This is a genomic window from Citrobacter sp. Cpo142, from assembly GCF_030332425.1.
GTDB lineage: Bacteria > Pseudomonadota > Gammaproteobacteria > Enterobacterales > Enterobacteriaceae > Citrobacter > Citrobacter portucalensis.
On sequence record NZ_JAOWHW010000112.1, the window covers coordinates 1 to 57,671 of the forward strand.

Consider the following 57,671-nt stretch of genomic DNA (forward strand, 5'->3'; position numbering starts at 1 on the left):
CGGCCCAGATCCGCGAAATTTTAATCAGCGAGTCAGCTTGGGAAGAAATGACCTGCTTATTCGCACCTTCCCTAAATATGTTCTGAAATACATCTCCTGCAATATATACCTTCTTGTTAGTTACTAACTCACATAACTGCAAAAAACTGGAAGGAAAATCCTGGCTTTCATCTATAAAAACATAATCAAATGGTTTTGAACTTATATCTTGTTTAGATAAAAAATCGACTGCTTTTTGGCAATGATAGTCTAAAGATCCTGAACCGTAAGTACCAAAAGGGATATTATAGAAATGACAAATATATCGATACATACCTGAATAAGGATCTTTTCCACTACCCCAAGATTGGAAACAGAAAAGCTTAGTATTCCATTCGATTTGTCTTTCAACTCTCATGAAATCAAAAAACTCAGGGATCCTGTTTTTCATTGTTGATGCTAAAATCTTATTAAAACATGTAAATGCTATTCTAGATTCTGAATCATTAGCAAAAATCTCTTTAACTTTATGCAACAATAGCTCAGTTTTTCCTGAACCGGCTAAACCCTGAATAACATATTTCTTTTCAGGTCCAGTTTTAAACACAAAGCTAGTTTGATCTGTATCAAAGAGAATGATTTTAGATTTAACACTATCGAGTAGATTATCTGTTTCTAACTTTATCTTTGATACATCATTGATACTCCCTACAATCAGAGAGGTAATCAGATCTACTCGTCTTGCTAACGCCTTATCGACGAGGTATGATTCTAAATCTATATTATCAAGATTAACGATCTGAAAATACTTTTCCCAGTCCCTTTTTCTTCCTATTTTTTCTCTGTATTTGAATTTCTCAGCTAGGAATGAGACATCCTCTAGAAAATCATCAACATAATAATTAAACTTATCCTCGTCGACTCCTGTATTAATTAAACATGGCTTCATTCCACTAGAAAAAATAGCTATAGCATTATTATATTCATACGCAGCATCATCCTTTGACAGTGGCTTACAGAGCACATAAGTCTGCTTTTTATACTTTTCAGCGAAATCATCAATTAGCTCTTTTATGTTTACTCTTTCTGTTAAAACTAACGCATCATGCGTATAAAAACAATAGTCAGACATCTCATCACCTCAGCCATTTCTTCAGTTCAATTTGAAAAGCTTAAAAATGAAAAAAATAATATTCAAATGTTAATTTATTCTAAATGTTTACGAGTGTCCACCAGCAAAAACAAAATAAAGCTGAAGTATGCCTAATTGGAATCTGACGATATAACTCCCATCTGACTGACCAACCTACCCAAACTACTAGGGGGTTTTGATAACTTGTTTTGATAAAATTTTGATAACCGTTAGCAGCCTAACAAAAAACAACGGGAGCGTTACGCTCCCGTTAATAAATTTAACAAACTACGGCATTACATGTTCTTGATAATCGCGTCACCAAACTCTGAGCATTTCAGCAGCTTAGCGCCGCCCATCAGACGTTCGAAGTCATAGGTTACGGTCTTGGCGTTAATCGCGCCTTCCATACCTTTAACAATTAAATCAGCCGCTTCAGTCCAACCCATGTGGCGCAGCATCATTTCAGCAGACAGAATGATGGAACCTGGGTTCACTTTATCCTGACCTGCATACTTCGGTGCAGTACCGTGGGTTGCTTCGAACAGAGCGCATTCGTCACCGATGTTTGCACCCGGCGCGATACCAATACCACCAACCTGTGCGGCCAGCGCATCGGAGATGTAGTCACCGTTCAGGTTCATACAGGCAATCACGTCATACTCAGCCGGACGCAGCAGGATCTGTTGCAGGAACGCATCGGCGATAACGTCCTTAACCACGATCTCTTTACCGGTTTTCGGGTTCTTGATTTTCACCCATGGACCGCCGTCGATCAGTTCACCACCGAATTCTTCACGCGCTAACTGGTAACCCCAGTCTTTGAACGCGCCTTCGGTGAACTTCATGATGTTGCCTTTGTGTACCAGGGTAACTGAATCACGATCGTTGGCGATGGCGTATTCAATCGCTGCACGCACCAGACGTTTAGTCCCTTCTTCAGAACACGGTTTGATACCAATGCCGCAATGTTCCGGGAAGCGGATTTTCTTCACGCCCATCTCTTCGCGCAGGAATTTAATCACTTTCTCAGCATCGGCAGAGTCAGCTTTCCACTCGATACCCGCGTAGATATCTTCGGAGTTTTCGCGGAAGATGACCATGTCGGTCAGTTCAGGGTGTTTAACCGGGCTTGGTGTGCCCTGATAATAACGCACCGGACGCAGGCAGACATACAGGTCAAGTTCCTGACGCAGAGCTACGTTCAGAGAGCGAATACCGCCGCCAACAGGGGTGGTCAGAGGGCCTTTAATGGCAACACGATATTCACGAATCAGATCTAAGGTTTCAGCAGGCAGCCAGACGTCCTGGCCATAAACCTGAGTGGATTTCTCGCCGGTGTAGATTTCCATCCAGGAGATTTTACGCTCGCCTTTATAGGCTTTCTCGACAGCAGCATCGACAACTTTGATCATCGGTGGGGTTACATCAACGCCGATACCGTCGCCTTCAATGAACGGGATAATCGGATTTTCAGGAACGTTGAGTTTGCCGTTTTGCAGGGTGATCTTCTTACCTTCCGCCGGAACAACTACTTTGCTTTCCATTCACCTCTCCTTCGAGCGCTTCTGGTTCTGCTCGTCTGTCATCACGCTGCATGTGCGTTTGCGTCCTGCTACACGGATGCGTTAGAGCAACTTTTTGTTAATGATTTGTAATGAGCGTGTCAATACTACCCTATTGTTCGCCGCCATGAAAGACACTCGTTCTTAGGCTATAATGCGGCAATTGATATAATCTGAAAATACCATGCAAAAAACTTCTTTTAGAAATCACCGGGTTGAGCGATTCAGCTCACGACAAGTCACTAAGCAGCGTAAAGAAAACCAGCCAAAACGCGTGGTTTTGTTCAATAAACCCTACGATGTTTTGCCACAATTTACTGACGAGGCTGGCAGAAGCACGTTAAAAGATTTTATTCCCGTGCCGGGAATTTATGCGGCGGGCCGACTCGACCGGGACAGCGAAGGGCTTTTGGTGCTAACCAATGACGGCGCGCTGCAGGCGCGGTTAACGCAACCCGGTAAGCGTACCGGGAAAATTTATTACGTCCAGGTTGAAGGCGAGCCGACAGCAGAAGCGCTGGACGCCCTGCGTAACGGAGTAACGCTCAATGATGGTCCCACGCTACCCGCAGGCATTGAAGTAGTAGAGGAACCCGTATGGCTGTGGCCGAGAAATCCGCCGATTCGGGAACGGAAAAACATTCCCACCAGCTGGTTGAAAGTTACCTTATATGAAGGCCGCAACCGTCAGGTACGTCGTATGACAGCGCATGTTGGATTTCCTACGCTGCGCCTCATCCGCTATGCCATGGGGGATTACACGCTGGAAAATCTTGCTAACGGCGAGTGGCGGGAACTGAAATCGTAACCGTACGGTTTAACGTGAGTGTTAACAGGGAAGAATGAAAAAAATGGATAAGCAGCTTTTTGCAGCATTCATCCTGCTCGGCGCGTCACCGTTTTGTTCAGCAAAACTGGACTGTGAGACGATTGCCGGAACAGCAGCCGGAGAGGCAAACTACCTTTATGAGTCTGCCAAAGTAAAAACCGACTCACGCCTGCATTTCTATTCTGCACCAGCAACAGAGTGTCAACTCCCCGCGTTCATGGTCAATGGCGACACCATCGAGGTGCTCAGGAGTTCACAGCGCTACAAAAGCACGGGCATGCTTTCCAAAGATGAACCTTATCGTTACGTACGTTATCGGGACGCTAAAGGAACCTTCGCCACCGGCTGGGTCTCGGTAGTTGGGTTAACGCCGTTATCCAGTCCGCTTGCAGTAAGCGCGTCTTGCCAGACATGGGCAAATAAAGCGATGTCGCAGCGCGGGTTCTTACCCTCCTCCTCCGCAAACCACTATCAGGTAACAGGAGACACCCGCGCATGGTTCTATGCGATGCCAACCGAACAGTGTCGCAGCCCGTCCGTATTTTTAGTGCCCGGCGACCTCGTCTCTGTACAAGAACAATCCAACGATGATTTTATGGAAGCGGTCTATTACACCACCGATCGCCAAATCATACGCGGCTGGTTAAAAAAGTCGCAGTTACAGGCTATAAACAGCGGTGACCACTATCGCGGCGACATCAACCCGTTGTCGACAGACAAAGCAACGAGAGTCGCCACCCTTGGGCTACGTCACGACTATCAATGTATTTTTTATGAAAGCTGGAATGCTAAAAAGGCCATTGAGATTATCGTGCGCGAGGATCATCAAACCGCATTGTGCCGTGGCGGAGCCGACCCACAAACGTCGCCTCCTGTGGCTTATATCAGTATCGACAAGGCCAGCGGTAAAATTAGCTGGCCAGATGTTGCCGAAGGATTTGCTGAGGAATAAGGGGAAAACATGTTCAAACCGCACGTCACGGTCGCCTGCATTGTGCATGCAGAAGATAAATTCTTAGTCGTTGAAGAAACGATCAATGGCAAAGCCTTGTGGAATCAACCGGCAGGACACCTGGAAGCCGATGAAACGCTGGTGCAAGCCGCAGCACGCGAACTGTGGGAAGAAACGGGCATCAAAGCGCAGCCGCAGCACTTCATTCGGATGCATCAATGGATTGCGCCGGACAGAACGCCTTTTTTGCGTTTTCTTTTCTCTATCGAGCTTGCCAATATGTGCGCTACTGAACCCCATGACAGCGATATCGATTTCTGTCGTTGGGTCAGCGCAGAAGAGATTTTCTCTGCGCCAAACCTGCGTTCGCCGTTGGTTGCGGAGAGTATTCGCTGTTATCAGAGTGGCCAGCGCTACCCACTGGCCATGATCGGTGAATTTAACTGGCCGTTTACAGAGGGTGTCAAGTAAAGGGCTGCGTGCTAGAATATGCCGCCTTGAAGTTCAATGTCGTGAGTATTCCTATGTCTGAAAGCCCAAAAAAAGTGATCGTCGGCATGTCCGGCGGTGTCGATTCCTCCGTTTCTGCCTGGCTGTTACAACAACAGGGCTATCAGGTAGAAGGCCTGTTCATGAAGAACTGGGAAGAGGACGATGGCGAGGAATACTGCACAGCGGCCGCCGACCTTGCGGATGCGCAGGCTGTCTGTGACAAACTCGGTATTGAACTGCATACCGTCAACTTTGCCGCAGAATACTGGGACAACGTCTTTGAACTGTTCCTTGAAGAGTACAAAGCGGGCCGTACGCCGAACCCGGATATTCTGTGCAATAAAGAAATTAAGTTTAAAGCCTTCCTTGAGTTTGCCGCAGAAGATTTAGGTGCCGATTACATCGCCACCGGTCACTACGTGCGTCGCGCGGATGTCGACGGCAAAAGCCGCCTGCTGCGTGGGCTCGATGGCAATAAAGACCAGAGTTATTTCCTCTATACGCTCGGCCATGAGCAAATCGCGCAAAGCCTGTTCCCGGTCGGTGAACTGGAAAAACCGCAGGTGCGTAAAATTGCCGAAGATCTTGGTCTGATTACGGCCAAGAAAAAAGACTCCACCGGCATCTGCTTCATTGGCGAACGTAAGTTCCGCGAGTTTCTTGGTCGTTACCTGCCGGCTCAGCCAGGCAAAATCATCACCGTTGACGGCGAAGAGATTGGCCAGCATCAGGGGCTGATGTACCACACTCTGGGTCAGCGTAAAGGTCTGGGTATTGGCGGAACGAAAGAAGGGACAGAAGATCCATGGTATGTGGTGGATAAAGACGTTGAGAACAACATTCTGGTTGTCGCTCAGGGTCATGAACATCCACGTCTGATGTCCGTTGGGCTGGTGGCGCAACAGCTGCATTGGGTCGATCGCGAACCGTTCACCGGCACCATGCGCTGCACGGTGAAAACCCGCTATCGTCAGACCGACATTCCGTGCACCGTGAAGGCACTGGATGCTGAGCGTATTGAAGTCATTTTCGACGAGCCAGTCGCGGCGGTCACGCCGGGTCAGTCGGCTGTCTTTTACAATGGCGAAGTGTGCCTCGGCGGCGGCATTATCGAACAACGATTGCCTCTGCCGGTATAATTACTTACACATTTGATACAAGGAAGCAGTGAACGTGGCAAAGAATTATTATGACATCACCCTCGCCCTGGCAGGCATTTGTCAGTCGGCACGCCTGGTGCAGGAACTGGCGCACCAGGGGCATTGTGATGCCGATGCATTACACGTTTCACTGAACAGTGTCATCGACATGAATCCCAGCTCTACGCTGGGCGTGTTTGGCGGCAGCGAAGCCAATCTGCGTCTTGGCCTTGAAACGCTGCTTGGCGTACTGAACGCCAGCAGTCGTCAGGGACTGAACGCGGAACTCACCCGCTATACGCTAAGCCTGATGGTGCTGGAGCGTAAGCTGTCAGCGGCCAAGGGCGCTATGGACACGCTGGGAGACCGTATTAGCGGCTTGCAGCGCCAACTAGACCATTTTGATTTGCAGTCAGAAACGTTGATGAGTGCGATGGCTGGTATTTATGTTGACGTCATCAGCCCACTCGGCCCGCGTATTCAGGTCACGGGTTCCCCGGCCATCCTTCAGAGCCCACAAGTACAGGCTAAAGTACGCGCTTCGCTGCTGGCTGGCATCCGTGCTGCCGTGCTCTGGCATCAGGTTGGTGGAGGCCGTCTGCAACTCATGTTTTCTCGTAATCGCCTGACGACTCAGGCAAAACAAATTCTTGCTCATTTAACCCCGGAGTTGTGATCTATGGAATTATCCTCACTGACCGCCGTTTCCCCTGTCGATGGACGCTACGGCGATAAAGTCAGCGCGCTGCGCGGGATTTTCAGCGAATACGGTTTGCTGAAATTCCGTGTACAGGTTGAAGTACGCTGGCTGCAAAAACTGGCCGCGCACGCAGCGATCAAGGAAGTTCCTGCTTTTGCTGCCGACGCAATCGGTTTCCTTGATGCGATCGTCGCTAACTTCAATGAAGAAGATGCTGCGCGCATCAAAACCATTGAGCGTACGACCAACCATGATGTGAAGGCAGTTGAGTATTTCCTGAAAGAGAAAGTGGCGGATATCCCGGAACTGCACGCTGTTTCCGAATTTATCCACTTTGCGTGTACTTCAGAAGACATCAACAACCTGTCTCACGCGCTGATGTTGAAAACCGCACGCGACGAAGTGGTTCTGCCGTACTGGCGTAAGCTTATCGACGCGGTGAAAGATCTGTCTGTACAGTATCGCGATATTCCTCTGCTCTCCCGTACCCACGGTCAGCCAGCCACCCCTTCTACGCTAGGCAAAGAAATGGCTAACGTGGCTTACCGTATGGAGCGTCAGTATCGTCAGCTCAACCAGGTTGAAATTCTTGGTAAGATCAATGGTGCAGTCGGTAACTATAACGCCCACATCGCCGCTTACCCGGAAGTTGACTGGCATCAGTTCAGCGAAGAGTTTGTCACCTCGCTGGGCATCCAGTGGAACCCGTACACCACGCAGATTGAGCCGCACGACTACATTGCCGAGCTGTTTGACTGCATCGCCCGTTTCAACACCATCCTGATCGACTTTGACCGCGATGTCTGGGGTTACGTGGCGCTGAACCATTTCAAACAGAAAACCATCGCGGGTGAAATCGGCTCTTCCACCATGCCGCACAAAGTTAACCCCATCGATTTCGAAAACTCCGAGGGTAACCTGGGTCTGTCTAACGCGGTTCTGCAGCACCTGGCGAGCAAACTGCCGGTCTCCCGCTGGCAGCGTGACCTGACTGACTCTACCGTTCTGCGTAACCTGGGCGTAGGTATTGGCTATGCGCTGATCGCGTATCAGTCCACGCTGAAAGGCGTGAGCAAACTGGAAGTGAACCGCGATCATCTGCTGGATGAACTGGATCATAACTGGGAAGTTCTGGCAGAGCCGATTCAGACCGTGATGCGTCGCTACGGTATTGAGAAGCCGTACGAGAAACTGAAAGAGCTGACCCGCGGTAAGCGCGTTGACGCCGAAGGTATGAAGCAGTTTATCGACGGTCTGGCGCTGCCGGAAGAAGAGAAAACTCGCCTGAAAGCAATGACGCCTGCCAATTATATTGGTCGCGCCATCACCATGGTTGATGAACTGAAGTAATCTGTTTGATGCCGGAGCGTGCTTGAGCCTGTTCCGGTCTTCCGTTCATATCGTAGTAAGCCGGAAAGCATCAGCGCTTCCGGCTTTTTTATTGTCCGCGAGATTATCCCTTCCCCCGGTTTATTAAATGTTTATCCCCACAGCCACATAATCAGCGTTAGACTATAAAATTGATTTTGTAAATTCAGTAAATACAGTTAATTATCATAAAATCAATCAGTTAATAAAAAACCTTCTTGGACAATCGAGGCCAATATCGGTCGATTTATCGCCCCAAATCATGCCCCAAACTGATTTTTGCCCCCAAATTTGCCCCCAAAAAAGTAAAAATGGATAGTGGTCTATCGGCCATTTAGCAACCTCGAGAAGCTAAAAGCCATAATGGAATATTGGTGGTGTGGAGCTTCAAATCCTATCGTTCTACTCAATATCCTATACTTTCAGTCTGACAGTTGGCTGGAGGTTTCTATGTGTGGGCGCTTTTCACAGTCAATGACACGCGAGGACTATCTCGCCCTGCTCCCTGAAGAAGCTGAACATGATATCCCATATGACCCTGAACCGATCGGGCGATTCAACGTGGCACCAGGCACCAAAGTTCTGCTGCTGAGCGAACGAGATGAGCAACTTCATCTTGATCCCGTGTTCAGGGGTTACGCTCCCGGGTGGTGGAATAAGCCACCGCTAATTAATGCACGATTTGAAACTGCGGCCACCAGCAGAATGTTTAAACCACTCTGGCATTTCCGGCAGCTATCTTCATCGCTTAAGGTCATCATATATTCATGTCAGCAATTGAACACTCTTAGTCAAAGCAGTAACGTGGGTGGAATTGAAGTACTTAACACCTTGCACTGATTCTAATAAAACCTATGAATGTTTCTTTGCCACATTATAAAAATAGTTAATGTAATATTATAAAATTTAACGCAACATTAACACATGAAAAAATTAAGCACCTTACAATACTTCGATAAATAATTGCATCGCTTACTACATTTATAAATAAGCTATATTTGAAATGCTGCTAACTACAAAAAACAAAACAAACTCAACATTGTTAAAAAAAAGAGAATACATCCAATAAAATATACTTTTACGTGAAAATATTTTTTAAAAATCACCACATTTAGCATAAAATAAAGCAATAATCAAAATTATCAGATTTTTATTCCTTATTCTTTTGTTTTTTCCTTAATTTCACTTTGGTATACTTCCAATCGTTCCCGGATGGTATTGTTTTTAATGATGACAGTCATTGTTATGAATTAGATAATGCTTAATGGAGACGAAGGTGGAAAACATAAAAGAACATAGCCAGCAACCTCAGCAGAGCTCTTTCCTGGAAAAAAAGAATCATATCCTTCCTTCAGGAAATATGTCTGACGATGAGTTCTGGTTTCTGATCGAACTGACACCCATCCGCAGCGATAAAATCATCAGGGCATTGCACGATTATTTTGTATTGAATCGCCCAAGATCTCACTGCTGCGATAAGCATGGTGTTAGCAATGGCTACTTTGGGGTATGCATCAGCAGATTTGAGCATGTTACCCAGGTTGTTAATGCGCTACTTAATTATTATAAGATATCAAAAAGCGAAATAACCGAATGAATTCCCTGCGAAACCATTCAATATTTCAGAGTAATGCAGTGAGTTTTAAGAGCATCTCAAATTTATAACCGATAGACGATATTAAAATCATTACACATCCTGGGCGCATGAGGTATGCGGATACGTTTGCCATTTTTCCGCAACTAATACTTAATAATTTTTGTACTTTTCAATGCTTATATATTTTTAAGGTGGAAATATGTCAACACTGAAGAATACATTTTTTATCCCTCCGCCTGATATTCCAACGCAGGCCGGGCCTGAAAATATCTTTTATGATTTTAATGATGGCGCTCGTGTTCTGCTTCCAGAAGGGAAATGGCACGTACGTTTGCTTGATGCCGATTCCGATAACATTCTTTTCCGCTGCGATGCAGATAACGGCTGGGTGACCAGTAGTAAGAAATATTTTGTGCGCTTCCGCATTCAGGTATTTCGTCAGGGGGAAGATACTCCCCTGCTGGATGAAACCCTGAAATTAAAAGACCGGCCTGTGCTGATTTCATTTCCCACCGGGACGTTAGGCGACCTTCTGGGCTGGTTCCCTTATGCCGAACGCTTCCAGACTCTGCACAAGTGCCAGCTGGAATGCACGATGGCGCAGGACATTATCGACCTGCTGGCAGCTCAGTACCCGCAGATACAGTTTTCCACGCCGGACAATCCGCGCACGGTGGCGCCTTATGCCACTTACCGTGTGGGGCTGTACTTTGGTGGCGATACCGACAACCAGCCGGTGGATTTCCGCAAGGTCGGTTTTCACCGCTCCGCAGGCTACATTCTGGGCGTTGACCCGCGTGAATCGCCGGTCCGTCTTGACCTGTCTGCTCCACGGGTTATCCAGGAGCCTTACGTGTGTATCGCCACGCAGTCCACCTGCCAGGCGAAGTACTGGAACAACGGCACCGGCTGGAGTGAGGTCATTGCGCACCTGAAATCACTGGGTTACCGGGTGCTGTGCATTGACCGGGACGCCCACTACGGCCAGGGCTTTGTCTGGAATCACATCCCCTGGGGAGCCGAAGACTTCACCGGCAAAATTCCCCTGCAAGAGCGGGTGAACCTGCTGCGGCATGCCAGTTTCTTCATTGGACTGCCAAGCGGTCTGTCATGGCTGGCCTGGGCTACCGGAATCCCGGTGGTGCTGATAAGCGGCTTCAGCCTTCCCAACAGCGAGTTTTATACCCCGTGGCGGGTATTCAACTCTCACGGGTGCAATGGATGCTGGGACGACACGTCGCTGAATTTTGACCATAAAGATTTTATGTGGTGCCCGAGACATAAAAACACTGACCGGCAATTTGAATGTACCCGGCTGATAACCGGTGCCCAGGTCAATGGCGTCATCAATAAACTTCACCGTTCTTTAACTGAACAGGGTGTTGAGGCCACCCTGAAAAAAGGAGTAAGCAATGAATAAGGTCTATAACACTATCTGGAATGAATCCACCGGGATGTGGGTCGTAACTTCAGAACTGACCCGTAAAGGGGGCCGACGCCCCCGACAAATCAAACGTACCGTGCTGACAGGGCTGATTGCTGGTTTGCTTATGCCGTCGATGCCCGCTCTGGCGGCAGCCTATGACAATCAGACAATTGGAAGTAATGAAACACGCAAGTCCATGCACCTGTCTGCAGGCGACACGGCAAAAAACACGATCATTAACAGCGGTGGGAAGCAGTATGTCTCCAGTGGTGGCAGTGCCACGAGTACCACCATTAACAACGGCGGGGTTCAGCATGTTTCTAGCGGCGGTAGTGCCACTAGTTCCACCATCAACAGCGGAGGGCACCAGCATGTCTCCAGTGGTGGTAGTGCCACGAATGCAACTGTTAACAATGGTGGGAGACAGACGGTATTCGGCGGCGGCAGTGCCATGGGCACCATAATTAACAGCGGAGGAGACCAGTATGTAATCAGTGGTGGCAGTGCCACAAGCGCATCAGTTAACGGCGGAGCGCGACAGTTTGTCTCCAGTGGCGGCATCGTCAAGGCGACTTCTGTTAATAGCGGTGGTCGCCAGTATGTCCGTGACGGCGGCAGTGCCACGGACACCGTGCTTAACAATACTGGGCGCCAGTTTGTCTCCAGCGGCGGCAGTGCCACTAACACTACAATTAATTCCGGTGGGGGGGTGTATCTCTATGGCGGAAGTGCCACGGGCACCTCTATTAACAACGGCGGACGCCAGTACGTCTCCAGTGGTGGCAGCGCCACTAACACAACCGTTTACAGCGGTGGACGTCAGCATGTTTACATCGATGGAAATGTCACAGAAACGACCATTACAAGCGGCGGCATGCTGCAGGTAGAGGCCGGTGGTTCAGCCTCTAAGGTTACCCAGAACAGTGGCGGTGCTGTCGTCACCAATACCAGTGCAGTCCTGAGTGGTACCAACCATAATGGCAATTTCAGTATCGCGGGCGGCAGTGCAGCCAATATGCTGCTGGAGAACGAAGGCTATCTGACAGTATTTAGCGGTCATCAGGCCAGCGATACAACTGTTGGCAGCAACGGGACGCTGGATGTTCGCAGCGGCGGTGTGCTCTACGGCACCACTACCCTGACTGATAAAGGGACGCTGGTCGGTGACGTAGTCACAAACGAAGGCAACCTGTATTACCTCAACAACAGTGCTGCAGCCTTCGCAGGTACCCTGACGGGGACCGGTACCCTGACACAGGAAGGCGGAAATACTCGCTTCAGTGGTCTGTTGTCTCAGGACGGCGGGATTGTTCTTCAGAGTGGCGGTGCCATGACGATGGATGCCCTTCAGGCTAAGGCTAATGTGACGACACAGTCAGGCACCACCCTGATGCTGGATAACGGGACCATCCTGACGGGGAACGTTGCGGGAGACAGCACCGGTGCAGGTGATATGGCGGTTAAAGGTGCGTCTGTCTGGCATCTCGATGGTGACTCCACTGTCGGCGCATTAACGCTGGATAACGGGACCGTTGATTTCCGTCCGTCAACAACCACACGTCTGACGCCAGCCTTCCAGGCGGTTTCGCTGTCGCTCGGGAGCCTGTCGGGTAGCGGGACATTCCGGATGAACACTGATATCGCGTCTCATACCGGAGATATGCTGAAGGTTACGGGTAATGCCAGCGGTAACTTTGTGCTTGATATCAAAAACACCGGCCGAGAGCCAGTATCCGCAGGCTCGCCGCTTCAGGTAGTGCAGACCGGCGGCGGTGATGCCGGGTTTACCCTGAAAGGCGGAAAAGTCGATGCTGGTACCTGGGAATACTCCCTGAGTAAGGAAAATACCAACTGGTATCTGAAGGCTGACAACGCCCCCCCGGTTACTCCGCCGACTAACCCGGATGCAGGTAACCCGGATGTTGGCAACCCGGATACAGGTATGCCGTCTCCAGTATATCGCACAACAAAATCTGCCGACGCGGTGCTGGGCATGGCGACTGCACCGGCATACGTCTTCAACAGCGAACTGCAAAATCTGCGTTTCCGTCACGGTGACGTGATGCAAAATACCCGTGCACCAGGCGGTGTGTGGGGCCGTTATACAGGGTCAGATAACCGCATCAGCGGCGGAGCTAGCTCGGGCTATACCCTGACCCAGAACGGTTTCGAAACTGGGGGCGACAAGGTCTTTGAGCTGGATGACAGCCGTTTAGCTGTGGGCGCCTTCTTCTCATACACCGATAACAGCATTAAGCATGCACGTGGAGGAAATAGTTCGATCGACAGTACAGGCGGTGGTTTGTATGCAACCTGGTTTGATAATGACGGATACTACGTGGACGGGGTTATCAAATTCAACCGCTTTAGTAATGAGCTGCGCACCTGGATGAGTGACGGCACGGCGGTGAAGGGAGATTACAGCCAGAACGGTTTCGGCGGCAGTCTTGAAGCTGGCAAGACCTTCAGTTTGAATGAGAATACATGGGCGCAGCCATACGTGCGGACAACGGCGTTCCGCGCAGACTCGAAAGATATCAGTCTGAATAACGGCATGAAAGCCAGCATCGGGGCAACCAAGTCTCTGCAGGCCGAGACCGGTGTGAATCTGGGTATGAATCTTGATATTGCCGGACAAACAGTCAAACCGTACATCAAGGCTGCGGTCAACCATGAGTTTTCGGACAACAACAAGGTGCAGATTAACAACCGCTATGACTTCAGCAACGATATTTCTGGCACGACCGGTAAATACGGTGTCGGAGTGAGTGCCCAGTTGACACCAAACTCAGGGGTGTGGGCTGAGGCAAACTACCAGAAAGGAGAGAATATCGAGTCTCCGGTAACCGGTAGTGTAGGTTTCCGCATCAACTTCTAACCAGGGATGGAAACGACAGCCACATCTGTGGCTGTCGCCCCTTCGACTGAACATTCACACAATGAGCGGTGCCGGTCAGGCGCCGCTCATTTTTCCAGAATGAACGAAGCATGGTTCAATGAACGGTCTTTCACTTTTAAATTTGAGGGAACAATTCCATGAAACGCTGGCCTAAATTTACTGTAAAACCGTGACCAATATTACTTGACCACTACATTCAATTCATCACAAGCAAGCAGAGAAAAGGAAAATAGATTACTTTAAAAGCGAGTATGAAAACGAATGGATGCTTCACTGTCAGACCCCCGTATTTCTTTCAGAAAGGAAGTATTCAGATAGGAAACAATTCTTACATAAACTCAGAGTGTGAAACTTTCGAGCATGCACAGGTAATTATCTATGAAAATACATTCATTGGACTAAATGTGACTTTCACAACCGTTGCCCACCAATACATATCGGGTACAACGTTTGGATTGGTGCTGGAGCCGTTATTTTACCTAGAGTAACTATAGGGGATGGTAGCATAGTGGCAGCAAACAGCGTTGTGAATTGTGATGTTCTACCTAATGCACTCTATGCTGGCACTTCTGCAGTATTCAAAAAAACTTTAGAATAACTCATTTCTCGTCCGGCATATCCGGCCAGATATTATAAGGGGCATCATTTGGTTTTATGCGGTTAAGTAAAACGCGGTATTTTTTCCACGCCAGTATAAGTACTGCTTCCGCTTCTGTTGCAATATCAAGATCAACTGCGTCCTGTAAGGGAGCGATTTTTGAGGTAGCCAGAGCCAGAAGACTTTCCTTTTGCTGTGTCGCCTGTGTAATCTGCGCCGTTTTTTCTGCATCTGCATCATGCACCCATTTTTCTCCATCCCACTTAACAAAATGGCCTTCAGGAGCAACGGAAACAACATCATCAGGCAATTTACCTAACTGGTTAATTGTGATGTTTGCTCCTGTATGGATATTGTAGACAATCTTCCCTCGATGATCTTCAACAAGTGACCATTTACCAGATTCAGAATTAAATACAGCGACAAATTCATCCTTTGCAACTGGTGGTGCAATATCGGTACAGTACGCAGGTAACCCCGTATTGGCCGGAATGTACCCATCCCCCTTACCGATAAATTCATTCGTTGCTGATGAAAGGTTGTAAATAGTAATAACGCGGTTGGTATCGGTCATTTTAAAAGTCATTATGCAAGCCTCACTAAATAATTAAATGCAGTATTTTTTACAGTGTTTTCAGCCAGACCAGATGGTGAAACAGTCACACCATGGCTGTGCGCACCAATGTAAACAGAGTGAGCATGCACTCCAATGCCCACCACGTGATCATGTGCGCCAATTCCGACAGCATGAGCGTGGTCACCGACTCCACCTACGGCTCCCCAGTTTGTTCTGTCAGAGCCGGTATTAGACATAGCAACAACATCCCCCGCCTTACCGAACTGCGTTCTCCCGGATATAGGGTGATTGTGAGCCCCCGCCCCGGTCGTTGATTTAGTGCCATAGTCAAAAACCGATACTGATTTGGTGCCATAGTCAAACCCGGTTGTATCCCTGCTTCCGAGATCGGTACTTGCGATCGTTGCACCGTGATCGTGCCACTTAATACCATCCTGTTCTTGTGTTAATACCCCTCTACCAGTTGGGTTTCCCTTAATCGTCTGACCACGCATATCAGGAATAACGCCCGCTGGATAAGCCACAGCAAGTAATGGATAGGCTGATTTATCAAACGGCTGTCCCTGCATTAATGCATAACCCGCTGGAACTGTGTCAGATGGCCACGGGACAGGTGCTCCGACAGGATAAGACTCGGGTGGCAGATTAGCGGTGTTGAAATCCCGTCGCCAGCCAGGCAAATAGTCATCACCATGATTGGTGTAGGTAAACTGAGTGCTGAGTGTCCCTGCGCCCGCCGTGGCTGTAGTGACACGAATAGTCATTGCACCACGAAAACCCATAACCTCGACTACCGCGCCGGCTAACTGGATATTCCCGCACCCGGTATCAGTAATCACCCTGTTATCAGCATATGACCAGGATCCTTTGCACATCCAGTACGGATGATTAAAAACGCCCTGACCTTCAAGCCAGGCGATAAACTCCGCTGTCGTCCAGTTGCCACCACCGCCGATACTTACCGTTCCACTGAAAGCCCTCGCAGCACCGATATTACGCACGAACCAATCAGGTTGTGGCACATCCGCGCCGTTCTGGTCTTTTTGCAGTGATCCAGCTGCACGATTTATAGTTTCTACTAAACCAAGGTATTCGAGAACCTTCGCTACAGACTCCTGACCAATCAAGACACGACCGACGGCAGTTAAATTTGCCAGCGCCATGCTATTATGGCCGTTAAAGAATGCCAGTTTATTAGCTGCAGAATTGAGTCCTGAAAGAGATGTTAATACCTCATGTAAAGGCTGTTTACCCGCTAACGCATTGAGCATCGTTGTGGCAAAGTTGGGATCATTGCCTAATGCATCAGCTAACTCAGCCAGCGTATCGAGAGCTTCAGGAGATGAGCCGACAAGCGCGGCAACTGCTGCGTGAACAAACTCAGCATTAACAATTTGTTGGTTGTTAACGGTCAGTGGTGGCGTGGGAGTGGTTGGCGTTCCCGTCAGTTCAGGACTGTCCAGCGGGGCTTTTAGGTTCGTCAGGTCTTTGACTTTTTTAACGGCTTTCGATGTCGCTGCAAGGGCTTCACTGTCGCTGTCGTCATCGCTGCTTAACTGCGCAAGCCCTTTCTGCGTTGTACTGGCATCTCCCAGCTTCAGACTTTCAGCAATATCACGCGCTTCATCACGGTATCCCTGTGAAGCAGCTGCCGCGCTTTCAGCGCCAGCCATTGCTGCTTCTGCGCGCTGAGTATCATCGGCTACAGCAGCTTTCAGTTGCTCCGAAACCTTGCCTGCAGCTTTCTCTGCGGCGTCTGTCGCTGCTGTTTCAGCTGCTTTTACTGCATCGTTCCGGGAAGTCAGCGCATCATTTTTGGCCTGTTCTGCGCGGTTGGCACTCTCAGTGGCTGCATTTTTCTGATTCTCAGCCGTTTCGGCTGACTGCAGAGCTGATGCTTCACTTGAAGATGCCGATTCTGCACTGGCTGATGCCGCAGCCTCTGATTTAGCAGCCTTGTCGCTGGATCCCCTGGCATGCTGTTCACTTAGTGCTGCAGCTGCTGCGCTGTTATTACCCTGTTCTGCAGCCTGTGTAGCTGTGAGGGCGCTTTCACGCGCGGAGGTTTCAGATGCGGCTGCATTGCCGGCATGCTCACCCGCTGTTTGTGCTGACAAAGCTGCACTTTCGGCACTTACAGCTGAAGACTGTGCTGAAGCGCCTGCATCCTGCTGCGCTTTCTGTGCCGTATCAGCGGCGGTCTTTGCCTCTCCGGCCTGTGCAGACTTAGCCGCACTGTCCGCATCTGCACCACTGACCAGAACGTCCTGTGCTGTCTGTCGGGCATTATCTGCGGCAGATTGGGCAGACACATCAGCCGCATCGGCAGAGTGCGCCGCCTGACGCTGTGACTCCGCCGCAGCCGTTGCAGACAATGCTGCCGCATCATTGCTCTGCGCTGCTGACTGTGCGGCCTGTTCGGCGCGTTCCCGATCCTTCTCTGTTACACCGCTCAAATCCACAACGCGGTTTACCATTTCCTCAAAGCGTTTCATCACATCCGGACGTAGGTCCGCATCCTTCGGCGCATCGAGAAACACATTCAGGGTATCCGGCGCATCGGTCGGGGCAACGTAAATGTCGCCAGCAAGGACGGGAGGAAAACCTTCCCGCAACAATGACACACTGTAATAACCCGGTTAAGCCTCAATGCTGTAGTGACCGTCCGCTCCTGTAAGAGTAGATGAAGTCACCTCCACAACAACGGTCGGGCTGGTTTTCTTAGCGCTCAGCTGAATAGTGCAGTCCTGTACCGGTTTTCCCGCCCCGTCTTTTAATACGCCAGAAATTTGTACTGACATATGTCATTACCTCTTGTTTTCAGCAATAAAAAAGCGCCCATTCAGGCGCTCGTTTAAGGATTCAGGCATCAGCGAATGCTGATACCATTGCTGTTCTTCTTCACCACGATAACCAGCAGGCTGCTGATAGAAGCCCCGGCGCCACCACCACCGTCAATAGATGACACCGTAAAGCTCAGGGTCACATTTCCACCTCCGGCTGGCATATCAAGGACTGTGCTGAATGATCTCGCTGATATCTCCGGGGTTGCGTTATATATCTCTCTGCCGTTGTGCTTCACTACAAGCCCACAGTCTGTCCATATCTCGTTGCTTGTCTCTGATTTTCCTTTTCTTCCTGAAAAGGTGATGGACGGAATGATTATTTGCCTGTCGAAACGCTGATCATCCTGTATCTGAACCGTGAGTTTCCATTCGGGTGAGTAGCACTTCCGGGGAAAGCCCGCCCCACAGCTTTAACAATATCGCCGACAATATTCTCTGCCCGCAGCGTCCCGTTGATAGTGCAGTTTTCCGCTATCGTCACATTACTGAGGGTCCCGGAATTCGCGCTGATATTACCGCTGATATCCGCATTACGAGCGGTCAGCCTGCCATCAGGCGTCAGCATAAAGGTCGGCGGGTTCCTGCCGCTGGTGATAGTGGGAGCCGTCAGATACTTGAGGAATACCTCGTTCATAAATATCTGGTCACCCTGCATCACGAAGGCGGGAGTTTCATTGCCGTTTGCCGGGTTGATAAACGCGATACGGTCCGCCGCCGCCAGGAACTGGCTTATCTTCCCTTCTTCCATGTCTTCCATGCTCAGCCCAAGACCAGCCACATAGTGCTTCCCGTCTTCGGTCTGCTCTATCTTCACGCCCCACATGGCATTCCATTTGCCGTTCGCGTCCTGCCATTCTTCCGAAAACTGATCCAGCCTGCTGGCGTTATCTTCCGTCAGCTCCACCTTCTCCAGCAACTCTTTACCCAGGTGGCTTTCGGTGATTTTCCCTTTGAAGAAATCCAGATAACCCGCCGCATCGTTGCTGGCCTGCCCTTTAGCCTCCACGAATGCCGATTTCCCGACCTGGTTCACGGCCCGGATATAGAAGTAATAATCCTTGCCGGGTTTTATATTCGCGTTTGCTGCAATCCAGTACAGCGCGGTGCCGAGATAACGCGCATCGGTTTCCACCTGGCGGATATCGGCAATCTGCGTATCCGTAAACCAGAATTCATACTGCACCGTGGGGTCATATTCCGCCTGGCGCGGGGTGGCGGTTATCTGAAAATAGCCGGGAGTCAGCTCAACATAAGAAGGTTCTGCCGGTGCGGCGATGCTGAAATCCGTGCTGGCCGGATCGCCCTGCTGGCCCTGGCTGTTCACCGCCCGCACCATCAGGGTGTAGCGCCCCGGCGTCAGGTTACGGAAAGTATGCTCCGTTTTTGTCAGGGTCAGGCTGCTGGCCAGCCGGTCGCTGTTATCTTCCGCTTTCACCGTCAGGCGCAGGGAGAAGTTAACCCCCTTAACCACACGCGGGGTATCCCATCGCACCCGCGCCTGATACTGTCCCTCCTCTGCCAGAATCTCTGTGGTCAGGTGCTGCACGGCGGGCGGCGTATTCGTTATACCGGTGTCCGGTAACGGATCAAACGTCGCCCCGTTAAAGAACTAAGTGATTTTTTTACAGACACCAAAGCCTTAGAGGTATCTGGTGCAACACTGCTATCGCTTACTTCGGTCGTAAATACGTTACTACGTGTAATCGGAGAAAATACCCGTCTGGTAGATATTGAGCATGCCGACATCTTGCATTACCGAAAGGAGTTATTGACCGGGACAATTATTAACCCAGCGATGCCGAATCTGGCCAGGCAGGGCCGCGCGCCCTCAACAGTCAATAAACAGATGGCAGTTTTATCAGAAATGCTTAAGCTCGCAAACCGAAGCCAGTTTATATTGCATGCTCCTTATGAAGGAGTGTCGCGACTCAAGTTATCTAAAAATGATCCCGACCCACTTTTACTTCATGAGTACCAGGCACTGATAGCCGCCCTTCCCCGTAGCCAGGCATTAATCATCATTGTTGCCGTTCATACGGGGATGAGACCGGGCGAGATATGCGCCCTGGCATGGGAAGACATTGATTTGGTAAAAGGTGAAATCCACGTATCCAGAAGTTTGACGAATAAGCGAGTATTTGTACCCCCTAAGACAGATGCCGGAATAAGGACGATAACGTTGCTTAAACCTGCTCTGGATGCACTGAAGGAACAATACGAAGTCACCGGCGCTAATCCGAAGCAAGAAATTCGATTTCACCATCGGGAGATCGGAAAAACTGAGCAGCAATCTCTTCGCTTCGTTTTTTCACCGACAGCATATTCGTCAAAAAAAGGCAGTTACTTCTCCAAGAACTCGATTGCCTATGGCTGGAAGCGAGGCACTAAACTTGCAAATATCCGCGAAAGGAATCCTTATCAGTCACGGCATACCTACGCATGCTGGACGTTGATGGCCGGAGCGAACCCGTCATTCATAGCGAGTCAGATGGGACATGAAGATGCGCGCATGGTGTACGAGGTTTACTCCAAGTGGATTGGCGACATGAACCAGGATCAGGTCAACATGCTGAACAATCAGATGCCAACGGCACTGCCCCCAGGGCGCCCCCACGGGCAGGGGTGCATGAGAAAAGTTATTTAATTTCATAGCGCTGCTTTCAATCCACATAATCAGCGTTAAACTATTCATACCATTATTTTAGGGAGAAACGATGATGCGCGTACTGGTTGTCGAGGATAATGCTTTATTACGCCACCACCTCAAGGTTCAGTTACAGGATTTAGGGCATCAGGTGGATGATGCAGAAGATGCGAAGGAAGCGGACTATTATCTGAATGAACATCTGCCGGATATCGCGATCGTTGATTTAGGACTCCCCGATGAAGATGGTTTGTCGCTGATCCGCCGCTGGCGCAGTAATGAGGTTTCGCTGCCGATTCTGGTATTAACCGCGCGCGAAGGCTGGCAGGACAAGGTGGAAGTCCTCAGCGCTGGCGCTGACGATTATGTCACCAAACCGTTTCACATCGAAGAAGTGGCTGCGCGCATGCAGGCACTGATGCGCCGCAACAGCGGTCTGGCATCGCAAATTATCTCCCTTCCGCCTTTTCAGGTGGACCTCTCTCGACGCGAGTTATCCGTCAATGATGAAGTTATCAAGCTCACTGCGTTTGAATACACCATTATGGAAACGCTCATCCGTAATAATGGCAAAGTGGTCAGTAAAGATTCGCTCATGCTGCAGCTTTATCCGGATGCCGAGCTGCGCGAAAGTCACACCATTGATGTTCTAATGGGACGTCTGCGTAAGAAAATACAGGCGCAGTATCCGGACGACGTCATCACCACCGTGCGTGGTCAGGGATATCTTTTTGAACTGCGCTAATGAATAAACTATTGCGTCATTTTTTCCCGCTATCGCTGCGGTTGCGCTTTTTACTGGCAACTGCGGGCGTGGTGTTGGTGCTCTCACTGGCCTACGGCATGGTTGCCCTGGTGGGCTACAGCGTCAGCTTTGATAAGACAACGTTCCGCCTGCTGCGGGGTGAAAGTAATCTGTTTTATACCCTGGCAAAGTGGGAAAACGGCAAGATAAACGTCGAGCTGCCTGAACATCTCGATATGCAAAGTCCAACAATGTCGCTGATCTATAACGAAAGCGGTGAATTGTTGTGGGCGCAGCGCAATGTTCCCTGGCTGACGAAAAGTATCCAACCGGACTGGCTAAAAACGAACGGTTTTCATGAAATTGAAGCCAATGTAAACGCCACCAGCACTTTACTGGGCGAAGATCACTCCGCTCAGCAGCAGTTAAAAGAAGTCAGAGAAGATGATGACGACGCCGAAATGACCCACTCCGTGGCGGTGAACGTCTACCCCGCCACAGCCAGAATGCCGCAACTGACCATTGTGGTTGTCGACACCATTCCTATAGAGCTAAAGCGCTCGTATATGGTCTGGAGCTGGTTTATTTATGTCCTGGTCGCCAATCTGTTGCTGGTCATTCCGCTGTTATGGGTGGCCGCCTGGTGGAGCCTGCGGCCAATTGAGTCGCTAGCGCGTGAAGTCCGTGAGCTTGAGGAACATCATCGTGAGATGCTAAACCCCGCCACCACACGCGAATTGACCAGCCTGGTTCGCAATCTCAATCGGCTTTTAAAAAGCGAACGTGAGCGCTACGATAAATACCGCACCACGTTAACCGATCTCACCCATAGTCTGAAAACGCCACTGGCGGTACTGCAAAGTACGCTGCGCTCAATGCGTAATGAAAAGATGAACGTCAGCGACGCAGAGCCTATCATGCTGGAACAAATCAGCCGTATTTCCCAACAGATAGGCTATTACCTGCATCGCGCCAGTATGCGTGGCAGCAGTGCCCTACTCAGCCGCGAGCTGCACCCGGTCGCGCCGTTGCTGGATAAGCTCACCTCGGCGCTGAATAAAGTGTATCAGCGTAAAGGGGTCAACATTAATCTCGATATCTCACCTGAGATCAGCTTTGTGGGCGAACAGAATGACTTTGTCGAGGTGTTGGGCAACGTCCTGGATAACGCCTGTAAGTATTGTCTGGAGTTTGTCGAGATTTCGGCGCAACTGTCTGAGGATCAGCTGCATATTCTGGTCGAAGACGATGGTCCTGGTATTCCGCAAAGCAAACGGGAAGTGGTGTTTGACCGTGGACAGCGCGTAGATACACTACGTCCCGGACAAGGCGTCGGTCTGGCGGTGGCGCGAGAAATCACCGAACAGTATGACGGGCAAATTATTGCTGGTGATAGCCTGCTGGGTGGCGCGCGCATGGAAGTTATTTTTGGCCGCCAGCAGCCGGGCCAGAAAGACGAGTAATCGTCGCATGTAATAAATATGTACTGACTTCACGCTTGAGGTTAAGTATCCGTTATAATCGGTTGCAGATACCAGCCTGCGGGATGCTCACTATGGAATACCAACTCACACTTAACTGGCCCGATTTTCTTGAACGCCACTGGCAGAAACGCCCGGTGGTCTTAAAACGCGGGTTTAATAACTTTATTGATCCTCTTTCTCCTGACGAACTGGCTGGACTGGCAATGGAAAGCGAGGTCGACAGCCGACTCGTCAGCCATCAGGATGGTAAATGGCAGGTTAGCCATGGTCCCTTCGAAAGCTACGACCATCTTGGCGAGAACAACTGGTCTTTGCTGGTGCAGGCGGTCAACCACTGGCACGAACCTACCGCCGCGCTGATGCGCCCGTTCCGTGAATTACCGGACTGGCGTATCGACGATCTGATGATTTCTTTCTCTGTACCCGGCGGCGGCGTTGGCCCGCACCTGGATCAGTACGATGTATTTATCATTCAGGGAACCGGTCGTCGTCGCTGGCGCGTAGGCGAAAAGCTGCAGTTGAAGCAGCACTGCCCTCACCCGGATCTTCTTCAGGTCGACCCGTTCGAAGCCATCATTGATGAAGAGCTGGAACCCGGCGATATCCTGTACATTCCACCGGGATTCCCGCACGAAGGCTATGCGTTAGAAAACGCGATGAACTATTCGGTTGGCTTCCGCGCGCCAAACACTCGCGAGCTGATCAGCGGGTTCGCCGATTACGTTTTGCAACGCGAACTGGGCAGCACCTATTACAGCGATCCTGACCTGCCACCGCGCGATCATCCGGCAGATGTTCTGCCGCAGGAAATGGACAAGCTGCGCGAAATGATGCTGGGTCTGATTAATCAGCCAGAACATTTTCAGCAGTGGTTTGGCGAGTTTATCTCTCAGTCTCGTCATGAGCTGGATATTGCCCCGCCGGAGCCACCGTATCAACCAGACGAAATTTATGATGCCCTGAAACAAGGTGATGTTTTAGTGCGTCTGGGCGGATTGCGCGTATTGCGCATTGGCGATGACGTCTACGCTAACGGTGAGAAAATTGACTCGCCACATCGTCCTGCGCTGGAAGCGCTGGCCAGTCATATTGTGCTGACGGCTGAGAACTTTGAGGATGCGCTGGAAGATCCTTCTTTCCTTGCCATGCTTGCCGCGCTGGTCAACAGCGGGTACTGGTTCTTCGAAGGGTAATAGACTGTGCCTGATGCGACGCCATGCGTCTTATCAGGCCTACTGGAGTGAAATATTGTAGGCCGGATAAGCAAAGCGCCATCCGGCAACTACACATGCTTTATTTTTGTTTCGCGGCCAATTCAGCAATACGCACAATCACCTGCACCGCTTTTTCCATTCCTTCCAGCGTCACAAACTCATGCTTGCCATGATAGTTGTAGCCGCCGGTGAACAGATTCGGACACGGTAATCCCATAAACGACAGCTGCGCGCCGTCAGTGCCGCCACGGATCGGTTTCAGCACCGGCTCAATATCACAATCGCGCATCGCCTGCTGGGCGATATCCAGCACGTGCGGATGCTCAATCACTTTTTCGCGCATATTGTAGTAACTGTCTTCAATCACCAGTTCGATATAGCAGTCTGGGTGTAACCCTTTGCCAACCTTCTTGGCGATATCCATGATCTTGCGTTTACGCGCTTCAAACTGCTTACGGTCAAAATCACGAATAATGTAGTGCATATCCGCCCGATCGACCGTCCCTTTCATGCTCGCCAGATGATAAAAGCCTTCATAGCCTTCCGTCTTTTCAGGGCTTTCATCTGCCGGAACCTCAGCGTGAATACGCGCCGCCAGGGACAGCGCATTCACCATCACCCCTTTTGCGGTGCCGGGATGCACATTGTTGCCAACAATTTTGATATTAACCGACGCGGCGTTGAAGTTTTCAAACTCCAGCTCACCTACGCCACCACCGTCAACGGTATAGGCCCACTGCGCATCGAATGCCGCAACATCAAAATGCTTCGCCCCTTTACCCACCTCTTCGTCCGGCGTAAAGGCCACGCGGATATCACCGTGCGGAATATTTTTTTGGATAAGCACAGCCAGTGCGGTCATGATTTCCGCCACGCCTGCTTTATCATCCGCGCCCAACAACGTTTTACCGTCTGTGGTGATCAGCGTCTGACCCAGAAGTTGATGCAGCACCGGGAACATCACCGGCGATAAAACTTCATCACCAATGCCTAACGCAATATCGCCACCGCGATAGTTTTCAACGATTTGCGGATTGACATTTTTACCGCTGAAATCCGGTGAGGTATCCACATGGGAAATAAAGCCGATCGCAGGAATATTGCCAGCAACGTTAGCAGGTAACGTTGCCATCAGCGTGCCTTTTTCGCTCAGTGAAATATTAACCAGCCCCATCTCTTCGAGCTGTTGTTTGAGCAGTTGTAATAATTTCCACTGTCCTTCGGTGCTGGGTACCTGCCGCACGCCCGATTTTGATTGGGTGTCCAGCGACACGTAGTGTAAAAAACGCTCAAGTAGTTTATCCATGCAGTCACCCTCACTTTTTGTGACAACATTATCAATAAGCAACAAAAGACAAATATTGCGTCAGGTCACTTTTATCCCCGCAAGTGAGAATATTTCGCCCTGACATCCCCTCTGACTATAGGGCTAAGTCAGTAATTCGCAACAAGGATTGGCGATTACAATGGTTTGCCGTAGAATAACGGCCCTCATTAAGAGTCATCAAGGTGGTTAACCACAAACCCCGCATCGGTCAGCCATCCGTTGCGTTTACATGGGACAGAGTAAAAAATTGAATAAACAACCGCGTTCGCTTTCTCCACTGGTGCAATTAGCGGGAATTCGCAAAAGTTTCGATGGCAAAGAGGTGATTTCCAGCCTGGATTTGACCATCAATAATGGCGAGTTTCTTACGCTGCTTGGCCCCTCTGGCTGCGGTAAAACAACCGTTCTTCGCCTGATTGCCGGTCTGGAAACGGTTGATTCCGGTCATATTTTGTTGGACAACGAGGACATCACTCACGTTCCAGCGGAAAATCGCTACGTGAATACCGTCTTCCAAAGCTATGCGCTATTCCCCCACATGACTGTGTTTGAGAATGTGGCCTTTGGTTTGCGCATGCAAAAAACGCCCGCAGCCGACATTTCTCCCCGCGTTACCGAAGCCTTGCGCATGGTGCAACTGGAAGAGTTCGCCCAGCGAAAACCGCATCAACTTTCCGGCGGACAGCAGCAGCGCGTAGCGATTGCCCGAGCAGTGGTCAACAAACCCCGCTTACTCTTGTTAGATGAATCCCTCTCTGCGCTGGACTACAAACTGCGTAAGCAGATGCAGAATGAGCTGAAAGCGCTGCAGCGTAAGCTTGGTATCACTTTTGTCTTTGTCACACACGATCAGGAAGAAGCGCTGACTATGTCTGACCGCATCGTGGTGATGCGCGATGGTAAGATTGAGCAGGACGGTACGCCGCGCGAAATCTACGAAGAGCCAAAGAATCTGTTTGTCGCCGGGTTTATCGGCGAGATCAATATGTTTAACGCCACGGTGATTGAACGTCTGGATGAACAGCGTGTTCGTGCTAACGTTGAAGGCCGCGAGTGCAATATTTATGTCAACTTCGCGGTAGTTCCCGGACAAAAGCTGCACGTTCTGTTACGCCCTGAAGATTTACGCGTTGATGAAATCAACGATGATAATCATATCGAAGGCCTGATCGGCTACGTGCGCGAACGCAACTACAAAGGCATGACGCTGGAGTCGGTTGTGGAACTGGAAAATGGCAAAATGGTGATGGTCAGCGAATTCTTCAACGAAGATGATCCTGACTTTGACCACTCGCTCGACCAGAAAATGGCAATTAACTGGGTAGAAAGCTGGGAGGTCGTACTGGCTGATGAAGAGCACAAGTAAATTCCAGAGTGTGGTGATCTTCACCATTGTCGGTTGGCTTGTGTTATTTGTCTTTCTGCCCAACCTGATGATCATCGGCACCAGCTTTTTGACCCGTGACGACGCCAATTTCGTCAAAATGGTCTTTACGCTGGAGAACTATACGCGTCTGCTCGATCCGCTCTATTTTGAGGTGCTGGTTCACTCCCTCAATATGGCGCTGATTGCCACGCTCGCCTGTCTGGTACTCGGCTACCCGTTTGCCTGGTTTTTGGTGAAACTGCCGGAAAAAGTACGCCCGCTGCTGCTATTCCTGCTGATTGTTCCGTTCTGGACCAATTCCCTTATTCGCATCTACGGACTCAAAATTTTCCTCAGTACCAAAGGCTATCTCAACGAGTTTCTGTTATGGCTCGGCGTTATCGATACACCCATTCGCATTATGTTTACCCCCAGCGCGGTGATTATCGGGCTGGTATACATCCTGTTGCCGTTTATGGTGATGCCGCTCTATTCCAGCATTGAAAAGCTCGATAAACCGCTGCTGGAAGCCGCACGCGATTTAGGTGCCAATAAGCTTCAGACCTTCACTCGCATCATTATTCCGTTGACGATGCCGGGGATTATCGCCGGATGCCTGCTGGTCATGCTGCCCGCAATGGGGCTGTTTTACGTTTCCGACTTAATGGGCGGTGCGAAAAACCTGCTGATTGGTAACGTAATTAAAGTTCAGTTCCTGAACATCCGCGATTGGCCGTTTGGTGCAGCCACCAGCATTACGCTGACCATCGTGATGGGTCTGATGCTGCTGATCTACTGGCGCGCCTCCCGCTTACTGAACAAGAAGGTGGAACTCGAATGATCGGTCGACTGCTTCGCGGCGGTTTTATGACCGCTATCTACGCGTATCTGTATATTCCAATCATCATTCTGATTGTGAACTCCTTTAACAGTTCGCGCTTTGGCATCAACTGGCAGGGTTTTACTACCAAATGGTACGGCCTGCTGATGAATAACGACAGCCTGTTGCAGGCAGCACAGCACTCGCTGACGATGGCGGTGCTATCCGCCACGTTTGCCACCTTGATCGGCTCACTTACTGCGGTTGCGCTGTACCGTTACCGTTTTCGCGGTAAACCGTTCGTCAGTGGCATGCTGTTCGTGGTGATGATGTCGCCGGATATTGTGATGGCAATATCTCTGCTGGTGCTGTTTATGCTGATCGGCATTCAACTGGGCTTCTGGTCGCTACTGTTCTCGCATATCACTTTTTGTCTGCCTTTTGTGGTGGTGACGGTTTACTCTCGCCTGAAAGGTTTTGATGTCCGCATGCTTGAGGCGGCTAAAGATTTGGGTGCCAGCGAAGTAACTATTCTGCGCAAGATAATACTACCACTGGCTATGCCTGCGGTGGCTGCGGGTTGGTTGCTGAGTTTTACGCTGTCGATGGATGATGTTGTTGTTTCATCTTTCGTCACCGGACCGGGTTATGAAATTTTGCCATTAAAAATCTACTCAATGGTTAAAGTCGGCGTATCACCAGAGGTGAACGCGCTGGCGACCATTTTGTTGGTTCTGTCGCTGGTTATGGTGATTGCCAGCCAGCTTATTGCACGTGATAAAACCAAGGGCCGCTAAGGCCCTTAATTCAGGGGACGTTAAATGATGAAAAAATGGTCACGCCACCTGCTCGCGGCGGGAGCTCTGGCACTGGGCATGAGCGCCGCTCACGCGAATGACAACAACACGCTCTATTTCTATAACTGGACTGAATACGTACCACCGGGTCTGCTGGAACAGTTCACCAAAGAAACCGGCATTAAGGTTATCTATTCGACCTACGAGTCGAATGAAACCATGTACGCCAAGCTCAAAACCTATAAAGACGGCGCATACGATTTGGTGGTTCCGTCCACCTATTACGTCGATAAAATGCGTAAAGAAGGCATGATCCAGAAGATCGACAAGTCGACGTTGACCAACTTCCACAACCTCGATCCGGAAATGCTCAACAAGCCGTTTGACCCAAACAATGACTACTCCATCCCGTATATCTGGGGTGCGACGGCCATTGGCGTCAACAGCGATGCTATCGATCCGAAAACCGTCACCAGTTGGGCCGATCTGTGGAAGCCGGAGTACAAAGGCAGTCTGCTGTTAACCGATGATGCGCGTGAAGTGTTCCAGATGGCGCTGCGCAAGCTGGGGTATTCCGGTAATACTACCGACCCTAAAGAGATTGAAGCCGCCTATAACGAGTTGAAGAAGCTGATGCCTAACGTCGCGGCATTTAACTCTGACAACCCGGCCAACCCGTATATGGAAGGCGAAGTTAATCTGGGGATGGTGTGGAACGGCTCCGCGTATGTTGCGCGTCAGGCGGGCACACCGCTGGAAGTGGTATGGCCGAAAGAAGGTGGCATTTTCTGGATGGACAGCCTGTCTATTCCGGCTAACGCGAAAAACAAAGAAGGTGCGCTGAAGCTGATTAACTTCCTGCTGCGCCCGGACGTGGCGAAAGAGGTTGCGGAAACTATTGGTTATCCGACGCCAAACCTGGCAGCGCGTAAGCTGTTAAGCCCTGAAGTCGCAAATGATAAAACGCTCTACCCTGACGCGGAAACCATCAACAAAGGGGAATGGCAGAACGATGTCGGTTCCGCCAGCGCTATCTATGAAGAGTATTATCAGAAGCTGAAAGCAGGACGCTAATTCAGCGTTGTAAGGAATGCCCGATGGCGCGACGCTTATCGGGCCTACATCAATGCAAACCGTAGGCCGGATAAGGCATTTGCCGCCATCCGGCAAAAAAAATCACAGCCCTTTCAATAACTTCTCAACAAACTCAGGCACTACCTGGCTTGCCGGACCGTAATACTTCTCTTCAAACTCGCTGCCTACCTGGCTCGGTTCGAGGTTTAGTTCTACCGTATGTGCCCCATGCAGCCGCGCCTCATGCACAAAACCCGCTGCCGGATAAACATGTCCCGATGTGCCAATCGCAATGAACACATCTGCCATTGCCAGTGCCATATAAATTTCATCCATACCCAGCGGCATTTCACCAAACCACACTACGTGTGGTCGCAGCGGTGCCGGAAACTGGCAGCAATGACATTTATCTTCCGGGGTCACATCGCCCGTCCATTCCAGAATCTGCCCGCTTTGCGAACAGCGAACTTTGAGCAACTCGCCGTGCATATGGATAACGTTCTGGCTGCCCGCACGCTCATGCAGATTATCAATGTTCTGCGTCACCAGTAAAAAACGATCGCCCAACTCGGCTTCGAGTTTTGCCAGTGCGATATGCGCCGCGTTGGGCTGGATTTCCGGCTGTTGCAACTGATGGCGACGGGCGTTATAAAACGACTGAACCAGTTCCGGGTTTCGACTAAATCCTTCCGGAGTCGCAACGTCCTCTACCCGATGTTCTTCCCAGAGACCATCCGCCGCGCGGAATGTTCGAATTCCTGACTCAGCGGAGATTCCCGCTCCAGTCAGTACCAGCACTCTTGGTTTTTCCATCAATTCAGGCACCACTCTGTCTCTGAAAAAGATTCGTTGACGCAGGCGATCGCGCAAATGGCGTTTATTTTTACGAAAGCGGCTTAACCGATGACCCCGACGCGACAGCATAACAACCTCTTTGTATTAATCGGTAAGATGTAGGAAAGCAGCCCCGCGCATCCCGCCGGCATCACCGTGCCGTGCCTGCTCAATACGCGGTACCCGGGCAACCGGCAGCAGATGACGCGGCAATCGGTTCGCCAGTTGCGTCGTAATAGCGGTAAAATTCGACAAGCCTCCGCCAATCACCACCAAATCAGGATCGACGATAGTCAGGATATTCCCAAGACACACCGCCAGCAAATCCAGATAGCGTTCAACGTGGGCCAGCGCGTGCTCATCACCCTGCTCCCACAGCGCGATAATTTCGCGGGCATCCAGCGGTTGATGGTAGTAATGCTGATACAACCACGCAAATCCACCGCCGGAAAGATAGCTTTCGATGCATCCCAGTTGACCGCATCCGCAGCGGCGCAGCGGGAAATCAAAGCCCATCAGCGTCAGCGCATCGACCGGCAAACGAATATGACCAAACTCACCGGTGATATAGCTGCGTCCGGTGATGGATTTCCCGTTAAGCACCAGGCCGCCGCCGACGCCCGTACCGAGGATCAACCCCATCACCAGCGGATACTGGGTGAACTCGTCATCCCAGGCTTCGGAGAGAGCAAAACAGTTCGCATCGTTATCCAGACGCACATCGCGGTCAAGGCGAGCGCTGAGATCGGCGCGGAGCGGTTTGCCACTGGCGGCAGGAACGTTGGCCGCGTACAGCGTGCCGTCTTCGGTTTCCGGCATGCCTGGAATGCCGATGCCTACCGAACCTTTGATGCCAAACCGCTGATCCGCTTCCGTCACCAGATTGCAGACCGCATCAAGGAAAGCGTCGTAGCTGTCGCGAGGCGTAGGAACGCGAGTTTCCCATTGCAGACGACGTTGCTTATCAAACACGCCCAGCGCAATTTTGGTCCCGCCGATGTCAAATCCGTAATACATCACCGCTCCTTGATACACGTCATCCTTCAAGATGCCTCTGCGTTGGCTACGCCTTGATGCAGCATGAATGCTGTCGTGTATTATTGTTGTTATTGGCCGCTAAGTACTCTCGCAGGATCAATATTGCTGGCGCGACGCGCCGGATACCAACTTGCCAAAAGACTCAGCACGAGTGCTGTCACCAGCACGTAAATCACATCCAGCCAGTGTAATTCCGATGGCAGGAAGTCAATGAAATAGATATCGCCGGACAGGAACTGATGGCCGATAAGCGCCTCAATCCCGTTTATGATCGGCGTCAGTTGCAACGAGACAACCACCCCGATGACGACGCCTATCAGGCTACCGAACAGACCCGCCAGCAGGCCGTACCAGACAAAAATGGCACGGATCAACCCATCTTTCGCCCCGAGTGTTCTTAATACCGCAATATCGCCACTTTTGTCTTTTACCGCCATCACTAACGTGGAAACGATATTAAAACAGGCCACGCCAATAACCAGCACCATAGCCAGATACATAATGGCGCGGATCATCTGAATATCGCGGTACATATAGCCGTAGGTGCCAATCCAGCTCTTGATGTAAACATAGTTATTGGTGACTTCACCCGCGTCTCGCACCAGCTTATTGGCGTTAAACACGTCGTTAACCTTCAGCGCGATCCCGGAAACGCTGGTTCCCATATCGAGATATTGCTGCGCATCTTCCATTGGGATCATGGCAAAGCTGTGATCGAGCTGACCGCTCAGTTGCAGGATCCCCGTCACGTGCAAACGCACGCGTTTAGGCTGCTGTAGCTTATGATCCGCACTGGCGTTAGGGATCATAATCGACACCCAGTCGCCCTGCTTCACCTTCAGCGCATCGGCAATACCCTTACCAATGATGATTTGTTGTTCACCGGCTTTAAAATTATCCCAGGCGTGGTTTTGCACAAAGGATGGCAGCGCGCTTAAACGCTGTTCCTGTTTCGGGTCAACGCCCTTCACCTGCACCGCGCGTAAGTTCGCCCCGCTCTCCACCAGTCCGGTAAAGTTGATATAAGGCGCCGCGGCGACAATACCCGGCACTTTTTGTACCTTGTCGAGCGCTTCCTGCCAGTTATTCCACGGTTGATTTACGGCTTCAATCTCTCCGTGTGGGACTACGGCCAGAATACGGTTGTTCAGCTCACGCTCAAATCCGTTCATGGCACTTAAACCGACGATCAGCACCGCCACACCCAACGCGATGCCAACGGTAGATATCACCGAAATCAAAGAAACCATACCGCCGCGACGCCGACCACGGCTAAAGCGCAGACCAATCAATAACGATAAAGGCGAAGCCATTACTCAGCTCCCATCAAGCTCAGTTCAGCCGTCAGACGACCATCGCGCATTTCAAGCTGGCGGCTCATCCGCTTCGCCAGTTGCAAATCGTGCGTCACCACCAGAAATGCCGTGCCCTGAGAGCGGTTCAGCTCGCCCAGAAGCTCAAAAATGCTGTCCGCGTTACGCGCATCCAGGTTACCTGTTGGCTCATCTGCCAGGACCAGGCGCGGGTTATTCACCAGCGCACGCGCGATGGCCACACGCTGGCGTTCGCCGCCAGACAATTCAGACGGGCGATGACTGGCACGATGATCCAGCCCTACTGCTTTCAGCATATCCCGTGCGCGCTCGGTGATTTCAGCCGGTTTTTTCTTGCCGATCAGCAGCGGCATCGCTACGTTTTCCAGCGCGGTAAAATCCGGCAGCAAATGGTGGAACTGGTAAATAAAGCCCAGCTTCTGATTACGCAGTTCCGCTTTCGCCGCCGACGAGAGCTTGCTCATTGGCTGACCGCTAAAAATGACGTCGCCGGAAGTCGGGGTATCCAACCCACCTAACAGATGCAGCAGCGTACTCTTGCCGGAGCCGGAGCTGCCGACAATCGCCATCATCTCACCTTCACCGACGCAAAAACTGACATCGTGCAGTACATCGGTCTGCACAGTACCTTCCTGATAGCGTTTGCACAGGTTGTCGCATTGCAACAGGATCTTATTCATAACGTAAAGCCTCAGCGGGTTGAGTGGCGGCAGCGCGCCAGGAAGGATAAAGCGTAGACAGCAGCGCGATGGCCATCGCCACCAGCGCAATGACGATAACCTGCAGCGGCTCGATAGCGACCGGCAGCGCAGCGCCATCCAGCAGCACACCAATAATTGGCATCAGATTGTTCAGTTGGCTGGCGAGCAATGCACCCAGTACAGCGCCCAGCAGCGCGCCAATCACCCCGGCACTGGCCCCCTGAACCATAAACACCATCATTATCTGCCGCGGCGTTAGCCCCTGCGTTTGTAAAATCGCCACTTCCCCTTGCTTCTCCATTACCATCAGACCCAGCGAGGTAATAATATTAAAAGCCGCCACCGCCACGATCAGGCTAAGCAGCAGCCCCATCATGTTCTTTTCCATGCGCACGGCCTGGAACAGTTCCCCTTTGCGCTCGCGCCAGTCCTGCCATTTGGTGCCTTGCGGCAGCGTTTGCTGGCTCAGCGTGTCAACTTTTAACGGTTCGTTCAGCCACAGACGCCAGCCAGTGATATTACCCACCGGATAGCGCATCAGACGCGAGGCATCCTGAATGTTGGTCAGCATCTGGTAGCCATCGACTTCGCTGTTGGCGGCGAAAGTGCCAATCACCGTAAACAAACGCTGGCTCGGCAAACGCCCCATCGGCGTAAACTGGCTGGCCGAGGGCACCATCACACGGATTTGATCGCCACGGTTCACGCCCAACTGCCCGGCAAGCTGCTCGCCGAGGATGACATTATACTTACCCGGTTGCAGATCTGTTTGCTTCACATTGACCAGATACGGCGTTAACGGATCTTTTTGTGCCGGATCGATACCGAGCATCACGCCGACCGCCACGCTACGCGCGCTTTGCAGCACCACATCTCCCGTAGTTATGGGTGCAACGCGGTTGACGCCGTTCAACACCACCGCTTTTTCCGGCAGTTGTTGCGGGTTGAGGGAACCCTGTTCAGACGAGAGTACGGCCTGAGGCATCAGGCCAAGAATATTGTTTTGCAGCTCGCGCTCGAAACCGTTCATCACCGACAACACCGTGACCAGCGCCATTACCCCGAGAGTAATGCCTATGGTGGAGAGCCAGGAAACGAAGCGACCGAAGCGATCTGCTGCACGCCCACGCATATAACGCAGGCCGATGAATAGAGCGACAGGTTGGTACATGAAATCCGTCTGGTTGCTGTTAGCAAAGTCACGAGTATATAAGCGAAAGCGGAATGGGTAAATGACTGAACCGTAAGTGTTCGTCAGCACTATTCCTAAAAGTATAAATAAATCAATTCGCTAAAGTTGTCCCTCTTCCCTTCAGCCCGGGTCCCTGATCTTTATCTTAAAAAAACAAAATGCAGACAGTTACGCATTACAGCGCACAGCGGGTTGCGCAGGATGGCAGGCTATAGCCAACAATATGGATACGCCGTCTCGATGAAGAAAAAAGAACTATGGATTAATCAAATCAAAGGGTTATGTATTTGTCTGGTGGTGATTTACCACTCGGTAATCACATTTTACCCGCACCTTACTACTTTTCAGCATCCGCTTTCAGAGCTGCTGAGCAAATGCTGGATTTACCTCAATTTGTACCTGGCGCCATTTCGCATGCCGGTGTTTTTCTTTATTTCGGGATATCTGATCCGTCGCTACATTGATAGCGTCCCGTGGACAACCTGCGTGGAAAAACGGATCTGGAGCATTGCCTGGGTGCTGGTACTTTGGGGTGTGGTGCAATGGCTGGCGTTAGTCGCGCTCAATAACTGGTTGGCCCCACAGCGCGATCTGAGCCATGCCGCCAACGCCGCTTATGCCGATTCGATCACAGGTTTTACCCACGGAATGCTGACCGCCAGCACCAGCTTGTGGTATCTGTATGCGCTGATTGTCTATTTTGTTCTGTGTAAGATTTTCAGCCGCTGGGCGGCGCCGCTGTTGGCGTTATTTGTGGTGCTGAGCGTGGCGATCAATTTTGTCCCGACGCCGTGGTGGGGAATGAACAGCGTGATTCGCAATCTGCCCTGGTACAGCCTCGGTGCATGGTTTGGCGCAACGCTGATGGTATGGATCAAGGAGGTACCTCTGCGCCGCCATGCGGTCATTGTTCTGGTTAGCGCAATCGCCGCCGTCGTCGCGTGGCTGGCAAATGTCTCACTATTACTTTCTCTGCTTTCCATTGTGCTGATCATGAAGCTGTTTTATCAATTTGAGCTGCGCTTTGGTATGCGTGAGTCCGGCCCGTTAAGCGTGATTGGTGCCAATACCATTGCCATCTACACCACCCACCGTATTCTGGTTGAGCTGTTCAGCTTAACGCTAATCCCTAAAATCAATTATACCGCCTGGCCTGCCTATGCGGAGCTGGCCCTGCTGCTGGTGTATCCGTTCGCCTGCCTGCTGCTGTGCACCTTGTTTGGCCTGTTGGTACGTAAAATTTCACAAAAAACAGTGGCCGACCTGCTCTTTTCCCCGCCTTCTTTATCGGCTGTCTCGCGCTAACCCCTACGCGCTTTTTGCCCCCATCAGGGGGCGAATCAATTTGCTTATGAGAAACGATCACGGATAATAAAGAACATTGCTTATCAGATGTATATCTAAACGAGATCCTGACAACCGAATGCCTGAACAACATCGTTATACGCTCCCGGCGAAAGCTGGCGATCAGCGCCAGTTAGGTGAGCTTACCGGTGCAGCCTGCGCAACGCTGGTCGCCGAAATCGCCGAACATCACGCGGGTCCAGTGGTCCTGATCGCGCCGGACATGCAAAATGCGCTGCGTCTGCATGATGAAATTCGTCAGTTTACCGACCAGATGGTGATGAACCTGGCCGACTGGGAAACGCTACCCTACGACAGCTTTTCTCCCCATCAGGAGATTATCTCCTCGCGGCTCTCCACGCTGTATCAACTGCCTGCCATGCAGCGCGGCGTGCTGATCGTTCCGGTAAATACACTGATGCAGCGCGTTTGTCCGCACAGCTATCTGCACGGCCATGCGCTGGTCATGAAAAAGGGCCAGCGACTTTCACGTGACGCTCTGCGTGAACAGCTGGACAGTGCGGGCTATCGCCATGTTGATCAGGTCATGGAACACGGCGAATACGCCACCCGCGGCGCGTTGTTGGATTTGTTCCCGATGGGCAGCGAGTTGCCTTATCGTCTGGATTTCTTTGATGACGAAATCGACAGCCTGCGTCTGTTTGATACCGACACCCAGCGCACGCTGGAAGAAGTCGATGCCATTAATTTGCTTCCCGCGCACGAATTCCCGACTGACAAAACGGCCATCGAGCTATTCCGTAGCCAGTGGCGCGATACCTTTGAGGTGAAACGCGACGCCGAACATATTTACCAGCAGGTCAGCAAAGGCACGTTACCTGCGGGTATTGAATACTGGCAACCGCTGTTTTTCTGCGAGCCGCTGCCGCCGCTGTTCAGCTACTTCCCCTCCAATACATTATTGGTGAATACCGGTGATATCGAGACCAGCGCAGAACGCTTCCAGGCCGATACCCTGTCACGCTTTGAAAATCGAGGTGTTGATCCGATGCGCCCGCTTCTGCCGCCGGAATCGCTGTGGCTGCGGGTTGATGAGCTGTTTTCTGAACTTAAACGCTGGCCGCGCGTTCAACTGAAAACCGAGAGTCTGGCGAACAAAGCAGCAAATACCAACCTCGGGTTCCAGAAGCTGCCGGATATTGCCGTTCAGGCGCAGCAAAAAGCGCCGTTAGATGCGTTACGTAAATTCCTTGAAGGCTTCACCGGTCCGGTGATTTTCTCGGTGGAAAGTGAAGGCCGCCGTGAAGCGCTTGGCGAACTGCTCGCCCGTATCAAAGTGGCGCCGAAGCGGATATTGCGACTCGATGAAGCCGTAGATAACGGTCGTTATCTGATGATTGGCGCAGCTGAGCACGGCTTCATCGATAGCAAACGCAATCTGGCGCTGATTTGTGAAAGCGATCTGCTTGGGGAACGCGTGGCGCGCCGCCGCCAGGATTCTCGTCGCACCATCAACCCGGATACGTTAATTCGTAACCTCGCAGAGCTGCATCCCGGTCAGCCGGTGGTGCATCTGGAGCACGGCGTGGGTCGTTATGCCGGGATGACCACGCTGGAAGCGGGCGGCATCACCGGTGAATACCTGATGCTCACTTATGCCAACGACGCCAAACTGTACGTGCCGGTGTCGTCACTGCATCTGATCAGCCGCTATGCCGGTGGCGCGGAAGAGAATGCGCCGCTGCATAAACTTGGCGGCGATGCCTGGTCACGCGCCCGACAGAAAGCCGCTGAGAAGGTGCGCGATGTTGCGGCAGAGCTGCTGGATATTTATGCCCAGCGCGCGGCGAAAGAAGGCTTTGCCTTTAAGCATGACCGTGAACAGTATCAGCTGTTTTGCGACAGCTTCCCGTTTGAAACCACGCCTGACCAGGCGCAGGCGATTAACGCGGTACTCAGCGATATGTGTCAACCGCTGGCCATGGACCGCCTGGTCTGCGGCGACGTCGGCTTTGGTAAAACCGAAGTCGCGATGCGCGCGGCCTTTCTCGCCGTAGAGAACCACAAGCAGGTTGCCGTGCTGGTGCCGACCACCCTGCTCGCACAGCAGCACTTCGACAACTTCCGCGACCGCTTTGCCAACTGGCCGGTACGCATTGAGATGTTGTCCCGTTTCCGTAGCGCCAAAGAGCAAGCGCAGATTCTGGAGCAAGTTGCCGAGGGAAAAATTGATATTCTCATCGGCACGCACAAACTGCTGCAAGCGGATGTGAAGTTAAAAGATCTGGGTCTGCTGATTGTCGATGAAGAGCACCGTTTTGGCGTTCGCCACAAAGAACGCATCAAGGCGATGCGCGCGGATGTTGATATTCTGACCCTGACGGCAACGCCTATTCCGCGTACGCTCAATATGGCGATGAGCGGCATGCGCGATCTGTCGATTATCGCCACGCCACCTGCCCGTCGCCTGGCGGTCAAAACCTTCGTGCGCGAATACGACAGCCTGGTGGTACGCGAGGCGATCCTGCGTGAAGTTCTGCGCGGGGGACAAGTTTATTATCTGTTTAACGACGTCGAAAACATCCAGAAAACCGCTGACAAATTAGCAGAACTGGTGCCGGAAGCGCGTATTGGTATCGGCCACGGACAAATGCGCGAGCGCGAACTCGAACGCGTGATGAACGATTTCCACCATCAGCGTTTTAACGTGCTGGTGTGTACCACCATTATCGAAACCGGGATCGACATTCCCACCGCCAATACCATCATCATCGAACGAGCGGATCACTTCGGTTTAGCGCAATTACACCAGCTGCGCGGTCGTGTGGGGCGTTCTCACCACCAGGCTTACGCCTGGCTGCTGACGCCGCATCCGAAAGCAATGACCACCGACGCGCAAAAACGCCTGGAAGCCATCGCCTCGCTGGAAGATTTGGGTGCAGGATTTGCGCTGGCGACCCACGACCTCGAAATTCGTGGCGCCGGGGAATTGCTGGGTGAAGATCAAAGTGGTTCCATGGAAAGCATCGGCTTCTCGCTGTATATGGAACTACTGGAAAACGCGGTCGATGCGCTCAAAGAAGGGCGTGAGCCGTCACTGGAAGATCTCACCAGCCAGCAAACCGAAGTTGAACTGCGCATGCCGTCCCTGCTGCCGGATGACTATATCCCGGATGTAAACACCCGACTGTCGTTCTACAAGCGCATTGCCAGTGCGAAAGGCGAAAACGAGCTGGAAGAAATTAAGGTCGAGCTGATAGACCGTTTTGGCCTGCTGCCCGACCCGGCTCGTACGCTGCTGGATATCGCCCGTTTACGCCAGCAGGCGCAGAAACTGGGGATCAGAAAGCTCGAAGGCAATGAAAAAGGCGGTACCATTGAATTTGCCGAGAAAAACCACGTCAACCCGGTCTGGCTGATTGGTTTACTGCAAAAGCAGCCGCAGCACTTCCGTCTGGACGGTCCAACCCGGCTGAAATTCATGCAGGAGTTGAGCGAGCGTAAAACGCGGATCGACTGGGTCCGCCAGTTTATGCGTCAGCTTGAAGAAAACGCCGTAGCATAAGCATAGCGAACAGGCCGGGTGAGCACACCACTCACCCGGCCTGATGAATTTACAAACTCTTTGCACTTCCCTGCACTTCCCGACACAGCAAACAGCCATAATTCTCGTTTACTTTTACATAATAAAAACCACGTAAAAACAATGGATTTATGGTGATGTTAAACAATAAACGACTCTCTCGCTGGCTCGCGTTTTTTACGCTTGCAGCGACATTCGCGTTAGCACTTCCGGCTCAGGCAAACACCTGGCCGCTGCCGCCACCGGGAAGCCGTCTGGTGGGTCAGAATGCCGTTCATGTTGTTGAAGACAATGGCGGTTCTCTGGAGGCGATTGCGAAAAAGTACAATGTCGGCTTTCTCGCGCTACTGCAGGCCAACCCTGGCGTTGACCCTTACGTACCACGTCCGGGCAGCGTTTTGACGATCCCGTTACAAACTTTGCTACCTGACGCTCCGCGCGAAGGTATTGTTATCAACCTCGCCGAACTGCGTCTTTATTATTACCAGCCGGGGACCAATTCGGTGACCGTGTATCCTATTGGTATTGGCCAGTTAGGTGGTGACACGCTGACGCCTACGATGGTAACCACCATCTCTGATAAACGCGCCAATCCCACCTGGACGCCAACGGCAAATATCCGCGCGCGATACAAAGCAAACGGGATTGACCTGCCTGCCGTTGTGCCTGCCGGTCCGGATAACCCGATGGGCCATCATGCGATTCGCTTAGCGGCATACGGCGGCGTGTACCTGTTGCACGGTACAAATGCTGATTTTGGCATCGGAATGCGTGTCAGTTCCGGCTGTATTCGTCTGCGCGACGGTGATATCGAAACCCTGTTCCGTCAGGTAACGCCCGGAACTAAGGTCAATATTATCAATACGCCGATTAAAGCATCCGTTGAGCCTAATGGCGTGCGCCTGGTGGAAGTACACCAACCGCTGTCCGAAAAAATCAATGACGATCCGCAACTGCTGCCGATCGTGCTGAACGCGTCCATGCAGACATTTAAAAATGCGGCGCAAACAGATACTGCCGTCATGGATCATGCGATGGAGATTCGCTCAGGCATGCCGGTCGATGTGACCCGTCATCATGACGTTGCTCAACAACCGCTGTAATCGTAGCGTATAAAAAAACCCCCGCTGGATTTTATTCCGCGGGGGTTTTTTATTTAACTCGCAGTGGCATTGCGATGGGTTAAATCTTATTTGTAGATAACAGCAGTTCCGTGAAGAGTGTTAGGACCGGTAACGGAAGTAATACGGAAAGACTTCGCACCCATCTCATCGGCTTTCTGCGCCAGTTGATCTTCCAGAGAACCTAAGTTAGTCCCCGCATTCGCAGAAATAGTACCGACTTTCTCTTGACCCGCAGGAGTGGACTGAACTTCAACAGCGGCAAAGCTTGCAAATGACAGTGAGCTAAGAACAGCAGCGACAAACAGTGTTTTTACGTTTTTCATGATAGTGACCTTTAGCAGATGAATGGGTGTCGAAAAGATTAACTTAACGATCGATAGGTAAATCATAGATGTGATCCAGGTCACACGTCAACATTTTTTTATAATGATCGTTATATAAAACATAAAGGTCTTATTTTTCATGCTAATAGCTATAAATTATTTTTATCGTGAATCCGCTGGAGTGTGCAGTCGAATATTTTTATAATGGTTATTCAATAAACCCAACAAAGGTACATCGGCGCCATGACAACTGAAACGACAGGTTGTGCAAAAAAAAGCCGTGGCCGACCAAAAGTGTTCGACAGGGAAGCCGCGCTTGATAAGGCCATGACACTCTTCTGGCAGCACGGATATGAAGCGACATCACTCGCCGATCTCGTGGAAGCCACCGGCGCAAAAGCGCCCACGCTGTATGCGGAGTTCACCAATAAAGAAGGGTTGTTCCGTGCCGTACTGGACCGCTACATCACCCGCTTTGCGGCGAAACACGAAGCCCAACTGTTTTGTGAAGAAAAAAGCCTTGAGTCCGCACTAGAAGACTATTTCACCGCCATAGCGACCTGCTTTACCAGCAAGGACACCCCGGCGGGATGTTTCATGATTAACACTTCTGCGACGCTGGCAGCCTCTTCCCGCGATATTGCGCACACGGTGAAATCCCGCCATGCAATGCAGGAACAGACGCTTACCCAGTTTCTTCGCCAGCGCCAGCAACGAGGCGAAATTCCAGCCCATTGCGACGTGCAAAAACTGGCCGAATACCTGAACTGTATTTTACAAGGTATGTCGATCAGCGCCCGGGAAGGTGCAACGTTTGAAAAACTGATGCAGATCGCACACACAACGCTGCGTCTGTGGCCCGAACTCGTCAAAGCTTAACCCTTTCCCGTAATTCCCCCGCAGTACTCACAACCCCGGGAGCTGATAAAGCCCCCGGTTAGAATTTCACGCATTACCCCTACATTCTTCATTGTTTTCATCATCTTACCCGATCATTTTTTGTAAAAGGTATTGATAACGACAATTATTATCAGCAATATTCGCATTTGTTTTAACGCCTGTTTCACAATGTAACCATCGGTTTCTTTACCGTCATAACAAAAACAGATCGACTCTTTTTTAAAAGGAATACAAATGCATAAGCGTCTCTGGGTGCTCAATCCTCTCCTGTTGTCTTTAACCCTTCCGGCCATTGCGGCTGAGGAAGAGAATCTCATCGTCAGCGCCAACCGTAGCCAGCGCACCGTGGCAGAAATGGCGCAAACGACCTGGGTTATTGAAGGAAGCGAGATTGAACAACAGGTTCAGGGAGGAAAAGAGTTCAAGGATGTTCTTGCTCAGCTAATCCCAGGAATCGATGTTAGTAGCCAGGGACGCACAAACTACGGCATGAACATGCGTGGTCGCGCCATTGTCGTGCTCATTGACGGCGTCCGTCTGAACTCCTCGCGAACCGACAGCCGTCAACTTGACTCCATTGACCCGTTTAATATTGCGCACATTGAAGTCATTTCAGGCGCAACCTCACTTTATGGCGGTGGCAGTACCGGCGGATTAATCAACATTGTCACCAAAAAAGGCCAGCCGGAGCGTGAAGTAGAACTCGAACTGGGGAGCAAAAGCGGTTTCAACAATAGCAACGATCATGATGAACGTGTTGCCGCGGCGGTGAGTGGCGGAACCGATCGCGCTTCCGGGCGTATGTCCGTCGCGTATCAACGATTTGGCGGCTGGTATGACGGTAATCACGATGCCCTGCTGCTGGATAACACCCAAACCGGGCTACAGCACTCCGATCGTCTGGACATCATGGGCACCGGGACAATTGAACTTGACGACAACCGTCAGTTGCAACTGGTTACTCAGTACTATAAGAGTCAGGGGGATGACGATTACGGGCTGGATCTCGGCGAGAACATGTCCGCCGTGACCGGAAACGGCAAAGCATACACCAGCAGCGGACTGAATTCCGATCGTATTCCCGGCACCGAACGTCATCTTATTAGCCTGCAATATTCAGATGCGGATTTTTATGGCCAGAACCTGGTCAGCCAAATCTATTACCGTGATGAATCACTGAAATTCTATCCCTTCCCTACGCTCAGCAAAGGTAAGGTCACCAGTTTCTCCGCATCACAGCAGGACACAGACCAGTTTGGTGCCAAAATTACTCTCAACAGCCAGTTGATGGATAACTGGGAGCTGACGTGGGGTGTCGATGCCGATCACGAAACCTTCGACTCCAATCAGAAATTCTTCGATCTGGCCTGGTCCCTGCCCTCCGGCGGTATGGATAACCGTACAGCTTATACCACCGGACGTTACCCCGGTTACAGCATCACCAACTTCGCGCCTTTCCTGCAAAACAGCTATGACATTAACGATATCTTTACCCTCAGCGGCGGCGTGCGCTATCAGTGGACCGAAAACAGGGTTGATGATTTCGTTGGCTATGCTCAACAGCAGGGAATCGCGACCGGGCTTGCGAACTCTGCCGATACCATTCCGGGCGGCAAAACCGATTACGATAATTTCCTGTTCAACGCCGGTATCCTTGCCCACCTGACCGACCGTCAGCAAACGTGGTTTAACTTTTCTCAGGGCGTGGAGCTTCCGGACCCAGGGAAATATTACGGTAACGGTACCTATTCGCTGGTTGGCGATCATTACCAGCTCCAGCGCAGCGTCAACGTGGCGGATTCACGTCTGGAAGGGATTAAAGTGAACTCGTACGAACTGGGGTGGCGCTACACCGGCGATAGTCTGCGCACGCAACTGGCCGCTTACTACTCGACTTCGGATAAATCGATCGTTATCAACCGCAGCGATATGACCATTAACGTTCAGCCCGACGATCGCCGCATTTATGGCCTTGAAGGTGCAGTGGATTATTTCATTGCGGATACGGACTGGAGCCTGGGCGGCAACTTCAATGTCATTAAATCGGAAGTGAAGCAGAACGGTAAATGGCAAAAATGGGATGTCACGCTGGCCTCACCGTCCAAAGCAACCGCGTGGGTCGGCTGGGCACCAGAACCGTGGACCTTGCGCGTACAGAGCCAGCAAACATTTGATCTGACCGACGCCAGCGGTAACAAGCTGGATGGCTATAACACCATGGACTTTATCGGCAGCTATCAGCTCCCGTTGGGTAAGCTGACCTTCAGCGTGGAAAACCTGCTGAATGAAGAGTACACCACACTGTGGGGACAACGTGCGCCACTGCTGTACAGCCCAACCTACGGCAGCCCGTCACTGTATGAATACAAGGGCCGGGGTCGTACTTTTGGTCTGAACTACGCCTTAACCTTCTGATAAAAAAAGCCCCCCAGCCTGAGCGAATGGGGGGCTAATGTTCAGGATAATGCTATTTTACGCTTTGTTATTCAGTACCAACTGTCCGTTGTTATCCAACGGAATTTGCGCACCGGGGTCCTTATCCATACGGATTTTCCCCTGCTGATCGCCAATTTTGTACGTCACGTCGTAGCCCAGCATCTTTTCAGATTTGTCATACACCGTTTTACAACGTTGCTGCGTGGTGGTGTAAGTATCGTTTTCCTGCATCGAACCCTGAATCTGGTTACCTGCATAGCCGCCGCCTAAAGCACCGGCCACGGTGGCAATATCTTTACCACGTCCACCACCAAACTGATGCCCAATAACACCACCCGCAACCGCGCCCAGCACGGAACCCGCGATACGGTTTTCATCTTGTACCGGCTTACGGTGCGTGACCGTTACGTTCCGGCACTCCTGACGTGGTGTTTTTACCGACTCTTTAATCGGTGTTGCAGAGACAACTTGCGCATACTGTGGGCCACGCTCGAAAACGTTCAGACTGGCCACCGCTGCAACACCCAGCGCAGCAGCTACGCCAATCCCTATACCCGCCAACATTGATTTATTCACGGGACTTCCTCCTTTTTTGCTATTAGCAACAACTTTGCAACAGAAGGTAAGGAATGCCAATCAGATTACGGATGAAAATAGCGGGAGGTGGAGCGAAAGCGGAATGATTCAGACAACTCTGAAGGAAGGCGCCGGATGCGTAAAATCATCCGACGCCACAAGTCGATATTAATGCAGTTTCAGACGTGGGCGAATCACCCGGTTGATACTGCCGACCAGCATCATCAGGCCGGTTTTGAAGTAGCCGTGCAAAGCAATCTGGTGCATGCGGTACAGTGAGATGTACACAAAGCGCGCAATACGCCCTTCCACCATCATCGAACCACGGGTCAGGTTGCCCATCAGGCTACCCACGGTAGAGAAGTTAGAGAGCGAGACCAGAGAGCCGTGATCTTTGTACTGATACGCTTTCAGCGGCTTGCCGTTCATCTGTGCCAGAATATTGTTCATCGCACAGGTCGCCATCTGGTGTGCAGCCTGAGCGCGCGGAGGCACAAAACCGCCTTCCGGACGGGCGCAGGAAGCGCAGTCGCCAATCGCGTACACGTCAGGATCGCGCGTGCTCTGCAGAGTTGGCTCAACCACCAGTTGGTTAATACGGTTCGTTTCCAGACCGCCAATGTCTTTCATAAAGTCTGGCGCTTTGATACCCGCCGCCCACACCATCAGATCGGCTTTAATGTATTCGCCATCTTTGGTGTGCAGTCCGCCTTCGTCAGCGCTGGTTACCATCGTCTGGGTCAGTACGCGTACGCCCAATTTGGTTAACTCATTATGCGCAGCACCGGAAATACGCGGCGGCAACGCAGGCAGAATACGCTCACCGGCTTCGACCAGCGTAACGTTCAGCGCGTCGTTGGTCAGCCCTTTGTAGCCATAGCTGTGCAGCTGTTTTACCGCATTGTGTAGCTCAGCGGAGAGTTCAACCCCCGTCGCACCGCCACCCACAATGGCGATATTCACTTTTCCGTTAGCGCCCAGATTCGCGGAATACTTCAGGAACAGATTCAGCATCTCCTGGTGGAAACGACGCGCCTGATGCGGGTTATCGAGGAAAATGCAGTTTTCTTTCACGCCAGGGGTGTTGAAATCGTTGGACGTACTGCCCAACGCCATCACCAGCGTGTCATACGGCACTTTACGCTCAGGAACCAGCAGCTCACCCTTCTCATCACGCAGCTCAGCGAGAGTAATGGTCTTCGCTTCACGATCGATATCCACCACCGAGCCTAACTGGAACTGGAAGCCATGGTTACGGGCATGAGCCAGATAACTCAACGCATCCACACCTTCGTCCAGTGAACCCGTCGCCACTTCATGCAGTAACGGTTTCCACAAGTGACTGTGGTTTCTGTCTACCAGTGTAATTTTGGCCTTTTTCTTACGCCCGAGTTTTTTACCCAGCTGCGTCGCCATTTCCAGTCCGCCAGCACCGCCGCCGACAATCACGATCCTTTTCAATGGTGTAGTCAACGTGACCCCCTCAAATTTATTAACCAATTGTTAATTAAAGGTTATGAACATAGCCTTTAATTAACAACAAGTTACGGTAATGAAAATGTTCTTCGAGAGTGAGAATAACACGAACGGTGCATTGGTCATACCAAAATTGATGTGTATCAAGTTTTGATGCTGAAAAGATAGACAACCGGAACTTTAAGAACAAAAAAACAGCCCGATGGCTGTAATGCCAGTCAGTTAGCACCTCAGTTTCAGAAAGCTTCAAGCTGTGCTGCCCGAGGTAAAGAACATGCTATCTCGGAGAAAGAGTTCCGTTCACCTCATGCTCATCATTTCTCTTAAGCACCGATTCCTGTGAACGTGTAAAGGGCGTTCTCCGCCACGCCCTTTACAATCCCGGCTCCCGGCAGGAAAATTGTTGCTGCGCAATACCCTCCGCTTATTCCTCCAGGCTACCGGGCCGGGCGCGAGGAAGCGTCCTTGCAAAGCGCGCCCTGAGCCAGCATCCATGCTGGCTCTCCCGGCCTTACGGAAACACGTCGGCAATTTTCAGCCGGACCAGCCCACACCTGACCATCTGCGTTTTTTGTTTAAACAGCAAAAAAGATTTAACTGGAAGTCAGTGCGTTGAAGCGATGACCCCGGTCCGGCTGAAAATCGATGAGGCATTGACGGCTGACCGGGTCTGTCCGCAGGGATGCGGACAGAGGGGACGGCCTGCATGGACGCAGGCTCGACCCCGACCCGACAGGCAGACGGCATAAGACGAATAACTCGCGCAGCGACAATTTTCCCGCCGGGAGCCTGGGTTGCAAGGGAGGCGGCGGTGAGCCTCCCTTGCACGTTCACAGGTATCTGCGCTTCAGAGAAATGACACCGCTGAGGTGAACGGAACCCTGAGCCGGGATCACATGTTCACCATACGTTCGTAACTGACGAGCATTAGCCTGGAGGCTGTTTTTTTAAACGCTCATCAGGCTTAACCTAACGTCTTGAACGCCTTAATGCGCTGCAAATGCGGGGAGATATTTTTAAACTTATGCGTCTGCTCTTCATCCCAGACGATCTCATAAAAGTGATGCAGCTCTTCTGACGAGCGCTGACTGTTCAGTGCTTCATCATGGCGAGAGAGGATCACCAGGCAGCGATCGCGGTTCTTTTCACGAAAGTTGGTCACGCATTTTGTCGCAATGTCAGCATACTCTTCAGGTCTGTCGATTTTGCCTTCCATGTTCTCATACGGGAACAGGTTGGGATTAAACACGACCTGACGAATATCACACAGGAAACCAATCCGTTCAGCCCAATATCCCCCGAGCCCCACACCACAAATCAGCGGACGGTCATCCACATTCAGCTGCAGCATTTTGTCCACTTCTTTCAGTAGATGCTGCATATCATGTTTAGGATGCCGCGTACTGTAGCTAATCAGCCTGACATCCGGGTCGATGAATTGCAGCTGCAACACCTTCTCATGGTTGCCCGGGCTGTTAGAGTCAAAACCGTGTAAATAGATAATCATCGCATCCTCGCCAAACTTGCGTTAATGACCTGCTTTCTCTTCCTGCCAGCGCTCATGAAGTTGGTTAAGTTGAGCGCTTACCGTCTTCCAGCGTGCCGAGTCCATCAGTTCCTGACGTGAAAATGAACCTTTATGATACAAACGTGTAACACGTTCTGCATTGATCGGCGACAGATTATCTAACACACTGACCGCTCCCTTACGATTATTGCAGACCAGGATCATATCGCAACCTGCATCCAGCGATGCCTGTCCACGCTCCGCATAGCTTCCCATAATCGCCGCCCCTTCCATCGACAAATCGTCGGAGAAAATGACACCATCGAAGCCAAGCTCCTGGCGCAGCACCGTTTTCAGCCAGTGAGGTGAACCACTCGCCGGACGCGGATCTACATCACTGTAGATGACGTGCGCAGGCATAATGGCATCCAGTTTGTTTTCCGTAATCAACGTCTGGAACACGGACATATCTTTCGCACGAATCTCGGCTTCTGGGCGTGGATCGGTTGGGGTTTCTTTGTGTGAATCCGCCGTCACCGCCCCATGTCCTGGGAAATGTTTACCGGTCGTTTTCATGCCAGCAGTATGCATCCCGTCAATGAAGCGGGTCGCCATCGCCAGCGCTTTTAGCGGATCGGCATGGTAAGAACGCTCGCCGATTGCGGCGCTGATATGGCCCACATCCAGTACGGGTGCAAAGCTGATATCAATGTCCATCGCGATCATTTCGCTGGCCATCAACCATCCAGCGTCCTGAGCCAGTTTGCCGCCCTCTTCCAGACCGTGCAACGCAGCAAAGGATTGAGCCGCAGGCAGACGGGTAAAGCCTTCACGAAAACGCTGTACGCGCCCGCCTTCTTGATCTACCGCCACCACCAGATGGTTACGTGACGCAGCCCGGATCTGACGCACTAATTCACGCAGCTGTTCCGGGTCATGATAATTTCGGGTAAAGAGGATCAACCCACCTACCAGCGGATGTGCCAGAATCTCACGCTCTTCAGCGTCCAGCTCATACCCTTCGACATCCAACATTACTGGGCCCACAGTGCTCTCCTTATCCTTTCATTGTTAGCTGCCGCCAGGTTTCATCGGCCAGCCTGATAAATTGTCGATCGCCGGTTTGCCGCCAGCGATACTCAAACCACCCCGCCTTCAGCATCATTATCCAGGGTTGCCATTGTCTGACCTGTCGCCACAAAACGTCTGGCTCAATGTGCGCTCGTTGGGCGTAGGTGCTAACCAACTGTTGGTGCTGGGATTCATCGCTAACCCATACTGCCGCCAGCTCCAGGGCAATATCACCGTCTCCGGCGTATTCCCAGTCAATCAGCCGCAGCCCTGAGGCTGTACGTACGATGTTGTCACCGTGAACATCCATATGCAGCGGCCCCAGGCGCAAAGGTCGGGGCTCACCTCGTTTCCTTAGCCGCTTCAGCGCGCGCAGCCAGCATGGTGTACGACGCGCCGGATCGCCACACTGCCAGTACTGTTCAAGTAGCGGAAGCAGGCTAATTCGCCAGCCCAATCGGGGTTGCTGGTGCAGATGATACAGTAAGCCTGCGAGTTCGTCGGCGTCCGGTAATCTGGATTCTACCTTACCGTGAAAAAACTCGACTGCCATCCACCCACGCGTATAAAAATGAGGACGTGGCGCAAGGCTTTCTGGCAGGTGTTTTAACGCATGATATTGGCGTAAGAAATGAGATTCCGGTGCGTCAGGGTCGTGATGGCAGCGCAGTACCAGTCGGTGGGAACGGTGTTCAATGATGCAGCTCCCGCCGCTCAGGCCGGTTTGGCTGGTTGCGACGGGATGATACTGCGGGAAATAGCGCGACAACACTTCGCCGCGTGTGAGTTTGTTATTGTTGCTGTACGGCACCTTTACCTGACCAGATTATCTCGCCAGTTTGTACCAGCATTAATTGCATTTGCAGCGCAGGCGAATTGACGTTGCCAGATGCGCTGGAATAAAGCACATACTGCGCGCCAACGTTACGTGCGATACCAATCGCTTTACTGCGTGTTCCCAGGCTATCGTTTGGCGACAGACCTAACTGCTGCTTGGCGACAGCCAGTTGTTGGGCAGAAATCAGCGTAAACTTACCGTTATTCGCCAGCGCGTTACGCAAGGTCTCGGTGGCTTCCCCCGCGTTCAAAGAGCCGTTAGTACGGTTATTCACGCTATCCACCAGCAGAACGCCGCCCGCTTTGACGCCGTCGGCCTGCAGCATTTTGCCGACCATCGGCTGCATCGCCCCATTCCAGTCATAATGACGTTGACGTGGCGTCGGCTGCGCCGTTTGGTCCTCGTGCTCAATCGGGCCCGGCTGCTGCGGTATGGTTGGCACCGTTGGCACAACCGGAACCGGCTGTTGCGGCTGCGCAGGCTGTTCCGGCACCGGCTTGACTTCCTCTACCGGCGCGGGCTCACGTTGCACCACACAGCCAGAGAGAAACATCGCCAGCGCGGCAATCAGTGCGTAGCGATTCATTTTGTTCATCAAGATTCACCCCTTACAAATAAAGATAAAGTCTAACCTTGTGCGCCCCCAGATAATTGGCGCTGCCATACAGCGTCACCGACGAATGAGCCGGAACAGTCACACTGCGTGGCGCTTCCAGAGGGTGCATTTCCAGCCCTCTGGCGTCATACCAGTAAAACCGATAATGAACGGTAACGGGTTCTTGTCTTTCGTTATAGAGTCGAGAGGATGCCGAGGCCTGAATATCAGACGTGGTTAACGTGGGCTGTTCTGCTGTTATACCCGCCGCCAGAATCGTTGATTCCATCACCAGCGACTGTTCATCACTTACCGGAATTTCAGGATGTGTTCGACAACCCGCCAGCAACAGCAAGCCCATTGAAAGCGCAATGCATCCTCTGGTCATGTTTACAGACCTTTATGCGCGAGCATTGGGCCAAGCGCACGTCCACCCAGCAGGTGCATATGAATGTGATACACCTCCTGCCCCCCGTGGCGGTTGGTGTTCATAATTAAGCGGTACCCATCAGCAGCAATACCTTCCTGCTCTGCAATTTTCGCTGCAACGGTGATCATGCGGCCCAATGCCTGTTCATGTTCCGCCGTCACATCGTTGACAGTTGGGATCAGGATGTTAGGAATGATCAGGATATGCGTTGGTGCCTGAGGGGAAATGTCACGAAATGCAGTGACCAGTTCATCCTGGTATACGATATCCGACGGAATCTCACGACGAATAATTTTGCTGAATATAGTTTCTTCTGCCACGACGTTTTCCTTTTTCATTAACAGCCCAGGCGTTTTGCCATGCTACGCCGGGTAACTCTGCGAGTATAGAGTATGAGCGAGTTACTCACGCTCTTTCAACTTTAACCCTCGATTTTTTAAGCGAAAACCACAGTCAGTGCTGCTCTTATAACCATTTCCCTGCGCTATTGCTCAAGCATAGTACTGAAACAATATTTCATTTATGTCGTAGCATCTGTTTACACATTGATTGCTAATGCGTATATTTCGCATTTGCATTTACATGCGCATTTAATAATTTACAACCAAAGGGTTCATCACAACTACCGGTGATTCGAACTTAATATTAATAATTATCAAGGGCTTTTCGATGTCTTTCACAACACTCAACGGGAATATTCAACGCCAACCGGGGCTTGCCCCTTCTTTGCTGGCAGCATGCATCACGCTAGCCCTTTTACCTTCCACCAGCCTCGCAGCCCCTGCAGAAGAGACAGTGATCGTGGAGGGTTCTGCTCCATCCGCATCCGGTGAGGAGCAGGATTACAGCGTTAAATCGACCACCGCTGGCACAAAAATGCAAATGACACAGCGCGATATTCCGCAATCGGTCAGCATTGTCAGCCAGCAACGCATGGAAGATCAGCAATTGCAAACGCTGGGCGATGTGATGGACAACACGTTGGGGATAAGCAAAAGCCAGGCGGATTCCGATCGCAGCAGCTATTACTCGCGCGGATTTCAGATTGATAACTATATGGTCGATGGGATCCCGACCTATTTTGAATCCCGCTGGAATCTCGGTGACGCCCTTTCTGACACCGCCCTTTTTGAGCGTGTCGAAGTGGTCCGTGGCGCAAACGGGCTAATGACCGGGACGGGTAACCCTTCAGCCTCCATTAACATGATCCGTAAGCATGCCACCAGCCGCGAGTTCACCGGTAATGTTTCAGCGGAATATGGCAGCTGGAATAAACAACGCTATGTGACCGATTTGCAAAGCCCGCTTACGGCAGACGGCAACGTGCGCGGCCGCATCGTGGCGGGTTACCAGAATAACGACTCCTGGCTTGATCGCTACAATAGCGAAAAAATGTTCTTCTCTGGGATTGTCGATGCCGATTTGGGTGACACCACCAGCCTGTCTGCGGGCTATGAATATCAGCGCATTGATATCAACAGCCCAACCTGGGGTGGATTGCCGCGCTGGAATACCGATGGCAGTAAAAACAGCTATGACCGTTCGCGCAGCACTGCGCCGGACTGGGCTTACAACGATAAAGACTTCAACAAAGTGTTTGTCACCATCAAACAACGTTTTGCCGATACCTGGCAGGCGACCATGAACGCCACCCACTCCGAGGTCAAGTTCGACAGTAAAATGATGTACGTCGATGCCTATGTTAATAAGGCCGACGGCACGCTGATTGGCCCATATGGCAACGTCGGAGGAACCGGCTGGAACAGCGGCAAACGTAAAGTGGATGCTGTCGATCTATTCGCGGACGGCGGTTACGATCTGTTTGGTCGTCAGCATAATCTGATGTTGGGCGGCAGCTACAGTAAACAGAATAACCGTTATGAAAGCTCGTGGGCGAACGTTTTCCCCAACGAAATCGGCAGTTTCTATACCTACGATGGTAACTTCCCGGAAACCAACTGGAACCCGCAGTCATTGGCTCAGGACGATACCACGCACATGAAATCGCTGTACGCCGCAACGCGTATTTCGCTGGCTGACCCACTGCATTTGATTGTCGGCGCACGTTACACCAACTGGCGTATCGACACCCTGACCTACAGCATGGAGCAAAACCACACCACGCCGTATGCGGGTCTGGTATATGACATTGACGATAACTGGTCTACCTACGCCAGCTATACCTCAATCTTCCAGCCGCAGAACAAGCGCGACAGCTCCGGTAAATATCTCTCTCCGATCACCGGCAACAACTATGAGCTTGGTCTGAAGTCCGACTGGATGAACAGCCGTTTAACCACCACGCTCGCGGTGTTCCGCATTGAACAGGATAACGTAGCGCAATCAACCGGCGTGCCAATCGCCGGTAGCAATGGCGACACGGCCTTTAAAGCGATGGATGGCACGGTCAGCAAAGGGGTCGAATTCGAAGTTAACGGTGCGATCACTGATAACTGGCAGATGACGTTTGGTGCGACACGCTATGTTGCAGAAGACAACGAAGGCAATGCAGTAAACCCAAACCTGCCGCGGACCACGGTCAAACTGTTTACCCGTTATCGCCTGCCAGCCATGCCGGAACTGACCGTCGGCGGTGGAGTTAACTGGCAGAATCGTGTTTACAGCGATACAGTCACGCCTTATGGCACATTCCGCGCGCAACAGGGAAGCTACGCCCTGGTAGATTTGTTCACCCGCTACCAGGTAACAAAAAACTTCTCAGTGCAGGGTAACCTTAATAACCTGTTCGATAAAACCTACGACACGAATATCGACGGTTCTATCGTTTATGGTGAGCCGCGCAACGTCAGCATCACCGCCAGCTATCAGTTCTGACACCGGGTATTGCGTAGAATCGCTAACTCGCTGACTTAGGTTGCAAATTCTCATCAAACTCCAGCCGCTTTCTGTCGGGTTCTACCGCAGTCAGCGGCTTCACTTCGGCAAGCGTCTGCTGACAGCGCCCCACCAGCACCTGATACTCGCGAGTGCCCTGTTTTTTCCACACCAGTTCCTGCTCAGTTAACATGCGAATCGCTTTCGCCGGGCTGCCGACAATCAGATGGTTGGCAGGCATCTCAGCGCGCGCTTTCACAAACGCCGAGGCACCAACGATACTGTTTTCACCGATGGTCGCGCCATCGATAATCACCGCACTCATGCCGACCAGCGCGTTCCGCCCAATCACACAGCCGTGCAGAATCGCCCCGTGGCCGATATGTCCGTCCTCTTCCACCACCGTATCCTGGCCGGGAAATCCGTGCATCACGCAGTTATCCTGGATATTCGCCCCATCTTTAACCACGATACGCCCAAAATCTCCGCGCAGGCTGGCGTTGGGACCAACATAAACACCTTTGCCGAGAATGACATCGCCAATCAGCACTGCGGTTGGGTGAACATAGCTTTCTGCAGGAACTACCGGGATCATCCCGTCAATCTGGTAAATCGGCATGGCTTCTCCTGTTACACCTCGGCTAATCCGCCGAAACGTTGATAATAGAGCGGCCCCGGCGCGGGCAGTTCCCCCACCGAACTCTCGCCTTTTTCGCTGACGAAAACCTGGGCGCCGGGCGCAACACGTTGATAAATATTAATGCACAGCTGACGCGCCGTCTGGCCCAGCCAGTGAGCAGGCAACAATTCTTCCGGCAGCAGCGGATCTTTGAGCACAACCCGACGATAGAAGTGAATGAGCAACAGGCGGATCTGGAAGCAGCGCTCTGGCGTAAGCTCGTCCGGTCCGGCGTCACGCAGCAGCGGTAACAACGGACGGAACAGAGTGATAAACGCCTCGTACATGGCATTTTGTTCGGTTAAGTGCCAGCACCCTTCTACCCGCTCACGCAGCGCAGCGCGGGAGAGTGCCAACGGCGAATGCGCCTCAAAAACGATGACGTTTTCCGCTACCCCAGCTTCATGGAGTAGCGACTGTACGTCCGCCAGCTTTTGCGATGGCGACGCCAGCAGACTCGGCGCCAGTACGCCAAAACCTTGCCATAACAGCTGCTTTTTAACTTCGGCCAGGGTATTTTTCTCCAGCCCCTCCGACAGCAGCAGCAGCCAGGTACCGTCCCACTCAGGGGCGCTGGCACGATAGATTTTGCTCTCGGCGCGGCGCGTCAAGCGTAGCCCTTTATCGCTCAGGCGGTAGAAACTGCGGCGGCCGATACGTACCACATCCAGCCATTCTTCTTTATTAAGGCGAAACAGCGCGGTACGTACAAAACGTTCACCGAAGCCAAGCCCTTCCAGCAGCGCGGCAACGCTACCGAGCCAGACTTCTCCACCGCGTTGCGATAAACAGTCCCCGTAAAGCGAGGCGATAAGCGAGGTGCCGCTGACCGGCATCGCGGTGACCGCCTGCTGAATAAAATTATCGAGTTTTTCCATATGATTCATAGTGTTGTTATTTTTGTCCTTTTTGAATCATAGCACAGGAATAAAGCAGCGAAACGCCAGGAGTTTGTAGGCCGGATAAGGCAACGCCGCCATCCGGCAGCGTTGCACTGTTCTGCCTGATGGCGCTACGCTTATCAGGCCTACAGGGTTAACCGTTGGCGGCAACTTTGCGCAGGTCGAACACCCGGCACGCCTTACCTTCAGAGCGCGGGATGCTGCCGCAGTTAACAATGCTTACGTCGGTGGAAATACCCACCATCGACTTAATACGATGACGCAAATGATGGCAAATCTGGCAACGCTGCTCGTGGCTTAGCACAAGGCTACTCTCTTTAAGCTCCACGCGTACCGAAAGTGAATCAAGATGGCCACGGCGATCCACTTCAAGCTGATAATGCGGGGCCAGATGATCAATCTTGAGGATCTCTTCTTCTACCTGAGACGGGAAAACGTTGACGCCACGAATAATGAGCATGTCGTCACTGCGCCCGCTTATGCGATCCATACGACGCATCGTGCGCGCGGTACCGGGCAGAAGGCGCGTCAGGTCGCGGGTACGATAACGAATAACCGGCAGCGCCTCTTTCGTCAGCGTGGTGAACAGCAGTTCGCCATGCTCACCGTCGGCCAGTGGCGTACCGTCATCCGGATTGACCACTTCCGGGAAGAAATGATCCTCCCATATTGTCGGACCATCACCCGTTTCGATGCACTCCATCGCCACGCCCGGCCCCATCACTTCCGAGAGGCCATAAATATCCAGCGCCGTAATACCGAGGCGACGTTCGATCTCCGCGCGCATCCCCGTGGTCCACGGTTCTGCGCCAAATACACCGGTACGCAGTGAACAACCCCGCGCGTCACCGCCCATCTGGCGCTCCAGCTCTTCAATCAGGTTCAGGCAGTAAGACGGCGTGACCATAATCATGTCAGGTTTGAAATCGCGAATCAGCTGCGCCTGCTTTTCAGTCTGCCCGCCGGACATTGGGATAACCGTTGCCCCTAAGCGCTCCGCGCCGTAGTGCGCGCCCAGGCCGCCGGTGAAAAGGCCATAGCCATAAGCGACGTGGATTTTATCTTTCGCGGTACCGCCTGCGGCACGCAGCGAGCGGGCGACGATATTAGCCCAGGTATCAATATCATTTTGCGTATAGCCCACCACAGTCGGTTTACCCGTGGTGCCGGATGATGCATGGATACGCACCACCTGCTCCATCGGTACCGCGAAGGTGTCGAAGGGATAGTTGTCACGCAGGTCCTGCTTGGTGGTGCAGGGAAACTTGCTCAGATCGCTCAGCTCACGGAAATCATCCGGGTGAACCCCCGCCGCGTCGAACTTACGGCGATACATCGGGACATTTTCATAGGCGTGTTTTAACGTCCATTTCAGGCGCTCGGTTTGCAAAGCCTGTAATTCGTCACGCGATGCGGTTTCAATCGGATCTAATTTTGTTGTTGTCGTTGTCATTTTGTAGGGCACTCGCAGGTCAATTAGCTCACACTCGCTCAAGGATCATGGCAATGCCCTGACCCACGCCAATACACATCGTACACAGCGCATAACGTCCATTGCGTCGTTCCAGCTCCAGCGTTGCGGCCAGCGCTAACCGCACACCGCTCATCCCCAGCGGGTGACCTAAAGCGATAGCCCCCCCATTGGGATTCACGTGTTCTGCGTCATCTGCCAGTCCAAGCTGTCTCATCACACCCAACGCCTGGGCGGCAAAGGCTTCATTCAGCTCAATCACATCCATATCGTTGATATTCAGCCCGGCGCGCTCCAGCACTTTTCGTACCGCAGGAACTGGCCCAAGACCCATGTACTTCGGTTCAACGCCCGCGGTCGCCATGGCGACAATGCGTGCACGCGGCGTTAGTCCCTGGGCCTTTATGTGTTGCTCGCTGGCTACGATCATTGCTGCCGCGCCGTCGTTCACCCCAGAGGATTGCCTGCGGTGACCACGCCGTTCTTACGAAACGGTGTTTTCAGTTGTGCGAGTTGCTTCAGCGTGGTTTCTGCACGCGGATGTTCATCTTCACGTACTGCGCTAACTGCCCCTTTCTTGCCAATGATTTGTACCGGCACAATTTCCTGCGCCAGAATGCCGTCACACTGGGCTTTCGCCGTGCGCTGCTGGCTGCGATACGCAAAGGCGTCCTGGTCCTCTCGGCTTATATTTAACAATTCAGCTACATTCTCCGCCGTTTCGGGCATGCTGTCAGTTCCGAATTGTTGCTGCATGAGCGGGTTCACAAAACGCCAGCCAATGGTGGTATCAAACATCTCTGCCTGACGCTGAAACGGCGCGGTCGCTTTGCCCATTACAAACGGCGCGCGTGACATTGACTCAACGCCACCGGCAATCAGCAGATCGGCATCACCGGCTTTGATCGTGCGAGCAGCGAAGCCGATCGCATCAAGCCCGGAGCCGCACAG

The 57,671-nt window shown here is 51.7% G+C and carries 45 protein-coding genes and 5 pseudogenes (1 of these 50 running past the window's edge); 25 read left to right on the forward strand and 25 right to left on the reverse strand.

The window, feature by feature from the left end:
• Both OGY18_RS09150 and icd read right to left on the reverse strand, forming a co-directional pair.
• Positions 1 to 1,111, reverse strand: a 1,111-nt coding sequence (locus tag OGY18_RS09150) for an AAA family ATPase (protein WP_286552746.1), incomplete at its 3' end; no start/stop codon positions are given.
• 296 nt (positions 1,112 to 1,407) lie between these two features.
• The gene (icd, locus tag OGY18_RS09155; protein ID WP_286552748.1) at positions 1,408 to 2,658 is read right to left on the reverse strand and encodes an NADP-dependent isocitrate dehydrogenase; all 1,251 of its coding nucleotides are present in this window, start codon (positions 2,656 to 2,658) and stop codon (positions 1,408 to 1,410) included.
• Positions 2,659 to 2,860: 202 nt separating this feature from the next.
• On the opposite strand from icd, the gene rluE reads away from it, so the two are divergent.
• From rluE to OGY18_RS27320, 11 genes and pseudogenes are all read left to right on the forward strand, one after another.
• Positions 2,861 to 3,484 carry a 23S rRNA pseudouridine(2457) synthase RluE gene (rluE, locus tag OGY18_RS09160; RefSeq protein WP_003832405.1) on the forward strand — a complete coding sequence of 208 codons (624 nt, stop codon included), beginning with the start codon at positions 2,861 to 2,863 and terminating at the stop codon, positions 3,482 to 3,484.
• A 34-nt stretch (positions 3,485 to 3,518) separates the two neighbouring features.
• Positions 3,519 to 4,457, forward strand: a complete 939-nt coding sequence (locus OGY18_RS09165) for a hypothetical protein (protein WP_286552750.1) — start codon at positions 3,519 to 3,521, stop codon at positions 4,455 to 4,457.
• A gap of 9 nt (positions 4,458 to 4,466) precedes the next feature.
• On the forward strand, positions 4,467 to 4,928 hold the full coding sequence (locus OGY18_RS09170) for an NUDIX hydrolase (protein WP_191235599.1): 462 nt from the start codon (positions 4,467 to 4,469) through the stop codon (positions 4,926 to 4,928).
• A 53-nt stretch (positions 4,929 to 4,981) separates the two neighbouring features.
• Complete coding sequence (gene mnmA, locus OGY18_RS09175) at positions 4,982 to 6,088, forward strand: tRNA 2-thiouridine(34) synthase MnmA (RefSeq protein WP_003832402.1); 1,107 nt, start codon at positions 4,982 to 4,984, stop codon at positions 6,086 to 6,088.
• A gap of 34 nt (positions 6,089 to 6,122) precedes the next feature.
• The gene (gene hflD, locus OGY18_RS09180; protein WP_003832401.1) at positions 6,123 to 6,764 is read left to right on the forward strand and encodes a high frequency lysogenization protein HflD; all 642 of its coding nucleotides are present in this window, start codon (positions 6,123 to 6,125) and stop codon (positions 6,762 to 6,764) included.
• Positions 6,765 to 6,767: 3 nt separating this feature from the next.
• Complete coding sequence (gene purB / locus OGY18_RS09185; RefSeq protein ID WP_003832400.1) at positions 6,768 to 8,138, forward strand: adenylosuccinate lyase; 1,371 nt, start codon at positions 6,768 to 6,770, stop codon at positions 8,136 to 8,138.
• Between the two features lie 468 nt (positions 8,139 to 8,606).
• Positions 8,607 to 8,879 (forward strand): annotated as a pseudogene (locus OGY18_RS09190) (SOS response-associated peptidase family protein); the annotation flags it as partial.
• Positions 8,880 to 9,432: 553 nt separating this feature from the next.
• Complete coding sequence (locus OGY18_RS09195; RefSeq protein WP_286552755.1) at positions 9,433 to 9,753, forward strand: PapB/FocB family fimbrial expression transcriptional regulator; 321 nt, start codon at positions 9,433 to 9,435, stop codon at positions 9,751 to 9,753.
• A 199-nt stretch (positions 9,754 to 9,952) separates the two neighbouring features.
• Complete coding sequence (locus OGY18_RS09200; protein WP_286552757.1) at positions 9,953 to 11,173, forward strand: autotransporter strand-loop-strand O-heptosyltransferase; 1,221 nt, start codon at positions 9,953 to 9,955, stop codon at positions 11,171 to 11,173.
• Positions 11,166 to 14,057, forward strand: coding sequence for an autotransporter adhesin/invasin glycoprotein TibA (tibA, locus tag OGY18_RS09205; RefSeq protein WP_286552759.1), 2,892 nt, complete (start codon positions 11,166 to 11,168; stop codon positions 14,055 to 14,057). Before OGY18_RS09200 ends, tibA begins: the two co-directional genes overlap by 8 nt.
• A 457-nt stretch (positions 14,058 to 14,514) precedes the next feature.
• Complete coding sequence (locus tag OGY18_RS27320; protein WP_353622746.1) at positions 14,515 to 14,676, forward strand: acyltransferase; 162 nt, start codon at positions 14,515 to 14,517, stop codon at positions 14,674 to 14,676.
• A gap of 1 nt (position 14,677) precedes the next feature.
• On the opposite strand, the gene OGY18_RS09210 is transcribed toward OGY18_RS27320, so the two are convergent.
• The 4 genes and pseudogenes from OGY18_RS09210 to OGY18_RS09225 all read right to left on the reverse strand — a co-directional run.
• Complete coding sequence (locus tag OGY18_RS09210; RefSeq protein ID WP_286552761.1) at positions 14,678 to 15,262, reverse strand: tail fiber assembly protein; 585 nt, start codon at positions 15,260 to 15,262, stop codon at positions 14,678 to 14,680.
• A pseudogene (locus tag OGY18_RS27515) lies at positions 15,262 to 16,875 on the reverse strand (phage tail protein); the annotation flags it as partial. The pseudogene OGY18_RS27515 and the gene OGY18_RS09210, both read right to left, overlap by 1 nt.
• A 792-nt stretch (positions 16,876 to 17,667) precedes the next feature.
• Positions 17,668 to 18,054 (reverse strand): annotated as a pseudogene (locus tag OGY18_RS27520) (prophage tail fiber N-terminal domain-containing protein); the annotation flags it as partial.
• A 68-nt stretch (positions 18,055 to 18,122) separates the two neighbouring features.
• A pseudogene (locus OGY18_RS09225) lies at positions 18,123 to 19,702 on the reverse strand (phage tail tip domain-containing protein); the annotation flags it as partial.
• 165 nt (positions 19,703 to 19,867) lie between these two features.
• Between OGY18_RS09225 and OGY18_RS09230 the strand changes: the two are divergent.
• The 4 genes from OGY18_RS09230 to roxA all read left to right on the forward strand — a co-directional run bounded on the left by OGY18_RS09230 (position 19,868) and on the right by roxA (position 24,165).
• On the forward strand, positions 19,868 to 20,743 hold the full coding sequence (locus OGY18_RS09230; RefSeq protein ID WP_286552765.1) for a tyrosine-type recombinase/integrase: 876 nt from the start codon (positions 19,868 to 19,870) through the stop codon (positions 20,741 to 20,743).
• A 73-nt stretch (positions 20,744 to 20,816) separates the two neighbouring features.
• Positions 20,817 to 21,488 (forward strand): two-component system response regulator PhoP, encoded by a 672-nt coding sequence (gene phoP / locus OGY18_RS09235; RefSeq protein ID WP_003846709.1) that lies wholly within the window; start codon positions 20,817 to 20,819, stop codon positions 21,486 to 21,488.
• Positions 21,488 to 22,951 carry a two-component system sensor histidine kinase PhoQ gene (phoQ, locus tag OGY18_RS09240; protein ID WP_126318419.1) on the forward strand — a complete coding sequence of 488 codons (1,464 nt, stop codon included), beginning with the start codon at positions 21,488 to 21,490 and terminating at the stop codon, positions 22,949 to 22,951. Before phoP ends, phoQ begins: the two co-directional genes overlap by 1 nt.
• Before the next feature lie 92 nt (positions 22,952 to 23,043).
• Entirely contained in the window at positions 23,044 to 24,165 is a 1,122-nt protein-coding gene (roxA, locus tag OGY18_RS09245; protein ID WP_003030786.1) for a [50S ribosomal protein L16]-arginine 3-hydroxylase, read from the forward strand.
• 100 nt (positions 24,166 to 24,265) lie between these two features.
• Here roxA and pepT read toward each other — a convergent pair whose 3' ends face one another.
• Positions 24,266 to 25,492, reverse strand: coding sequence for a peptidase T (gene pepT, locus OGY18_RS09250; protein ID WP_048214418.1), 1,227 nt, complete (start codon positions 25,490 to 25,492; stop codon positions 24,266 to 24,268).
• A 250-nt stretch (positions 25,493 to 25,742) separates the two neighbouring features.
• Here pepT and potA point away from each other — a divergent pair, with 250 nt between their 5' ends.
• From potA to potD, 4 genes are read left to right on the forward strand one after another with little or no spacing between them, the layout of a single operon-like run.
• Complete coding sequence (gene potA / locus OGY18_RS09255) at positions 25,743 to 26,879, forward strand: spermidine/putrescine ABC transporter ATP-binding protein PotA (RefSeq protein WP_003832287.1); 1,137 nt, start codon at positions 25,743 to 25,745, stop codon at positions 26,877 to 26,879.
• A complete protein-coding gene (gene potB / locus OGY18_RS09260; RefSeq protein ID WP_003832285.1) occupies positions 26,863 to 27,720 on the forward strand; it encodes a spermidine/putrescine ABC transporter permease PotB in 858 nt (285 codons plus the stop codon). The genes potA and potB overlap by 17 nt, the downstream gene beginning before the upstream one ends.
• Positions 27,717 to 28,496 carry a spermidine/putrescine ABC transporter permease PotC gene (gene potC / locus OGY18_RS09265; RefSeq protein WP_003030794.1) on the forward strand — a complete coding sequence of 260 codons (780 nt, stop codon included), beginning with the start codon at positions 27,717 to 27,719 and terminating at the stop codon, positions 28,494 to 28,496. The genes potB and potC overlap by 4 nt, the downstream gene beginning before the upstream one ends.
• A gap of 27 nt (positions 28,497 to 28,523) precedes the next feature.
• Complete coding sequence (gene potD / locus OGY18_RS09270; protein ID WP_003030797.1) at positions 28,524 to 29,570, forward strand: spermidine/putrescine ABC transporter substrate-binding protein PotD; 1,047 nt, start codon at positions 28,524 to 28,526, stop codon at positions 29,568 to 29,570.
• 102 nt (positions 29,571 to 29,672) lie between these two features.
• On the opposite strand, the gene cobB is transcribed toward potD, so the two are convergent.
• From cobB to lolC, 5 genes are all read right to left on the reverse strand, one after another.
• A complete protein-coding gene (gene cobB / locus OGY18_RS09275) occupies positions 29,673 to 30,494 on the reverse strand; it encodes a Sir2 family NAD+-dependent deacetylase (RefSeq protein WP_003832281.1) in 822 nt (273 codons plus the stop codon).
• A gap of 15 nt (positions 30,495 to 30,509) precedes the next feature.
• The gene (nagK, locus tag OGY18_RS09280) at positions 30,510 to 31,421 is read right to left on the reverse strand and encodes an N-acetylglucosamine kinase (protein ID WP_003832280.1); all 912 of its coding nucleotides are present in this window, start codon (positions 31,419 to 31,421) and stop codon (positions 30,510 to 30,512) included.
• Between the two features lie 89 nt (positions 31,422 to 31,510).
• Positions 31,511 to 32,755 (reverse strand): lipoprotein-releasing ABC transporter permease subunit LolE, encoded by a 1,245-nt coding sequence (lolE, locus tag OGY18_RS09285; protein ID WP_003030804.1) that lies wholly within the window; start codon positions 32,753 to 32,755, stop codon positions 31,511 to 31,513.
• Positions 32,755 to 33,456 carry a lipoprotein-releasing ABC transporter ATP-binding protein LolD gene (lolD, locus tag OGY18_RS09290; protein WP_003832278.1) on the reverse strand — a complete coding sequence of 234 codons (702 nt, stop codon included), beginning with the start codon at positions 33,454 to 33,456 and terminating at the stop codon, positions 32,755 to 32,757. The genes lolE and lolD overlap by 1 nt, the downstream gene beginning before the upstream one ends.
• Positions 33,449 to 34,648: a lipoprotein-releasing ABC transporter permease subunit LolC gene (gene lolC / locus OGY18_RS09295; protein ID WP_032934420.1), complete on the reverse strand. Its 1,200-nt coding sequence runs from the start codon at positions 34,646 to 34,648 to the stop codon at positions 33,449 to 33,451. The genes lolD and lolC overlap by 8 nt, the downstream gene beginning before the upstream one ends.
• Positions 34,649 to 34,909: 261 nt before the next feature.
• Between lolC and OGY18_RS09300 the strand changes: the two genes are divergently transcribed.
• From OGY18_RS09300 to ldtC, 3 genes are all read left to right on the forward strand, one after another.
• A complete protein-coding gene (locus OGY18_RS09300; RefSeq protein WP_003832275.1) occupies positions 34,910 to 35,974 on the forward strand; it encodes an acyltransferase family protein in 1,065 nt (354 codons plus the stop codon).
• A gap of 118 nt (positions 35,975 to 36,092) precedes the next feature.
• Positions 36,093 to 39,539: a transcription-repair coupling factor gene (mfd, locus tag OGY18_RS09305; protein WP_279274850.1), complete on the forward strand. Its 3,447-nt coding sequence runs from the start codon at positions 36,093 to 36,095 to the stop codon at positions 39,537 to 39,539.
• A 155-nt stretch (positions 39,540 to 39,694) separates the two neighbouring features.
• The gene (gene ldtC / locus OGY18_RS09310; RefSeq protein ID WP_032944376.1) at positions 39,695 to 40,660 is read left to right on the forward strand and encodes a L,D-transpeptidase LdtC; all 966 of its coding nucleotides are present in this window, start codon (positions 39,695 to 39,697) and stop codon (positions 40,658 to 40,660) included.
• An 86-nt stretch (positions 40,661 to 40,746) separates the two neighbouring features.
• On the opposite strand, the gene bhsA is transcribed toward ldtC, so the two are convergent.
• Positions 40,747 to 41,004, reverse strand: coding sequence for a multiple stress resistance protein BhsA (gene bhsA, locus OGY18_RS09315; protein WP_003030810.1), 258 nt, complete (start codon positions 41,002 to 41,004; stop codon positions 40,747 to 40,749).
• A 243-nt stretch (positions 41,005 to 41,247) separates the two neighbouring features.
• On the opposite strand from bhsA, the gene comR reads away from it, so the two are divergent.
• Complete coding sequence (comR, locus tag OGY18_RS09320) at positions 41,248 to 41,883, forward strand: TetR family copper-responsive transcriptional repressor ComR (RefSeq protein WP_003832266.1); 636 nt, start codon at positions 41,248 to 41,250, stop codon at positions 41,881 to 41,883.
• Positions 41,884 to 42,138: 255 nt separating this feature from the next.
• Positions 42,139 to 44,319, forward strand: coding sequence for a TonB-dependent siderophore receptor (locus tag OGY18_RS09325; RefSeq protein WP_126956039.1), 2,181 nt, complete (start codon positions 42,139 to 42,141; stop codon positions 44,317 to 44,319).
• 57 nt (positions 44,320 to 44,376) lie between these two features.
• On the opposite strand, the gene OGY18_RS09330 is transcribed toward OGY18_RS09325, so the two are convergent.
• The 8 genes from OGY18_RS09330 to hinT all read right to left on the reverse strand — a co-directional run bounded on the left by OGY18_RS09330 (position 44,377) and on the right by hinT (position 51,153).
• Positions 44,377 to 44,916: a glycine zipper 2TM domain-containing protein gene (locus OGY18_RS09330; RefSeq protein ID WP_003030814.1), complete on the reverse strand. Its 540-nt coding sequence runs from the start codon at positions 44,914 to 44,916 to the stop codon at positions 44,377 to 44,379.
• A 168-nt stretch (positions 44,917 to 45,084) separates the two neighbouring features.
• The gene (gene ndh / locus OGY18_RS09335) at positions 45,085 to 46,389 is read right to left on the reverse strand and encodes an NADH-quinone dehydrogenase (protein ID WP_003832263.1); all 1,305 of its coding nucleotides are present in this window, start codon (positions 46,387 to 46,389) and stop codon (positions 45,085 to 45,087) included.
• Between the two features lie 967 nt (positions 46,390 to 47,356).
• The gene (ycfP, locus tag OGY18_RS09340) at positions 47,357 to 47,899 is read right to left on the reverse strand and encodes an alpha/beta hydrolase YcfP (protein WP_003030817.1); all 543 of its coding nucleotides are present in this window, start codon (positions 47,897 to 47,899) and stop codon (positions 47,357 to 47,359) included.
• Between the two features lie 21 nt (positions 47,900 to 47,920).
• A complete protein-coding gene (nagZ, locus tag OGY18_RS09345) occupies positions 47,921 to 48,946 on the reverse strand; it encodes a beta-N-acetylhexosaminidase (protein ID WP_003832260.1) in 1,026 nt (341 codons plus the stop codon).
• 10 nt (positions 48,947 to 48,956) lie between these two features.
• A complete protein-coding gene (thiK, locus tag OGY18_RS09350; RefSeq protein ID WP_286552771.1) occupies positions 48,957 to 49,781 on the reverse strand; it encodes a thiamine kinase in 825 nt (274 codons plus the stop codon).
• Positions 49,762 to 50,403: a penicillin-binding protein activator LpoB gene (gene lpoB / locus OGY18_RS09355; RefSeq protein ID WP_126318439.1), complete on the reverse strand. Its 642-nt coding sequence runs from the start codon at positions 50,401 to 50,403 to the stop codon at positions 49,762 to 49,764. The genes thiK and lpoB overlap by 20 nt, the downstream gene beginning before the upstream one ends.
• Positions 50,404 to 50,416: 13 nt before the next feature.
• On the reverse strand, positions 50,417 to 50,791 hold the full coding sequence (locus OGY18_RS09360; RefSeq protein WP_003832254.1) for a YcfL family putative periplasmic lipoprotein: 375 nt from the start codon (positions 50,789 to 50,791) through the stop codon (positions 50,417 to 50,419).
• Between the two features lie 2 nt (positions 50,792 to 50,793).
• Positions 50,794 to 51,153 carry a purine nucleoside phosphoramidase gene (gene hinT / locus OGY18_RS09365; protein WP_003030826.1) on the reverse strand — a complete coding sequence of 120 codons (360 nt, stop codon included), beginning with the start codon at positions 51,151 to 51,153 and terminating at the stop codon, positions 50,794 to 50,796.
• Positions 51,154 to 51,502: 349 nt separating this feature from the next.
• Here hinT and fhuE point away from each other — a divergent pair, with 349 nt between their 5' ends.
• Positions 51,503 to 53,668 carry a ferric-rhodotorulic acid/ferric-coprogen receptor FhuE gene (gene fhuE, locus OGY18_RS09370; protein WP_279274858.1) on the forward strand — a complete coding sequence of 722 codons (2,166 nt, stop codon included), beginning with the start codon at positions 51,503 to 51,505 and terminating at the stop codon, positions 53,666 to 53,668.
• A gap of 22 nt (positions 53,669 to 53,690) precedes the next feature.
• On the opposite strand, the gene paaY is transcribed toward fhuE, so the two are convergent.
• The 4 genes and pseudogenes from paaY to pcaF all read right to left on the reverse strand — a co-directional run.
• On the reverse strand, positions 53,691 to 54,287 hold the full coding sequence (gene paaY, locus OGY18_RS09375; RefSeq protein WP_100272609.1) for a phenylacetic acid degradation protein PaaY: 597 nt from the start codon (positions 54,285 to 54,287) through the stop codon (positions 53,691 to 53,693).
• An 11-nt stretch (positions 54,288 to 54,298) separates the two neighbouring features.
• Entirely contained in the window at positions 54,299 to 55,225 is a 927-nt protein-coding gene (gene paaX, locus OGY18_RS09380; protein ID WP_003832246.1) for a phenylacetic acid degradation operon negative regulatory protein PaaX, read from the reverse strand.
• 157 nt (positions 55,226 to 55,382) lie between these two features.
• Complete coding sequence (gene paaK, locus OGY18_RS09385; protein WP_148362107.1) at positions 55,383 to 56,702, reverse strand: phenylacetate--CoA ligase PaaK; 1,320 nt, start codon at positions 56,700 to 56,702, stop codon at positions 55,383 to 55,385.
• Positions 56,703 to 56,730: 28 nt separating this feature from the next.
• Positions 56,731 to 57,671 (reverse strand): annotated as a pseudogene (gene pcaF, locus OGY18_RS09390) (3-oxoadipyl-CoA thiolase); it runs 264 nt beyond the window's last position.

Excerpts from the sequence above, each read along its gene's own strand:
- icd (WP_286552748.1), bottom strand. The coding sequence starts at position 2,658 with ATGGAAAGCAAAGTAGTTGTTCCGGCGGAAGGTAAGAAGATCACCCTG.
- rluE (WP_003832405.1), top strand. The coding sequence starts at position 2,861 with ATGCAAAAAACTTCTTTTAGAAATCACCGGGTTGAGCGATTCAGCTCA.
- OGY18_RS09165 (WP_286552750.1), top strand. The coding sequence starts at position 3,519 with ATGAAAAAAATGGATAAGCAGCTTTTTGCAGCATTCATCCTGCTCGGC.
- OGY18_RS09170 (WP_191235599.1), top strand. The coding sequence starts at position 4,467 with ATGTTCAAACCGCACGTCACGGTCGCCTGCATTGTGCATGCAGAAGAT.
- mnmA (WP_003832402.1), top strand. The coding sequence starts at position 4,982 with ATGTCTGAAAGCCCAAAAAAAGTGATCGTCGGCATGTCCGGCGGTGTC.
- purB (WP_003832400.1), top strand. The coding sequence starts at position 6,768 with ATGGAATTATCCTCACTGACCGCCGTTTCCCCTGTCGATGGACGCTAC.
- OGY18_RS09200 (WP_286552757.1), top strand. The coding sequence starts at position 9,953 with ATGTCAACACTGAAGAATACATTTTTTATCCCTCCGCCTGATATTCCA.
- tibA (WP_286552759.1), top strand. The coding sequence starts at position 11,166 with ATGAATAAGGTCTATAACACTATCTGGAATGAATCCACCGGGATGTGG.
- OGY18_RS09210 (WP_286552761.1), bottom strand. The coding sequence starts at position 15,262 with ATGACTTTTAAAATGACCGATACCAACCGCGTTATTACTATTTACAAC.
- phoP (WP_003846709.1), top strand. The coding sequence starts at position 20,817 with ATGCGCGTACTGGTTGTCGAGGATAATGCTTTATTACGCCACCACCTC.
- phoQ (WP_126318419.1), top strand. The coding sequence starts at position 21,488 with ATGAATAAACTATTGCGTCATTTTTTCCCGCTATCGCTGCGGTTGCGC.
- roxA (WP_003030786.1), top strand. The coding sequence starts at position 23,044 with ATGGAATACCAACTCACACTTAACTGGCCCGATTTTCTTGAACGCCAC.
- pepT (WP_048214418.1), bottom strand. The coding sequence starts at position 25,492 with ATGGATAAACTACTTGAGCGTTTTTTACACTACGTGTCGCTGGACACC.
- potA (WP_003832287.1), top strand. The coding sequence starts at position 25,743 with ATGGGACAGAGTAAAAAATTGAATAAACAACCGCGTTCGCTTTCTCCA.
- potB (WP_003832285.1), top strand. The coding sequence starts at position 26,863 with ATGAAGAGCACAAGTAAATTCCAGAGTGTGGTGATCTTCACCATTGTC.
- potC (WP_003030794.1), top strand. The coding sequence starts at position 27,717 with ATGATCGGTCGACTGCTTCGCGGCGGTTTTATGACCGCTATCTACGCG.
- potD (WP_003030797.1), top strand. The coding sequence starts at position 28,524 with ATGAAAAAATGGTCACGCCACCTGCTCGCGGCGGGAGCTCTGGCACTG.
- cobB (WP_003832281.1), bottom strand. The coding sequence starts at position 30,494 with ATGCTGTCGCGTCGGGGTCATCGGTTAAGCCGCTTTCGTAAAAATAAA.
- nagK (WP_003832280.1), bottom strand. The coding sequence starts at position 31,421 with ATGTATTACGGATTTGACATCGGCGGGACCAAAATTGCGCTGGGCGTG.
- lolE (WP_003030804.1), bottom strand. The coding sequence starts at position 32,755 with ATGGCTTCGCCTTTATCGTTATTGATTGGTCTGCGCTTTAGCCGTGGT.
- lolD (WP_003832278.1), bottom strand. The coding sequence starts at position 33,456 with ATGAATAAGATCCTGTTGCAATGCGACAACCTGTGCAAACGCTATCAG.
- lolC (WP_032934420.1), bottom strand. The coding sequence starts at position 34,648 with ATGTACCAACCTGTCGCTCTATTCATCGGCCTGCGTTATATGCGTGGG.
- OGY18_RS09300 (WP_003832275.1), top strand. The coding sequence starts at position 34,910 with ATGAAGAAAAAAGAACTATGGATTAATCAAATCAAAGGGTTATGTATT.
- mfd (WP_279274850.1), top strand. The coding sequence starts at position 36,093 with ATGCCTGAACAACATCGTTATACGCTCCCGGCGAAAGCTGGCGATCAG.
- ldtC (WP_032944376.1), top strand. The coding sequence starts at position 39,695 with ATGTTAAACAATAAACGACTCTCTCGCTGGCTCGCGTTTTTTACGCTT.
- bhsA (WP_003030810.1), bottom strand. The coding sequence starts at position 41,004 with ATGAAAAACGTAAAAACACTGTTTGTCGCTGCTGTTCTTAGCTCACTG.
- comR (WP_003832266.1), top strand. The coding sequence starts at position 41,248 with ATGACAACTGAAACGACAGGTTGTGCAAAAAAAAGCCGTGGCCGACCA.
- OGY18_RS09325 (WP_126956039.1), top strand. The coding sequence starts at position 42,139 with ATGCATAAGCGTCTCTGGGTGCTCAATCCTCTCCTGTTGTCTTTAACC.
- ycfP (WP_003030817.1), bottom strand. The coding sequence starts at position 47,899 with ATGATTATCTATTTACACGGTTTTGACTCTAACAGCCCGGGCAACCAT.
- lpoB (WP_126318439.1), bottom strand. The coding sequence starts at position 50,403 with ATGAACAAAATGAATCGCTACGCACTGATTGCCGCGCTGGCGATGTTT.
- OGY18_RS09360 (WP_003832254.1), bottom strand. The coding sequence starts at position 50,791 with ATGACCAGAGGATGCATTGCGCTTTCAATGGGCTTGCTGTTGCTGGCG.
- fhuE (WP_279274858.1), top strand. The coding sequence starts at position 51,503 with ATGTCTTTCACAACACTCAACGGGAATATTCAACGCCAACCGGGGCTT.
- paaY (WP_100272609.1), bottom strand. The coding sequence starts at position 54,287 with ATGCCGATTTACCAGATTGACGGGATGATCCCGGTAGTTCCTGCAGAA.
- paaX (WP_003832246.1), bottom strand. The coding sequence starts at position 55,225 with ATGGAAAAACTCGATAATTTTATTCAGCAGGCGGTCACCGCGATGCCG.
- paaK (WP_148362107.1), bottom strand. The coding sequence starts at position 56,702 with ATGACAACGACAACAACAAAATTAGATCCGATTGAAACCGCATCGCGT.